A 55,164-nucleotide genomic window follows, 5' to 3' on the forward strand; every position below is an offset into this window, starting at 1 on the left:
ACGCCAGGCCAAGTTGCCGACCGCAGCGTGGATCAATCCGCCAGCCACGGAGAAAAAAGCAGCCTGAACAGGAAAAATTAGACGCTCACGATTCCACCAGGTGTTTCAAATTCATTGACACGTTCCGCGGCTCGGACTGTGGGCTGATCCCAACCCGATCGCGCCTTGGTCGTTCCGTCGCAGCGAAAGGCGTTAAACTACCGCTGAGAAAATTGGCGTAAGCCCCGCACCGGCCGGATGCCGGATTATCAGGAAACAGAATGAAAAATTGGATGAAAGGCTTTGCCTTCCTCGCCGTTGCTGCGGCGCTCTCGGCCTGCGGCAAGCAGGGCAACGAGTACGTCGGCAACTGGGAGGCCAAGCAATACAAGAACCGCACGGTCGCTATCGAGCGAAACGGCGATAACTTCGTGATCAAGGCCACCGAGCCGTCGATGTTCAAACGCGGCACTCTCGATACCGAGGTCAAACCGGCAGTCTATAAAGACGGTATGCTCGAAGTGTCGACCGCCTTCGGCGCCATGAAGGTCAGCTACGTCAAGGACACCGACACCTTGCTCATGCCAACGATGGGTGGATCGATGGAGTATCGCCGCGTCAAATGAGACAAATACCAAACCAGCTGCATAGCTGGCGACTCGCTTCAAAGCAGTCAGCCAGCTATGTAGCATGTTTGCCAAGCAGAACTAGTTGTTGTAGTATCGTCCTTGTCGCCATGCGGCATAGTTGTAAAAACCAACTTCTCTTTGCTCCGCGCAGAGACGAGTTCATCAAGACTCCCGCGTTTTAAATCACCGCCCTGCGGTACGCTGTTCATTCGAACCCTACCTTCTGCAAATCTTCGCGTTGCCGGAACCTCCTTCCGGCACGGATGGTGGCTCCTGTGCGCTTTCCGGGAGCACCACATGAAGCTGAAAAACCGTAATCCTGCCAAGTTCGTTGGCCGTACCATCATCTACCGCCATCAGGCGTGGAAAATCGATTCGGTATCCGCTGACAAGATCCACCTGAGCAAGCCTGGTCTCACGATCAAAGGCCAAATCGGGTTGCATCAGTTCGCAGACTGCCGCCTCTTTCCAACGCGCGAAGAAGTGATCGCGCAGTTTCCAAAGCTCATCCGCGCCCTGGGCCGGGTGTGCAAGCTCTCGCAGCTCGATGCAGCTGGCGCCATCCGCGGCCAAGTCACGACCGGCTCCTACTACATGGATTCGGAAGCACTGGCGCTGCTGGGCGGCTCTGCTAACGCAATGGACCTCGCCTGGCGCGGTCGACACAAAGTGCGGCGCTAACCCGCTGCACACGTAGTTCCATAAACCAGGGGCGCTTCGGTGCCCCGTTCCATTTTTCTACCACCTGGGTGAACCTTGCCCAGTGGGGCAGGTTCGTCCTTTCTCAAAGGATTCGCCATGTTCCAACCTGAGAAAAACTCCCTCAAGAACGACATCGCCCTCGTGCTCGCAGTTGCAGCGGCAGGGTTCAAACTCGTCGACAGCAAGTCTGTCGATACCGACGACGGTGCGTGCTGGCACGCCACTCTCGCACACGGCCGCACCAAGATCGTCACCGTTTCGGACGGTGGTCATGGTGGGGGCACTGAATCGCGTTACCACGCAGCGCACGCCGCCGCCCGAGCTGCCGACAAGGCAAGCCTGGAAAAGCTGTTTGCCATTCCCGAAGTCACCGCCGTCGTGCGCAGCGATCTGATGTACAGCCTCGACCTGAAGAAGGAATTCGACCGGGAGGCCAAGATGACCGATGCCGACTACGCCGCGGCGAAGGCCGACATCGAGACGCGCACGCCAGTCCCTACCGACGAGACCATCGAAAGCCTGATCGACAAGCTCGCGCAAGCGACCAAGTTCGTCGAAAAGATCAAGCGGGCAATGAAGACGAAGCTGGTCTTCGTCTTCGAGGGCGATGATGCGAAAGGCGCGTATGTGTCGTGCGCGATTCCAGACACCCCTGCAAACCGTATGCGCCTCCGCAAGGAACAGACGAAAAAAATCGACTACTTCATGGCCGACCTGTTCGGCGCCACCAACCAACCGAGCGCAGCCTGATGACGAAGACAGCCAAGGAATTGCAGGCCTCTTTCGGGCGCCGTAAGCCGAACCGCGAGGAAACCGAAGAGTTGTACCGGTTGCGCGACCTCGAGGTCGAAGCGCTGGCCAAGCAAAGCGTCATCACGATCGCCGATATCCAAGCCCTGGAATGGGGTGGCCGGTTCAAGATCGCCAATGAGCACCTGGACAAATGCGACGAGCAGGCGCGTCATGCACTCGTGCACGATCAGCACCACGGCGTGCGCTCGGCTGCCGTGCTGTTCAAGCCCGCCGAGAAGCCAGTACCGCCAGCGGTGCCGTCACTGCCGGCGGCGCCAGCGAACGTCGCTGACGTCGCGCTGGCGCTGATGAATGGGAAGAAGCGCATGCCCACTTCGTTCGGCTTGAAGACTCAAGACGGGGTGGAAGACATGATCCTCTCTACGCATCCGATCGGCACGCTGGAACGCGCCGCAGCCTTCATCGCAGGCTTTGAGGGCGACGAGCTGCAAGAAGGCGTGGACGAGCTTCTCGCTGAACTGCGCGCTGCCATCAAGCCAATCCGATAAACCATCCAACAGACCGCCTTACCCTTCTGGGTAGGGCGCGTCCTTTTAATCCTCCGCTTATCACGGCTCCATCCGTGATCAGCGTCATACCGCTTTCCTGTGCCGACCCTCGGCATCTACCTTCCGGCCTCTGGCCACCTACTGCAATCGCCTACGTCGCTGACGATGCGGCGACGTTCAATTGGAAGAACACACATGCAAACCACTACCGCAGCAAACACCGACCGCGCTGAACAACTTGAAGCCTTGGGTTTCACTGGCGAGGCCGACTACGCCGAGCACCAGGGCGTGATGCAAAAGATGCGCGAGTTGACCAAGCAGCAGCTGCGCGACACCCGCGCCGCCGTTGGCCTCGAGCTGGTGCATCTGTCGGAGACCGGGCTTCATGCCGGCCGCCGCCTGTGCCTGGCGCCGAAAGACCAATCCAGCCGCAGCGTGCACGCGATCTACGCACCTCTCCACAATCCCACGTTCCTCGCGAATGTGTGTGAGAAATGCCTGCATGTCTGGGTGCTGGAAGCGTATGAAGATGGCGAAGACGTTCCTGACTATCTGGTGGAGGCGCGAGCAGCTGCGAAGCTGGCCGCAGCCAAAGCAGCAGCGAATATCGTAGGCGAGAAGGGCGGCCAGTGATGGCGGCCCCGATCATCATCGATGACGCCGAGGTCGAACGCGCACTGGCCGAAGATAAGGTGTGCGCGCGCATCATGGCCAAGCAGCTCCGGCCGCAAGCCGGCGACCTGGTTGGCGTGCGGCTGAACCTCAATATCTGGAAGTCGCGCAAGGTGCCGGTCCAAACCCTCCATAAGGGGAATGGCGCTGGCAAACATCGACAAAACGCCGGGTTCTTCAACGGAACCGTCATGTGGTACCAGAAGATCGTCGTCGTCCGCGATGCATTCTTCAATGTCGGACAGATCGGCCGCGAGAAGATCGCATCCGGCATCGAGAGCAAACACCCTATCGCCAGCGTCGACGGCGTCCTTGTGGACACCGCGACGCCGAGCTTTGAGGGGATTGAGGTTCGATTCGAGCCACATGCAACCCACCTGTTCGTCACCCTCGACAACCGGGCGATCCGCTGGGCCGAGGAAGTGACGATCTACGCGCACCGCTGCTACTGCAGGGGTGCGATCCTCTACCACACCGAAATGACCGCGCCGCCCAAGGCCGGCCCATCGCCTTCCATTGCAATTCTGTAATCACGCCGGCGACCTGGTCGCCGCGCGAGCGGGTAACCGCACGCAAGTAACTTGCCGCACCCGCGGCGCCATCCTACAAAGCCCTGTCGGGCATCCACAGAAAGCATCTCATGCAAACCATCACCACCCCGCAACAAGCTGCCTCCAACGTCGCACCCTCGGCCGAAAACCGCATCATTGCCCGTGTCGTCCTGCAGATCTGGGGCGGCCGCAAAGGCAACGATGCAGTCTACGACTGCGAAAAGGAAATCGATGTGACGGACACGATACTACTGCTCGATCATGATGTCGTGATTGAACTCCAGGACAGCTTCGACAATACCGACGAGATCGGCCACAAGCACGTCAACCACTCCGGCCCGCTGGAAGTCTACGTGACCGCATCCATCTGCCAGTTCTTCAACGTCGCACGCGTCGAAGACATCACCCTCGCTGCGTTCGAAGAAGCCCGGCGGGTCGTGAACCCGAAGCCCCCCGAGTTCATCCGGACAATTGTTGAAATGGAAGTTACCGCCAAGGTGCTGCCAGGCGGCGACCGCGCCACCGCGCTCGAGAATCTGTCGATCGAGGTCTCGTCGCCTTCTGAAAACGTGATCGTGACCCGCGCCGCGCGCATGAAGCCCTCGGGCGATCGTGCGCTGGTGCTGGTCGCGGCGGATCCGTCGCTGCCTCGCTTCATGCAGCTGATGGCGCTGTCGAACGCGATCAGCATCGACGACGGCGCGCTCCTGACCGACTGGACCCGGTCGGCGTGGATCGGCGAGCCGATGAACGAGGTGCTGCGCTTTGCCTGGACTGACGGAGAGCTGGACTACTCGGCGGTCTTGACCGAAGAGGGCATCGAGACCGGACAGTTCGATGACAACGGCCGGTTCTTCGTGCACGACAGTGAAGGCACGCTGCTGTTCGTGCGGTTCTTTAAAGTCGAACCCATCGGCCCGAGCAACCTGCGTAGTCTGCACTAAAAAAACCCCTGCAGTGGTAGCGCGCCGGAATTCCGGCCTGCTACCCCTTCGCATCTACAACCAGGCCCCTTGAGGGCCTTTTTCATTCGGAGAAACCCTACTGATAGATCGTTGTTCAAATACAATATCTTAATAACCTACGAACATGAGAAACCTTGATGGAAATGCTTACCAATCTCTACAAGCGAGTTAAACCGCATCTGCTGTTGTACATGATCTTCCTGGTCTTGGTGCTCTATGCCGCTAGTTGGGGACTCCACTACTTCACCACCTGGCAATGGCTTGCCGATACGCTTTCGCAGGCTGCGACAGCCATCATCGTCAGTGGTGTTTTCGCCAGCCTTCTGAAATCGTACCAATTTTCCGAACTTTTCAAGGACGAACTGAAGGGATTCTTCGGGGAGCCGGCGATCATCGAGAAAATGCGCGAGATTGCAATCTTTGGTCGAGCTGGTGATGATGTCGTTCACAAGGCAATGGAGCACGTCCTGGTGATGACGAACCCGGATCTTTGTGCGAGCTTCAATAAATCAGCGGCGAGGCTTGAGCGGGTCCGCCATGACTACTCGCTGCGCAATTTCGTGCGGGAAATCACATTGCTGGATTACGATGCGAGCACTGGCCGAGTCAAAATTCGGGATATCATGGCCACTTCGCTGCTGGTTGCCACGAACACGAACTTCTTGACCTCAAGTGAAGGCGAAGGCTTCGAGGACAAGAAGGTTGTGACCTCGCTTACCTTGAGCACTGACGGCGGCATTGCAGCGTGTGTGAAGAACAAGTACTCGGTAGTGGAAAACGGCTCAGTTACTGTAAAAATTCCGGTGTTGGCTGGCAAGGACTACAGGATCACGCGTGTTGTAGATCAAGAGTACGAGCTGCGCAAGGACCCGATCATTCAGCAGGAATTTGCTCGCTTCGTTGACGGAATGACGCTCAAGGTCATCAACACTGTTCCCGAGAAACTGGACTTCACCGTTCGCTTCTTGAACTTTTCAGACCAGGTCGAGCCCGATGTCCTGCCTGGCCCAGGAAACTCGACCATCACGAAGACGTACACCTTGGATTATTTGACATTCCCGCTCCAAGCGTTTATCGTTACTCTTACAAACAAGCCACAAGGAGAAGACAATGAAACGAAGCATTGACAAGATCTAAGCCTCATTGCGAGCGTAATTGACTTCCTAAGCCCCCAACCGATTCGGTCGCTGGGGGCTTCTGTTTTTGGGAACCACCTTCGAGAGTTCAGTACAAAATGACGACTCAGCCTTACGCCTCACGACTGCTGAGCGGCGCCGCCGCGCTATGCGCGGCTGCTGCCTTCGGAGGCTTCACCTTGGGCTTCGGCGCCGACGATGGTGGGGCACTGGCGCTGGCTTGTTTTATGGCCGGGATTTCGCTGTCCCTGTGGCTCTGGATGCGGTGCGGCCGCCTGGAGCAAAGTCGTGTGGGCTTCAATCGCTTCATGGTGCCGATGTTCTGCATCATGGCTGGCGTGGCGCTCTACAGTAACGCGTCGTACCTTTTGTGGGGCCTGGGCTACCCAATGGCGATCCGCGCTATTGAAACCGGCGCAATGGAAGGGCGTGCATGGCTGCCGCCCTTAAACTTAGTTTGGGCTGTGTTGTGCTGGTGGGCCATCGACAAGCGAAAGAAGAGGGCTTGACGTATAATGCGCGCCCGCCCGCCCGGCCGGTAGCCGGGATTCACCGAAGGGAGCGAACATGGCCAATGGTCGAAACGACGCAGTCCAGATGGACGAAGACAAACACCGTGAAGAGTGCGGCAACATTATTGCGGACATCGCCGCTAACCTCGTGGCCGCTGGCGACATGGGCCGTAAGGACGCGATCAAGGAAGGTGTAAAGTGGATTAGGAGCAGCCGTGATGCAGCCGGTGACGTTACGGGAACGCTCGATACCGAACTCGTGTACCCGAAACCGTCGAAGCAGGCACCGTCCGATCAAGTCTACAAGATAAAGCAGGAATTGATGGACGAAGCTCAAGAAGCCGCAGAGGATCTGTAACTAGGACCTTGCAGCCCACATGCCGCCTCCATGTGGCATGTGGGCGAAAAAGGATGTTGCCTCATCGAAAGGTGATGTATCATTGACCCTGTCGCTATGCGGCATTGTTGTAAATTCAAACTGCTTCTCCGTCCAGCTACGGACGAGCAATGCTCAAATCTTCCTAAGCCGACTCTCGGCATCTGATTTAGCTGCGCCACCGGCCAGCTTCTTCTACAACCCATCGGGGACCTGTCCCCGTAGGGACAGCGTTCCTCCTTCCCGGAGATACGCAGCATGAATACCATCAATGTAATCGCAATCGCAAACAGCCACCTCGAGGGCGAAATCGCCATGCGCCGTGGCCACGCCCTGCGTAGCTTCTTCAAGCGCCAGAGCCGCCGCCAAGTGCGACAGCGTCTGGCGGCTGAACTGCGCGCCAACATGGGTCATCATCTCGCGGAAGCGGGGGAAATGATGTCCATGCGCGCCGGCGACGTCGACCGCAACCCGGTCATGGCAACGACGGCGACGATCATCGCTTTCCCGAGCCAGGAGCAACGCACTGCTCGTTCGGTGCTGGTCGTGCGCAAGTCGGCACGTTCGCCATTCGAACGCAAGCAGGTACACGTCGAGTTGCTGGCCGCCTGATCGCTCAATCGCAAGATTGCAGCGACCATCGTGGCCAACCTCGGCATCACACAAAGATCCCAGCTGTGGCAACGCGGGTACCGGCACGGTAACCGGTCAGATCACCAGTCCGAAATTCTGTTGAACATGCCCCTCGAGTATTACGAGGGCGTGGCCGAGGGAGTTCGCGACTGGGGATTCGACTGTTTTCCCGACTACTGCCCCTAAGCAGCGCCACCGCCTACAACAACAGCGCCCTACCGATTTCGGTGGGGCGTTTCCCTTTTCGCAGGACCACACCATGCAAACCACCACCAATCTGGCCCGCGCAGTTCAATCGACCACGGGCCGCACCTTCCAACTCCGTCCCGCCTGCCCAAGCGACTGGGCTGGGGAATGGCCAACCGACCGCAGCGGGGATATTTTGATCTCCGAAGCACCAGGCAGCGTCGACGGAAGCGTCTTCGCATACTGGCTCGGTGACAAGACCCTGACCTGTGACGGTGTTCTTCCCGCGATTCAGGCGCACATGGACGACCACGACGTGGTCGGTGTCCGTGTGATCTTCGCCTTTCCCGAAGATGCCCACTCGTCGCTCAAGGTCGACCTGGCCGAAATGAAGAAGCGATCTGCGACAACGGGCCTGCTGGCTGTGCGCGAGGGCATCCGCGTTCGCGTCCGGACCAACCAGGCACGCATCGGAGGCGACAAGTATCCCGGCCGCGAAGGTATCGTCCAAAGCGATAACGGAGTGGCGCCGGACTACTGGAACGTACGGCTCTCCGCTACAGCGCGCGCACCGGAACGTGTCGAGCTGTTCAGCGTCGACGCGCTCGAGGTGCTGACGACAACCGAAGAACTGGCCACGCTGCCGCCGATCTCCGGCAGGCAGTTTGCGGACCAGCTCGACAAGGCTGAGTCGCTGCTGTTCGCCGGCGCATCCTACGTCCTGCTGCCGCACCAGGTAGCCGGGTTGAAGGATGGCTGGGCGATCAATGCGGCCTACCCCAATGGCTCGCACAAGCAGTTCGGCCAGCACCATCCGCTCACGCGGTCGCTGGCGCTGAAAGTGGCGGCACAAGACGCAATGGACTGGTGGCTGAACCGCCGTGAGGCGCAGGCACAAGTAACTTTCGGCTGATCCCGACCACAACACATACAACCCTAGTGGGCTATCCCACACGGGGTAGCTCCATATCTCTACCGGAGCATCACAATGCCTTATTCCTGCGCGGACTTCGCAAGCAATTTTATCAACCACCTTTTCGACAGCGGGCTGATCCCCGCCGCGGTTGCCGGCTCCGACGACCTGGAGTTTCAGGCGACCGAAGCGATGGCTGCCATCACCGACCTCGCCGCGCGTGCAACTGCTTCGCCGGCGCCAGTCACCAGCTCGGCGAACGCCACCGGCCCCGCACAACGCCAAGCACGGTCCGCCCAGTTCATGACAGAACTGCTGGACGACCACGAAACCCTGACCGGCATCGGTGAGCAACATGGAATGCACACGCTGGCCGACTGCATGTACCTGCTGAGCGCGATCCAGAAGGGCACTTCGATTTCGGTCGAGTATCCGAGCGAATCGCAGGTGGCGGACATCGTTAAAGCCCTGCCTTCTGGCTCCCTGTGGATGACCTACGTACACGAAGTGCACGAGGTGACCGAATGAGCCGCATGACCCCAACGCAGATCCGCGCGCTCGCTACCGTGAGCCTCGGCGTCATCGAAGCTGTTGAAGCGGGCGGCGAGCAGGGCGCTCCTGCAGGTGTCTTGTATGCCGCAATGCAGGCACAAGGCGGGACGTTCAATCAATTCCTGGGCGTGATGGGAACGCTGGTTCGACCCGGTTACCTCACGATGGAAGACAACTGCTATTTCAGCACCCCTACGACGCAAGAACTGAAAACGAAACTGACGAACACCCTCGCGGCACTCGCCAGTTAAACCCCTTTCGATCCAGATGACACACCGGCCTTGCGCTGGTGTGTCGCACTGGACTGCTTTACTGACCTTTGCCCTCCGCATAGATGAGTAGATGCACCGAATTCATACGCCGGCATCCGGCATCTCATATCCGGCCACAAGCCGCCACAACATTCGCCATCGGGCATGCGCCCGATTGGGCCGTCCCTTTGGCCCACCTGGAGCAACGAATGCAAATGCAACAGCAACCCCACACCGCCAGTACCCTCGGCAGCAACATCGCAGACCTGTTGGCGATTCTCGAAGGTGAGCCAGCGGTCGCAGTGAAAGTCCAACCTTCCACCCACAAAACTTCAATCCAAGAGCAGGGCATCCAAACACTGCTTGCACTGATCCGGCGCGGCCATCCTCTCCATCTGCGCTTCAGCGGTGGCAAGGATTCCACCACGTGCGCGGTACTTTTGATTGAGGCCGTACGACGCGCGGTCGCCGAGGGCATCACCACCACGCACCACATCTCAAGCAGCTCTACAGGCATTGAAAATCCCGCTGTCGAACAACACCTGTTCGAAGTGCAGGGCGAGATGCGCAGGCACTTCGCTACGCACTCGCTGCCGATCGAAGTACACCTAACACATCCGTCCTTGGCATCGTCGTTCATGGTGACGACCGTCGGCCGCGGCACGCTGCCTCGGTGGCCCGAAAATGGCGCTGCCCGACAGTGCGCAGCCGATTGGAAATACCTGCCGGCGCAGCGCCTGGCCACCGAACTGGAGGCACGGGCACTGGAGCAGACCGGCCGGGAAATCATCACTGTTATCGGTACGCGCTTCGACGAGTCCACGGCACGCAAGGCCCGCATGGAGCGCCGTGGCGAGTCGTCGGTTGAGCCGGTTCGTGGTGAGTCCGGAGAGCTCGCACTGAGCATCATCGCGCTGTGGACGCTCGACGACGTGTGGAACACGTTAGAGGGACTCCTGGAACCGGAAAGCAGCCCGTATCTCTCAGCCATTTCGGTCGAAAGCGCCCACCGTCTTTTTGCGATCTACCAGGACAGCAATGATGGCGTTTGCGGCGTAGTCCTCGGAGACGCTGGCAATCGTTCCGCGTGTGGTTCGCGCACAGGGTGCGCCTGGTGCACGGTAACAGGGGAGAAGGACAAGAGCATGGAAAGCATGCTCACTCTCGAAAAGTACGAGTACATGCGTCCGTTGAACGACTTCAGGAAACTTCTGATGGCTACCCAGTTCGACTTGGACACACGCGAGCTTTTGGGACGCAAGTTGAGCGCTGCAGGCTATCTGCCGATCAGGCCCGATGTCTACTCGTTCGACTTCCGCCAGCAGATGCTTCGCTACCTGCTGACGATGGACGCGAACGAACGGAGCCGTGCGGAGGCAACGGACCCCGTTGGCCAGGTTAAATTCCCCCACCTTTGGCCAGGTCAAATTCCCCCAGGCAGGACAGTCCGGATTGTAGTCCATGCTCCTGCCGTCGGCCCTGTCAGTCCTGTTTGACGTCGGCAGAGGGCAGACGTGTGAGCCGTGAGGCAGCCTCCTTCAGCCGATAGCTTTTCCCCTCGAACTCCAAGATGTGCGCGCGGTGCATGAGCCGGTCCAGGATGGTGGTCGCCATGGTGTTGTCGCCAAGGTACTTGCCCCAGTCCTGCACGACCCGGTTCGACGTCACCACGATGCTGCGTTTGCGCTTGTAGCGCTGATGCACCAGCGTCTGCAGCAGTTCGCCGGCCTTGTCGCTGATGCGGCGTGCAAGGAACAGATCGTCCAGCACCAGCAGGTCGGCGTCGACCAAGGTGCGCAGCTGTTGCCGCTGCTCGTCCTCGCTGCCCAGCGCGTAGGCCGCGAACGCCCCATCTGCCTCCAGGTAGCGCACGTTGTGCCCTTGCAGCGTGCCCTGGTAGGCCACGGCCTTGGCGATGTGGCTCTTGCCCGTGCCCGGTCGGCCGATGATCAGCGCGTTCTGCCCCTCGGCGACGAACTTGAGGGTGTGCAGCTCGAAGCACGCAGCCCTTGGCACCTTGGGGTTGAAGCGCCAGTCGAAGTCGGCCAGCGACATGCGCTCATCGAGCCCACTCTGCTTGTAACGCCGCTCCATCAGGTGCGAGCGGCGCCGATCAAGTTCATCCTGCAAGATCAGCGCGAAGGTGTCGAGGAAGGGCTCCTGGGTGGCCTGTGCCTGCAGGATGCGGGTGTCGAGCGTGGCGCGGATGCCGGACAGGCGCAGCTCGCGCAGGGCGCGTTCGATTTCGTTCATGCTCATGCTCATGGTGTCTCCTTGGTCGTATCAATGGCGGCGCTGGCGGTGGCCGCGCGCGCAAACAGGTCGGCGTAGTCCTCACCTTCGCCGATCAGTGGATGGTGCTGCTCCAGATCCAGCTCGGCCTGCAGTGGCGCGTCGATCTCGGCCAGCGCTTTGGCCAGCAGGCGTTCGGTGAGGTTCTTGATCGACTTGTAGTTGCGTACGTTCTCCTGCAGGGCCTGGGCGCATGCCTGGTCGATCAGGCGGCGCGGGAAGCGCTTGGCCAAGCCCACCACGCCGCGCAGCTTGCGCTGGCCCACCCTGCCTTCATGCTCGAACCATTGCTGGCACAGCGCCAACGTGGCGTCGCCGATGTCGCCGGCCTGCGCCAGGATGCGGCGCGTCTCGCGCGAAGGGTTGAAGGGCCGCTCGTCATCGGGCAGCAGCACGCTGCCTGGGCGCTGGGCGCGAGGATGCGTGCGCAGCAGGGCCAGCGTGAGACGGTCGCGGATCTCGACGTGGTGATCGAACAGGCGCACCAGCACCCGGCTGCCGATCTTCGCCGGCCTTGCCGCGTAGCTGCTATGGTCGATACGTACGCACGTGTCGTCGGCGACGGTGCGCTCGCACTCGGTGTAGTAGCCGAAGCCCTGCAGCGGCAGCGCGCCCAGGTGCGCGCGCTCCTCCTGGAACATGGCCTCGACCTGGCGCTTGGCACTGCCGTGGATGCGCGGCGACGCCCACTTGGTCTCCCACTGTTCCAGGAACGCGTTCTGCTCCTCGATGGTCTCAAAGCGCCGCCCCTTGAGCGCGGTGCTCTGAGTGTGCTGGATCGCGTTCTCGACCGTGCCCTTGCGGTTCGGGTCACGCACCCTTGCAGGATCGGCGACGACGCCGTAGTACGCCAGCACGTCTCTGTAGACGGGGTTCAGTTCCGGTTCGTACAGGTCGGGCTTGATGACGCCTTCCTTGAGGTTGTCGAGGACCACATAGGCGGTGGCGCCGCCAAAGTAGCGGAAGGCTTGTTCGTGCAGCTGGGCCCAGGTCTCCTTCGACGAATTCCACACCACGCGCCGGAAGCTGCGCCGCGAGTAGCGCAAGGTCATCACGAACAGGCGCGGACGGCGGTAACGGTCACTGCCGGGGACGCGCGTCAGCGCACCCTCGCCGTAATCGACCTGGGCCTCCTCTCCGGGCGCGAACTCCAGCCGGTCGAACTGCTCCGGTTCGCGTTGCACCAGCCGGCCGGCGAAGCGCTTGACGCTGTTGTAGCGGCCCGTGAAGCCGAACTGGTCGACCAAGTCCTGGTAGATCGACGTGTAGTTGCGGCGCAAGCGTAGCTGGGCCTCGATGAAGGCGCGGTGCGGCTCGCACAGCGACTGCGGCCCTGTGTCGGGAGCCGGTGGCCGGGGTGGGGGAATTTCAACCGGTGTGCCGGTGGCCGGGGTGGAGGAGTTTGCCGATGCCGGTCCGGTGGCCAGGGTGGGGGAATTTGGTTCCGGTCCGCTCTGGCCCAGTGCCAGGCGCCGGATCGTTTTACGGTCTACCCCGGTGAGCCGGGCTATCTCACGCTGGCTGGTGCCGGTGGCCAGCAGCGTGGCCACTGTGGTTCGTTTGTTTGGTTTCAAGACGTTCACCCTTCCATGCCCCCTTCGTGGTCGAAGGGGTAAGGTTACGTCCTGCCAGCGGGATTGCTCTCCGGCGACCAGGCGCCGGCTTTACGGCGGCGCTAAGCGGTCAGGAGGTGGGGGATTTTGACCCGGCCAGGGGTGGGGGATTTTGCCCGGCCAACGGGGCGGAGGCAGCGATTGTCACCGGCCGCCTGCCAGACACCAAAGAGAATAGGCTGATGGCATCCCCAACGTTCGAGTTGGTGAGCCTCACGCAGCTTGTGATGATCGACTACCACTGGTCGAATCACTATGCTGCACTCAGCGCGTTTCCCGCCCTGCAGATCTGGTACGACGTAAATGTGCTTGGAAGGCGTTTCGCGATTCCGAAGCGGCAGAAGGCAGCCAAGATTTCCATCCCAATCAAGCGATGGCTAAAGGTTGGGAATTACGACTATGCGGCGCCGTCTGAGGGTATGCGCAGTTTCAGTAATGAGCTGTGGAATAAGCACCTGCACCCTGACCGCTTGTTCACTCACCGCGAGGTAGCTGGAAAGCGAACGTCCTGGTTCGAAGAGACGGAACAGCTGAGCGTCGACGCGGAGCGCGCATGTGAGTTCATCACCTGCACGTATCCCGCAATGGCTGTCGAGTGCAACCTGATGCCGGCATCTGAGTCCGCGTCGTTCTGGCTCAACCAGGGCATCGTGACACTGCCAGCCGGCCACGCTCATCGGTATCAGGAAATGGCCCTTCGCAACCGCTACATCGCGAATCTGGCCGAGCGCTACAACCTGGGGCCTGTCGAGTTGAACGAGTATTTCCGCAAGAACTCGATCACGAACGCGGAACACCAGAAGCTAATCCCGCCGGACCGGCAAAACGACCTGTTTACCGAAATGGCGCTGGCTGCGTAGCTCCCAGCAACTCCAAAAAATAACTTGGCTGAATACACTTAGGCCAACCACAACCTCTTCAAGGAGAAAACTATGGCCTCGCCATTTCTGAGAGAAGTCCCGACCTGGGGCTACATTGCATTCGCGGTGCTGTTCACACTCCCGGTGAGCATCCCGGTAGTGAACATGGTTCAAGCGCGCCTCGAGTTCGAACGATGCACTTCTGCCGCGGCCGAATGGGAGACGGACACCGGCAACGGGCGGCTATTCGCTCAAGCGAACACCGGCCATTACGGCGTGCTGTATGCATCGTACAAAAAGGCCTGTCCGAACGGCAGCTTTTTAGTCGACGAGAGCAGGGTGCCGGCAGCGATAAAGAATGCTGCGGACAACCTCGTGCAAAAGTAACTTTCAACGACCCCGCTTATGCGGGGTTTTTTTTTGTCTTCGTTCTCGATCCCTCTAGTCATGCCAGCGTCGAACCATCGTAATTGGCTAGCGACAGCTGCTATGTAATAAGCCCGCGCCTCAGTACATGACGTTCATCATATTATCCCGATCATATTCGCCGTCGGCCCGCCATTAGGTCGTGACGCTTTTCCGAGGACGTCGCTTACCATCTTGCTATGGGGCACGTTTCAGGGTAATCTGGCCCCATACTGCCTCTGAACAGAACTCGAAGGAAGCCTAAAACGAATGGCGAAAGCACCCTATATCGAAGAAGGCCGGTTACGGCATCTGCTGAAAGTCGCCGCCGTCTCGGGCGAATCTCCCTTGCGCAATGTGGCCCTTCTCACGACCGTCTACGGCACGGGTATGATGTTGACCGAGATTGCCAGGCTGCCGCTCCGCGCATATCTGAACGGCGACGGCTCTATTCGCGTGAAGTCATGCGTTGATGCTCGCATCGCGTACAACGGGAAGGAGCGGCCGATTTACTGGTCTAATTCCAAGGTGACGAGTGCGATCGACGCCTACCTGGCATATCGTTCCGCCCATCGGCAAGGTGTTACGCCTATGGCCACGGCATATCGTGGCCTGGACCCGGACGGCCCGCTCTTCCTGACCGGCGATGGCGAGCCTTACAAGCTCATCGAGCGCCGCACAGGCAGCGGCACGCCAAGCTATTCGTGCGATTCGCTCAGCCAACTCTTTCGCAAACTACACCTCCAGGCTGGCATTGAAGGCGCGAGCGCGATGTCCGGCCGGCGCACCTTCGCAGTGCGCCTAGCAAACAACGGCTACGATCTTCGGCACATCAACGAGTTGCTAGGTCACGAAACTCTAACGGCCACGAAGCGCCTGATTGACGCCAACCCTGTACGGCTTGGCGCGATAGTAGCTCGCGTAATCTAATAAAACTAACGGACGGGCATTGTCTTAGTAACGCACCGTTACTATAATGTAACGGTCACTAGCAGTTTGAATAGGAAGGGATGTTGGTGCAGAAAGAATTTTTTCCGCGAGCACTGCGGGCCCCGTGGCCTGTTGAGTTTCCCGATGTGGTGATTCATGCCAGTGAGACCGCTGTAAAGCAGCATCCTGCGTACGCTGCAGCGAAGGCGGGCGATGTTGAAGCTGCCGCGCAGCTCGTGATGGATAGCGTAAGCGATGAAGCAATAGGGACTTTGATTGACATAGGGAGCGCCTGGGAACCAGTCCTAATTAGCGTGCATGCAGAAGAACGCGTGGGAGTTAACGCGATTCCCGAAGTTATGGCTGATCTGTTGGTGATCTTGCCCCGCTATTCCCGGACACAGCCTGATGTTCAGTTAGCGTCAGTTTCCAGAGCCTGACGGCGTCGCTCTTTCCTAAACATGCGTGGCGATTTATAGCCAAGTGCCGAGTGCGGATGCACCTCGTTGAAGTGCCTGAAGGCATCGGGCAACTGGGCAAGCACGGCAGCGCCGCTAATGCGGTCCATGCAACCGACGTAATCGCGTTTAAACGTGTTCACGAAACTCTCTGCCATGCCATTCGACTGCGGGCTGTTCACTGGTGTATGCACCGGCTTGATGCCCAGCTCATGGGCCAAGGCGTGCGTTTCAGTTGCCCGGAAAGCGCCGCCATTGTCACTCAAGAATTCAACAGTGATTGTCCGCACATCGGTGCTACCAAAACGCGTTTCCACGGCCTCGATCATCATGTCGCGCACCGGTTCGCCAGGCAGGCCGCGGCCAATCCAGGCACGCCACGCGATGATCTCGCGGTCGCAGCAGTCCTTCATGAAAACGCCAGTCACGACTTCGCCGTTGTCGCAGGCAATCTCGAAGCCATCAGAGCACCAACGCTGGTTCGATTCCTTAACCATCACTTTGCCATCGTGAGCACGGCCGCTGTCACTACGCCTAGGCGATTTCGGCAGCAGCAAACCCTGCTGCTTCATCACGCGGTACATGCGCTTGTGATTTACGGGCGGCAGACCTATCAAGCTGCGCGTACGATTCACCAAGGCGCCGGCACGGCGATAGCCGTAGGTCGGCAGCGCGGTGATCTCGGCGCGTACAGCGTCGGCAATCATCGCGTCAGCGACAGGATCAAGCTTGACGATGGTGCGCTTGTCGACCCAGTTTGCAGGTCGGGCAAGAAGGTCAATCACGTGCGAGCGCGCTACACCGAGGACAACGCAGACAGGCTTTACTGCCCGTCCTTGTCCAATAAGGGTGAGCGCGCAATCCACTTTTTTTCGCGAGCCAGCTCGACCGCTTCGCGCAGGATCTCCGCCTCCATCGTCTTCTTGCCCAGCATGCGCTGCAGTTGTGCGATCTGGGCGCGTGCCGCTGCCAGCTCACTGGCCGGCACGACCGATTCACCAGAATGCACCGCGACCAAGGCGCCTTCTCGCTCGAGCTTGCGCCAGTTGAACAGCTGGCTGGCACTGATGCCGTGCTTGCGGGCCACCAGCGATACGCTCATGCTTGGCTCGTACGTTTCCTTGACCAGCGCAGCCTTTTCCTGCACTGACCAGCGCCGGCGTCGCTCTTCGGACACCGTCACGACTTCGATGGTTTGCTTGTTACTAGTCATACTCACAGTCTTATTCCTATCCGTAAGGATACAGCATCGACTGTGTCTGGTGAATCAAGGGGCTATCTCAGTTGGGCCACATGCTCGACTGGGAAGTTGAACGAGACGTTGTGCAAGCGAACGTGGTCAATCATACCGGAGCCAGCGGCTTTTCGAGACTGGCGAAACAAGCGTTCTTTGAGGGGATTGTAAAGCCTGAAGTTTTTGTCATTGTGGACGACTTCATCGGGCAGGGCGGGACGATTGCGAACTTGCGCGGCCATATTCAACAGCAAGGCGGGCTCGTGCTGTGCGCAACGACTCTAACTGGCAAGCCGCACTCGGCATATTTGCATCAACGGCCTGAACAACTTATTGAGCTAAGGAACAAACATGGTCAACTCGAAGAATGGTGGAAAGAGCGTTTCGGCTTCGGATTTGAGTGCCTTACGGCCTCCGAAAGTCGTTACCTCATCAACACTGAAACAGGCGAAAGAATCCGCGATCGCATCGAAGCAGCGGATACTGAACAGTAGAGGCCAATCTGTTCAGTATGTCGTTCAAGGGGAACGGAGGGCGCCAGTCGGAACGACTCGGGTGTTGTCCCGCGAAGAGGTAGATTCGCTTCGCGAAACTAAGCGTCAGGTAGCAACGCATGTTTCACGTGAGTTTGTAGGGCGTAAGCGATAGGTGGCTGATGACAAAACCGATACAAGGACTATTCGAGCGGTGGATGACGCTAGAACGCGCAGCTGGGCGGTCATTAATCGACATCCTTACTGACTTGAACGCAGCGGCCGGCACGAGCTACAAACACAATTGGCCCTCAGTCGTAGCATCGCGAAACTTCGAGCTCGAACGCTGCCCCGTGGCAGTGAGGCGCTACATGATGCGCAAAGTCCTTGAAGATGAGTTGTCAGGTTTGGGTATCGACCTTACGAAGAATAAGCTCGATAAACTCGTGATCGCGTTGACATAGTAACGTAGCGTTACTATAATGATGTTTATGGGCACGGTGAGAAAACACCTTAACTGAGACGGAAAAGGCCCAACACTACCCACGCCGCGCTCGACGCGGCTGTGGCATTGAGAGCGGTGCTAACCTAGTGCCCCGAACCGGCCGGAAGCCGACAAGGAAGAATTCAATGTTGATTCGTGTTTTCGGGAATACCTACTTGAATCCCGATGCAGTCGGAAAGTTGGAGATGGATGTCTCAGTCAACGACGAGGTGCGAACCACAGTGACGCGAGTGTTTGATATGACCGGCCAGCACGTTTTGCTGGAAGCCGCAACGACGGTATCGGCTGGACGAGAGTTGAGCGAACGCGAGCTGCAGGCTGTGCGCCGCGACAACGAAGTGCACAGGCGAATTCGAGTCGCCTTATGCGAACGCCGTGACGCTGAAACTGCCGCAGAGGGGTGATTAAGCACTGACTGATTCAAACGAAGCCGCTGAGCGTTCAAACCGAAACCCTAGAAGTTACAGAAGATATGAACTTTATTCTCGCAGCCGTCGCATGCACGATCATCGCGGTACTTGCTTACACGGTACGTCGGCAGTACCAGTCCAGTAAAAGTATGGACGAATATCATTTGCACCTAGCGGAAGAAATCGGCCACTTGCGCCGCCAGCTTGGCGCCGTTGCAGCGGTCATCGAGCGTAGCGGTGGCGGCGTCGAAAAACGCATTCGCGAGCATCAAGAAATCGTCGCGGCAATCACGACCCGGCAGCCTACGCTGTTCAACGACGAGCCGGGTCTGCAACACTGGCTGAGCGCGAACAACGAATTTTTCAATGCGCTGAAGTCTGCTGCGGCCGGCGAGCACGTCTAACTACGGAAAACAATGTCCACGCCATTTCTAGCAGCATTTGTAGTTGCAATCTTCCTGTTGGGGGTCTTAGCTATCGGCGTTGGCCCAGGTAAGCAACGTGAGCGAATTGCATTAGTGGGCTATGCGATAGGGCTGGTCGGGTTAGCATGGTCATTTCTGACCTGACCTAAACAAATGTACTGATGAGCTAGGAAAAGCCGTCCGGCAGTTAAAACGAAACTCTACGAATCACGGAAAAAATGAGCTCCTCTATCCCACTTTTTGATCGGTGTCACGAACCCCAAACATTCAACTGGGCAAAAGCTACAGAGTTTGCCGATGCATTTGGCCTGCAACCGGTCGTCCACAGATCGAGCATCGGGACGCGGATCTGTTTCTGCTGCCCAGTTGACATCAAGCCGTTCTTCTACATCGGCCAGGACGCGGATATGCTGCCCAGCATTTTCCGTGATGAAGCTGCTGCACACGATGTGATGAATCGGCACGGCGTGGCTCCATGGATGACCATTGATGAAAGTGTCGCTGCAAACGAAATCGCGACGTTGATGCGAAAGATTAGTGGTGGAAGTCTGAAGAACGGATCTCCAGAGCCTGACCCTTCGCGTTCCTGATATCTGAAAAGGACGAGCCGCTATGCAGGTTGTACCGCATCCCAAACTGAAGCGTGACTATCGCGGCCGCACCGTTCGCACCACGCGCGAACTGACCAACGGCTACGTGAGCATCCCGAAGGGTGCGATCGCGACCGTGACCGGACAATCGCCGCGCGGCTCAACGCTGGTCTTCGAGGCCTGCAGCTGCTGCACCATGAAGCCGATCATCAGCCGCATCGCTGCAGTCGATATCGAATTTATTGAACCGCTGGCCTCGGCCGGCTGACCCCGGAAAACATGCTCCCGAAAAGCGCTCGAGACTCCATCCAGAAGGCAAACGATATCGTCAACGGTCCTTGGCCGCCTGTCTGGAGATATCCGGTTCCATCGCAAGCTGATGCAGTGTGGGAAGTCCTGAAGCCAGCCAGGGGCGAAATTGAGGGGTGCACCAAGCAACCGTTCCAGCGCTTGCCGAATGAAACACCTGAATCGATGGTGAGTAGGGCTCGTGCAGGTGTGTATGACGCTGTACTACAGCCACATCCTGTCGTCCCTGGGCCCGCAATCTAAACGCTACCGGAAAAGCCGATGAAGCCTACTGACCCCGACACGATCACTCCAGCCGATCAGGCAAAGCTGATTGCGGTGTATATGCGCCTATGCCCGGATGACCAGGTGACGGACGACGATCCGCGCCGGTCGGTGATTGCTGCGGAGATTTTGGACGTGGGCCGTGCGCCGAGCATCACGGCCGCGCTTGAGGTGATCGAATACTGGCGGCAGCCGGCGGCATGGGCTATCGAATTCGTGTCTTCGGTGCGGCGTTCTGTGGGCCGCATGAAGCTGCAGGCGAACTAAAGGAAAAGCCGGTCGGCAACTAAACGAAACTCTAGCAATTACGGAAACAACCATGCTCATCCTCTCTTGGCTCGCCTGGACCCTTTGTACGGTGATGTGTCTTGCGAAGGTCTGTAGGGCCGCCTCAGCGAAGCGGCGTATGCTTGATGCGGTTCTCGTCAAGCCTACCGAACAATTGTCACAACCCGATCTTCGAGTGCTTCTCTCAGGTGATTCACGCGACGCGATCGAACGACACAAGGATGCCATGGCGTTCGCAAACACCGCCGCCGCGCTGGCCGTCGCGTTGATCGTGTTGATCGCGATAAGCACGTTCTAACCGTTCATCAAGGAAAACTCATGCTCTTCAAGAAAGCAAATGGACAGGTGAGCGACGTCGATGTGTCGAAAGCGTCGGTCATGATCCTCGGCCCATCGGTCGGCGCTGAGTCGATCCTGTCGCAGTTCACCAGCGGCGAGATCAACGGTATGTTGCAGTGGGCACGAACCCATCGATCGGCAAACGGGGCGATCAACCTGGTGAACTGGCCGGGATGGCAGGACGCCTGCGAACGCCTGCACCTCGACGCCGGCCGTGCTCGCGAAGTGGCTGCGGCCCTGCTCGCACGCCTGGGCACGTCAACCCTGTAACCCTCGGAAAACTTTCAAGGCCGAGCATGTGAGCATGGAGAAAATGGCTTTTAGCTGATGCGGGTAAACGTCATGCAAGACCGCATCTAATCGTAGCGACGGCTACGTGACAGCGAACGAACCCTGACCGGGGCTGCTTTGACGAAGGCGCCGGAATAGTAACCGGCACGAACATAACGTGGAAAACGCAAGATGGACAAGGAACAGATCGTCGAGCAGTTGAGGGGCGGCTACGAGCTGTACAACCGCGGCACAGGCTGGTGGCTCAATGCGCCCAAGCGTGCGAGTGGCGCGGCTGACGCCGTCAAGGTCGACGACGACCTGATGAACGCGCTCGAGCTGGACGGAACGCTTCGGATCATAATGCTGACGCGTTCGATGCGCGCGGAACTGCCGCAGTAGGTCGCACATGGTCGAGGGAGTTGATTACTGCATCGATGTCTCAGCGGACGGACGGACGGTCTGGGTAAACGGCGCTGACGGATCTTGCATCGGGCGGTTCAGCAAAAGGTTCGGTCTGGACGTGCACAAGACGTTGATCGAACAGATGGGTGGAGGAAGCCAGTGCTTGCACTGCACGCACGAACCCGCGGGGCCGGCTGCATGGGATGACTTTAGGGCGCAGATGCAGCTGCACTACCGTATCGAAGTACCAGCTGATCTGATTAGCTGGAAGTAGAGGACTTAGATGGCAATCAAAACGACTGGCGCCGAATTCTGGCGTTTTTACAACGACGACAAGTTCTGGCCCGATGGGGCTTGGCACGACGATACCGTCATGACGGTGAACGGCGAAGTGGTCGATGACTACACCCGCGAAACCATTCCCGACAATGCGCAAGTGGTTGTCGACGGAGGTGTGATTTTCTTAGACGAAGGTGGTGATCGCAGTGTGAACTTCGACAGTCACTTCCGCAAATGGCGCAAAGCCCAGGATACCGTGTCGATCGTCATCGAGTGTCCGACTGCGTCTGCTGATGCTGTGAAGGCCGCGATCAAGGCGGCCGGTGGCAAAGTCATCTGAACCCAAGGAAAAATAGCAATGCCACGAACAGTAGAGACCATCGTAGCGAACCACCAGGCCGCAGCAGCACTTCGCGCTGCGGGCAAACCGATCTGGCCTCGGCGGGTCGACATCAAGTCGATCATCTGTGAGGACCAGACCAGCGAAGATCCGGCCGTGATCGCGTCGAAGGCGAACCGCATTGCGGGCCAGCTGCGCCGACATCTGCCGGCGGCCGTTCTCGATTGCACTGACCCAGATTGTGACTTCGACTTCGTTGATGCCGTGGAGATGATGGAACAGTGCACAGTGGAGTCCCTCGCTGGCGACTTGGAAAACGGCGTCGAGGCCGTCGAGATGTTCAATGGCTGGCTTGAAACGGTCTACGACTGGGCAGACGCTGAGCGTGTTTGGCTCGGCCACTGAAGCCAAGGAGAACCATGTCTGATGTATTCGAACCAAGAAACGAGCCTGCGAAAAGCATCTATCTAGCTTTTCAGGCTGAGGCGACGAAGCGCAAGGCGCGACAGGTCGAAGAGTGGGTCAAAGCGGAGCGCGCTGCCGTACACCGCGAATGCCTGCACCAGGCGCAGAAGCTCGGCTTGGTTCCTCCAACGATGGAGGAGGTAGCCGCGGCCGAGCGTTATGCGATGGGCTCGATTGACTATGGCGCCAAGTGGGCCTACCAGCTAGTCCGGGTGATGAAGCCGGTCACCAGCTCGGCAAACTGAACAGGACGGAAAAATATGGATATGCCCAAAGCAGAGTTAGACCTAGATTCCGAGCCGTGGGTCGTTAGTAGACGACGTACGATCGACAAGCAAACCATGATCGACATCATGTTGTTTGTAGAGTTCCAGGCGAGACGGACTGAAATGCTCGAGCGAGCTGGTTTCACTGATGATTTCTGTTCAAGCGACAAGATGTTCGACTACGTGCTCGATGCGCTTGGCGCTCCTGCAAACGGCGAGCAGCTCATCCAGAACGGCGTGACCCGGTACTTTTCGAGAGAGTGGTTCTACCAGCTTTTTTACTCGGACTATATCCTCCAGAAAGGTGAGAATGGCCTCTCTGTCGCTGAGGTCCTGAAGCAGATCGTACAGGAGTTGGCTTCCGATCTCTCTGCGCATTGCCACGCGGAGCACCGTGGATTTCCGGTTCAACGCATCGTACGGTAGCGCTAGGAAAAGAGCATGAATATTACGCTACCAAATTGCCCGAAATGCGGCCATGCCGAAACGGCTCCCGTCCGACTCGGCATGAGCGCCTTGCCTTACCAATGTCCAAACTGCCACACGGCGTTTAACCTGGTGGTGGCGATGTCGGACGTTTCGCAGCTGCGGAACGCATACACGAACTCGCACGCCGACGAAGTGACGGTATCGGCCAATTGTAAGATCGTCTTCCCGTCACCCTAACTGTCCCGGAAAACGACATGGCCACACCTACTTACTCCCCGGTCGCATACTGCTACTGGTCCTGGCGCGTAGCGCCGGGGAAGCCGTGGGAGAGGGAAGACCCGGCACCGAAAATTTGTCGCGCCAGTATTGGCGAACGCTGGGTGACGGTGTGGCTTCCTCGCGGCGCGAAAATCCGTGTGCGTCGGCCGCGCTTCCAAGCTGATCGCGGGGAGTACAGCCATGTGTATGGCCAGGATCGCGACAACCTTATCGAAATTCGTGTTCCCGACGCGGCCCGACCGCTCGAACACGCTTAAGACGGAAAAGTTAGTTGATCGGCCGGTGTGAATTTCGGAGAGTCTTCCCCTATACGTCGTCAACTATCATGTTCGCCTTCGCCTTCGCCTTCGCCGCGCTCGACGCGGCATTGGCATTGAGAGGGCGGCGCAGTGCTGCCTAGCGAAAGAAAAAACGAGTATGTCCCACACAAGCCTCACTCTAGAGTTCGACGACCGACTGACCACTATTTCACACTACTCTCATTATCCGGAGATGATGGTAGCAGTCGGTGATCTTTACCGAAACGCTACTCTGCGTATCTTAGTCCTGGGCGAAAGCCATTACGTTGATCAAGCCGAGGCATCGAATCATCCTGACCTGTGGTACGAAGGCCGAAACATCTCGTGTGTGGCCACGATACCTTATATCTGTACGCGCAAAATTTTCGACAATGCCATCAATGGCCGTAAGAAAAGTAAATCGAAAGCGATTTTCCACTCGTTGGCGAGCGCACTTAGGGCTAGTGGAGTCGTCGGGACCTTGCCTGGCAGCCCGTTGCAGTCGATAGCGTATATGAACTATTTCCAACGGCCAGCGGAAGAAAGCGGCAAATCGCTGAGGGTCCACCCACGCGATGTCATCGAAGCTACGAGCGTTGTCAACGAAGTGGTTTCGATCTTGGAACCTCAATTGGTCGTCTTTGCTTCAAGACTCGCATGGAAGCATGCAAAGGCTGGCTTGGCTGATCAGTTGCAGCAAGTAGGTATCCACACCTTGGACGTTCCTCATCCTGCGACATCTTGGTGGAATCGGCCGTCACAACCGATGAAAGGACAAACAGGTCGCCAGCGATTGGTCAGTGCCATCTTAACGGCGTCATCAAACAGTATGGCCGATCGAAATACGAGCACGAAAAGCTAGGAAAAGGCCCAGCAGCACCCGAAGCCCGCCATGAGCGGGCAACGGCATTAAGAGGGTAGGCACGGTGCCGGTCCAGCGAACGAAAGCGACACATGAATACGAACGAGCAGCAGTGCGTCGGCTCCATCCGCCTGGTGTACGCCGACACGACCAGCAATGAAGTAATCACGCTGGGCGGCGCCGGTTTCATCACCCGCGAGGAAGACGATGCGGCATGGGCGAATGTCCCGGCCTTCGCCGGCGCAACCAACCTGGTTGCCGATCGCCTCGACGCCAACGGCGACATCGTTGACGACAAGCCGGTGTCGGTCGAGACGTGCGAAATCCTGATGGGCGCTTCGATTGAGCAGCTGATCGCCGCTGGCCGCGCCAACCTGGCCGGCGAGCTGGCGAGCGCATAACTGGACCGGAAAACGACATGAGCGACAAAATCAAAATCCGCGTGGCGATCAGCACGCAAAAGATCAACAGCGAGTGCGTGGTCGAGCTGGAGTTCGACCGGGCCGAATGGGAAGGCATGACCGACAAAGAGAAGGATGACGCTTGCCGGGAGGCTGCGTTCTCGATGATGGAATGGTACTGGAACGAAGTCTGACGCCGAGGAAAAGGCCCAGCAGCACCCGTAGCCCGCCGTCGAGCGGGCATCGGCATTGAAAGGGTTGGCACGGTGTCGGCCCGTCGAACGAAGCGGAGAAGTAGATGCGAAAACCTTTGACTGTCCCATTGAGCCTAGCAGATAAAGGCCAAATCGCAACGGCAGTTATCGTCGTTGTTGCTCTCGTGTTCTGGATCGCGTCACCGTGGGTAATCTCAATAACGGCGTCGCTGGACGCCATCGTGTTGCCGACGCCGTTTGATCGCTTGTCCATGGGTAGCGTGGCCTATGGCATCCTCGCAGCGTGTCTACTGACGAGCGCCCCCTCGGTGTACCAAGGACTATGCACGGCCTTAGTCCAATCGCGCGCCCTGGTCGTCAACCACGACTAAGCACGGAAAAGCATGAGCACCTACTATTACCTCGTGTGCCTGGAAACGATGCAGTCGGTTGAAGTGGCCGCCAGCATCGGCGGTATGGACGGCGGCAGCGTCCGGTCAACCCAAGAGCCGAAAGCGCTCGCAATGTTCTGCATAGCGCACGCCGGGATGGGCGTCGAAATGATGAACGACGACCAACTGGAGGGTCGGAAAATGGATCACGGCGAGCTTACCGAATGGACCGCCGCGAACGCTGAGGAACGTTTTAAAGCAGTGGCCGGCGAAACCCCGCCGAGCTACGACTAGACCAGCGGAAAAGGGCAAGAGCGATAGGCGGTTTGATCGGCTTGACGGCCTGGTACTTTGACCGCGAGCAGGACTAAAGGAAACACCCAGCAGTAACCATGCCGCGCTCGACGCGGCTGAGGCATTGAGAGGCTGGCATCGTGCCGGCTGCAATAGGAGCAGCCATGACATATCAACGGACAAAGAATGGAAACACATTCACACTTTGGATCGCGATCGCGGTTGTACTCACCGGATCGCTCGGCTATCAGCTGAATAGTTATGACAGCGATACAATGGTTGCCGTATTGGGCGCTCCGTTTCGACATGCGGTCGCATCCAAAGCAATGTTTTGGGTAGCGGTGTTCACGATACACATTGGTGGCTTATTGGCGTTCTTAATGGAAGAACGTCGCATCAAAATCCTATGCACCAGCGCGTTCGTATTACTAAGTGCATACGTAGCGGCGTTCCTGGCTGTAACCGCTCCCTAACGATATCGGAAAAGCGCCGCGTGCGCCCGACAGCCGGCCGGTAGCCGGTATTGTTTGAAAGATGAGTATGACGAACACCGTTGGGTTCTGTCGCATTAGGGAACGTCGACGGGTCAATCGGGTAAACTGCGGCGCCCGAACCCAGGACGAATCGATATGCTCAACTTCAAAGGGATGCGTTTTCCTATCGACGTGATCCTGGTCTGCATCCGTTGGTATGCAGCCTACCCGCTGAGTTACCGGCACCTCGAGGAGATGATGGAAGAGCGCGGCGTGTCGGTCGACCATTCGTCGATCAACCGGTGGGCGGTTCGTTTCCTGCCGCTCATCGAGAAGATGGCCCGGAAATACAAGCGCCCCGTCGGTGGCAGCTGGCGAATGGATGAGACCTATATCAAGGTCAAAGGGGTCTGGAAATACCTCTACCGCGCCGTCGACAAGCAGGGCAAGACTGTCGACTTCCTGCTAACGGCCAAGCGCGACATGCCTGCAGCGAAGCGCTTCTTCGAAAAGGCGATGGGTGCGAACGGCAATCCCGACAAGATCGCGATGGACAAGAGTGGTGCCAATAAGGCGGCGATCGACGAGGTCAACGCTGGTCGCGACGTCCGGATTGCGGTACGCCAAGTCAAATACCTCAACAACATCGTCGAGCAGGACCATCGCGCTATTAAGCGGGTGACCAGGCCGATGCTCAACTTCAAATCGTTCCGGTCCGCCAGTTCGGTGCTGGCTGGAATTGAGCTGATTCACATGATCCGCAAAGGTCAGTTCGAGATCGACGGCGCCGAGGCGATGTCGTTCGCCGACCAATTTTCTGCGATGGCAGGAGTGGTCCGTCCAGTGTGAGGGGCGCAGCTCCGTTTTCGGCCAATTTCCGCCGTTTGATCAACAACGCGACAGAACCCGATCTATGCACCCATGGATCGCGGATTCCCGGAGGATGGCATTCTCGCGACGACTTGCGGCACGCAGACATGGGCGATTGCTGATCTGGACGTTGAAGCCCTCGAACGAAACCAGGAACAGGCCCAGGTTGCGGTCGATCGTGACTGGGACGGCCAGATGTTGCCTGCACTGAGGAAGGCTCGGTACTCGGGTCGTCAGGTCGCCTAGCCGGTCTCATCTTGATAGCTTCAGCTCGATGAGTTGGCTTAGATAGGCCATATCTATCTGCGCATAGATTTTTCCAGTTTGACCGGTTTTGAACTTGCCCCGATGCTGTCGATACATGCAAGAAATATTCATTGATTTGAATGTTTTGCGCTTCTTGGGAACAAATCTGTACTAGCCTGTAATAGTGCTCGAAGAGCACAGAATTTGTGGCGAAGTTCGGCCGCATATACTATGGTGGAGTATTGTATAATGGGGCGGTGTACCCAAGTAGAGAGGTGTTCGATGCCACACAGCCCGGAAGAAAAGAAGCAAGCCCTGACGCGCATCCGGCGCATCAAAGGTCAGGTAGCGACTCTTGAGCAAGCGCTCGATGCAGGTGCGGAATGCCCTGCAATTCTTCAGCAGCTTGCGGCCGTTCGTGGGGCAGTCAACGGATTGATGGCAACCGTTCTGGAGAGCTATCTGCGGGAAGAGTTTCCCAGTAGCGAAATCAGGAGCGATTCGCAGAACAAGTCCATTGACGAGACCATCTCTATCGTCCGCTCCTACCTGCGGTAGATGCACCAGGGTGCCCTCGGTGAGGGCAAATTTAGTTAGCTAGTAAAGGAAGCGACATCATGAAATCACGTGCAGCAGTTGCCTTCGGGCCAGGAAAGCCGCTGGAAATCGTCGAGATCGACGTCGAGCCGCCGCGCAAGGGCGAGGTGCTCATCAAGATCACGAACACCGGCGTTTGCCATACCGACGCCTTCACCCTGTCGGGCGACGACCCCGAAGGTCTCTTCCCGGTCGTGCTGGGTCATGAAGGTGCGGGTATCGTCGTGGAGGTGGGTGAAGGTGTGACCAGCGTGAAGCCTGGCGATCACGTCATTCCCCTCTATACCGCCGAGTGCGGCGAGTGCCTGTTCTGCAAGTCCGGCAAGACCAACCTGTGTGTCGCGGTGCGCGCCACCCAGGGCAAGGGCGTGATGCCCGATGGCACCACCCGCTTCAGCTACAACGGCCAGCCGATCTACCACTACATGGGCTGCTCGACCTTCAGCGAATACACGGTGGTGGCCGAAGTCTCGCTGGCCAAGATCAACCCGGACGCCAATCCCGAGCATGTCTGCCTGCTGGGTTGCGGTGTGACCACCGGCATCGGCGCTGTTCACAACACGGCCAAGGTTCAGCCGGGTGACTCTGTGGCCATCTTCGGCCTCGGCGGCATCGGGCTCGCTGCGATTCAGGGGGCACGCCAGGCCAAGGCAGGTCGCATCATCGCCATCGACACCAATCCAGCGAAGTTCGAGCTGGCTCGTACCTTCGGCGCGACCGAATGCCTCAACCCGAAGGACTTCGACAAGCCGATTCACGAGGTTCTCATCGAGATGACCGGTTGGGGTGTCGATCACACCTTCGAGTGCATCGGCAACGTCAACGTGATGCGCTCGGCACTAGAAGCAGCACATCGTGGCTGGGGCCAGTCGATCGTCATCGGCGTGGCTGGTGCAGGCAAGGAAATTTCGACGCGCCCGTTCCAGTTGATCACCGGTCGCACCTGGAAGGGCTCGGCTTTCGGCGGGGTCAAGGGCCGCACTCAACTTCCCGGCATGGTGGAGGACGCAATGAAAGGCGAGATCGATCTCGCCCCGTTCGTCACCCACACCATGGGCCTCGACGACATCAACAAGGCCTTCGACCTGATGCATGAAGGCAAGTCGATTCGCACGGTGATCCACTACTGACCGCCCACTACCCATTCAACACCAACCACCAAGGAAATTAATCATGTCCACTCCTGTCATTTCTGGCGATGGCATCTTTTCGCACATTTTTATCGGCGCTGCCGACCTTCAGAAGTCGGTCGCGTTCTACGACGCCGCTCTGGGTGCTCTTGGCATCAAGAACCTCGGTCCTTTCAACAACGGATGGGTACTTTTCGGTCGCGAAAAGCCGGCTTTCATCATCGCCCGTCCGGGCAATGGTGAAGCGCCCTCCAGCAACGGCGTGACGATCGGCTTTGCGGCCGCCACTCCCGCCGAAGTGGATGCCTTCCATGCTGCCGGCCTTGCCGCAGGCGGCACCGACGAGGGCCAGCCTGGCGCACGTGGTCACCTGCCGGGTGCCTATGCGGCCTACCTGCGTGATCCGGCGGGCAACAAGGTCTGCTCGTACACCTTCGTCTGAAAGCAAGGAAGCTGAGGGCGTTCTGAAAGGGCCAGCACAAGCCTCTATACGGCGAGCCTATTAGACGGACCGTGTAGAGCGGTGCCTGCTCATGAAGATCGGCCCGCAGCCATGTGCGAAACGCATGGCTGCGGGCATTTGCTTTGAAGCGTGTTTTTCAACCAATGAGAAATGAGGTCGTTATGCAAGAGCCGGCCAACATCAATGCGACGACCGTACAACCCGCCCCGACCGCCACCGTGTACGGCATGCCGGCCTATGCCGATCGTGCTGCGGCCGTGGGTGAAGTGCATGCGCGCCCGCATCTGTTGATTCAGGCCCCCCGCGGCATATTGCAGCTCGCTTTCATGACCGAAGGCGATCAGGCCAGGGATCAGATGGCGATGAGTGAGTTGTCTCATCGCTTCGGCGTTGCCGAGCCCGACCACGCTACGCCGCTTCACGGCATGACATGGGATGAGGGAGACCTGCACTGTGAAAAGCACACCGAGTTCTCAACGTATCTCTGGTGCGCTTCGCTGGATTCCGAGACGGGAGAGCCGTGCGGCGAAAATCCGTTCAAGCATGGATTTGTTCCTCCCGGCCCGGTCGTATCCGGCATCCGTTTGAGACTTCTTCCATGGACGCCGGAAACGGAGAAGGAGGCCGATCGCTTCGATCCTGCCAGCCTGTGCTACTCGCTGGTGGAGAACGGCTCTGCCGCCATCCTCACCGACTTCCGACAGGATGAGGATGGCCTGACGCAGATCCTCGTCCTTGCCCGCGATTTGACCCCGGCGCGGGCGGGTGCGCTGGCTCAACGTCTGCTGGAGATCGAGACCTACCGTACCTTGGCGTTGCTGTCCTTGCCGTTGACGCGGTCGATGACGTCGGAGCTGCGGCGCATGGAGTCGCGCCTTGCGGCGATCACCGACGAGATGTGTACGAGCTTGGTGGAACGGCGCGACAGCGACGTGCTGCTGTCCGAATTGACCGGCCTGGCTGCCGAACTGGAAGCTGGCGTTGCGGCGAATCTCTATCGCTTCGGCGCCAGTCGTGCCTACTACGAGATCGTCGAGGAAAGGCTGGCAGCGCTTTCGGAAGAGGCCGTATCCGGGTACTGCACCTGGGCGGATTTCCTGCAGCGTCGCATCGCTCCCGCCATGCGGACATGCCAATCCGTAAAGGAGCGCCAGACCAAGCTCTCCGACAAGCTGACCCGGGCCATCGCGTTGCTGCGTTCCTGGATCGACGTCGAGCTTGAACGCCAGAACCGCGATCTGCTTGCGTCGATGAACAACCGGGCCAAGATGCAATTGCGCCTTCAGCAAACCGTCGAAGGCCTGTCGGTCGCGGCAATTTCTTATTACGTCGTGAGTCTTCTCGGCTATTTGCTCAAGGGCATTCCGATGGTTCACGACAGCGTGGCGCCGGTGATGGCGGTTCTGGTGCCTGCGGTGATGCTGACGATCTGGTGGATCGTGCGCAGGATCAGACACGCCCACGGCGACACGGCAGCGGAAGAGAAATCTTCCTGACGAGCTGCCGTCCTGGCGCGCGAGAGCTGCGCCGTTCCTTTGAACATAGGAGAACTACATGGAACGCATCGAACATCACGCCAGCTTTGATGGTTGGCAGGACGTTTATCAGCATGAATCCACGACGCTCGGTTGCACGATGAAGGTCGGCGTCTATCTGCCTCCGCAGGCACAGCACGGCAAGGTGCCGGTGCTGTACTGGCTTTCAGGCCTCACCTGCACCGAGCAGAACTTCATCACCAAGGCCGCCGTCCAGCGCTACGCGGCCGAACATGGCATTGCCGTCGTCGCGCCCGATAGCAGTGCTCGCGGCGAAGGCGTTGCCGACGATCCTGCCTATGACCTCGGACAGGGGGCGGGTTTCTACGTCAACGCCACACAGGAACCCTGGGCTGCGAATCATCGGATGTACGACTACGTCGTGCAGGAATTGCCGGCGCTGATCGAGGCCCACTTTCCCGTGACAGCGGAGCGGAGCATCAGCGGCCATTCCATGGGAGGACACGGCGCTCTGGTCATCGCCCTGCGCAACCCGGGCCGTTATCGAAGCGTCTCGGCCTTCTCGCCCATCGTCGCCCCCACCCAGGTTCCCTGGGGGCACAAGGCCTTCGAGGCGTACCTGGGCAGCGATCGGGAAGTGTGGAAGCAGTACGACACCGTGGAGCTGATTCGCACCGTGCAGGAGCGTTTGCCGTTGCTGGTTGATCAGGGCTTGGGCGACGAGTTCCTGGAGAGCCAGCTTCAGCCCGACCTGCTGCGCAAAGCCTGCGACGAGACGGGGCACCCGCTCACGTTGAATCTGCGCCCAGGCTACGACCACAGCTACTACTTCATTGCCAGCTTCATTGGCGAGCATATGGCACACCACGCATCGGCGCTGAAACGCTGAGAGAGGAGATCAGGTCATGACAAAGACCTCCAAAAACCGACATCACGTCGTCATTATCGGAGCGGGCTTCGGCGGGATCGAGGTTGCCAACCAGCTTGCTGGTGTCGAGGTCGATGTGACGATCATCGATCGGCGCAATTATCACCTGTTCCAACCCTTGCTTTACCAGGTCGCAGGTGCGTCACTTTCGACATCCGAGATCGCCTGGCCTATTCGCTATCTCTTCCGAAATCGCCCGGAAGTGAACACCTTGATGGCGGAAGTGGAAGGTATCGACCAGGACGCGCGTCAGGTCATTCTCAACAATGGAATGCGGCAAACCTACGACACGCTCGTGCTCGCGACAGGTGCTACCCATGCCTACTTCGGACACGACGAATGGGGGGCTTTCGCGCCGGGGTTGAAGACGCTGGAAGATGCCACGACCATTCGGGGCCGAATCCTCGCGGCTTTCGAGGAAGCTGAGCGCACGAGCGATCCTCAGCAGCGTGCCGCGCTGCAGACGTTCGTCATCATCGGTGGTGGTCCCACCGGGGTTGAATTGGCCGGAACCATCGCCGAGCTGGCACGAGACACGCTGGCGCGTGACTTCCGCTCGATCGACCCGAGCACATCGCGGGTTGTACTGATCGAGGCTGGCCCGCGTCTGTTGTCGGTCTTTCCAGAGGATCTTTCGGCCTATACGCGCCAGGCACTCGAAAAACTCGGGGTCGAGGTCGTGCTGGGTACTCCGGTCACCGAATGCTCGGCCGACGGCGTGGTGTATGGCGGCAAGCCCCTTTCGGCCAAGACCATCGTCTGGGCCGCCGGAGTCCAGGCGTCTCCCGCAGCTCGCTGGTTGGGCGCTGCGTCTGATCGTGCTGGTCGAGTGGTCGTTGGCCCTGACCTGACGGTGGCCGGTCGCCCGGAGGTCTTCGCCATCGGCGATACAGCCTCGTGCACCATGGCCGATGGGAAGCCCGTGCCGGGCATCGCCCCGGCCGCCAAACAGCAAGGGAAGTACGTCGCTAACCTGATTGGACGGCGTTTGAAGGGCAAGCCCGCTGACGGGCCTTTCAAATACCGGCATCAGGGGAACCTGGCCACCATCGGCCGCAGCCTGGCGGTGATTGACATGGGGCGGGTGAAGCTGCGTGGTGCCTTTGCGTGGTGGATCTGGAAGCTGGCGCACATCTACTTTCTGATCGGCACGCGAAATCGTCTCAGTGTCGCTTTGAGCTGGGTATGGAACCACAGCATCGGCTACCGCGGCTCTCGCATCATCATGCATGCGATTGCCGACAAAGAGCCCACGGCGTTGGATAAATCCGGCTCTCTGGATTGAGGTGCCCACCTTATCGGAACGTCAACTATCAGAAATGCCAGGGAGAGGAACTTGACCGATCTATTCACGACAAAGCCCAAGCCTCCCTTGGCCGAACTCCTGCGGCCCAAGACGCTGGACGAATTCGTCGGGCAACGGCACTTGCTCGGCCCCGGCAAGCCGCTGCGTCTCGCGTTCGAGGCGGGCAAGTTGCACTCGTTCATCCTCTGGGGGCCGCCAGGCGTGGGCAAGACCACCCTGGGGCGCCTGGCCGCCAGTGCGACCGACAGCCGATTCATCGCCATCTCGGCCGTGCTGGCCGGGGTGAAGGACATCCGGCAAGCCATCGACGAGGCCCAGGCCGAACTGGACAACCATGGTCGATCGACGGTGCTTTTCGTCGATGAGATCCATCGCTTCAACAAGGCGCAGCAGGATGCCCTGCTGCCCCATGTCGAGTCGGGGCTCCTGACCCTGGTGGGGGGGACGACCGAGCATCCGGGGTTGGCGGTCAATTCCGCACTGCTCTCGCGCGCGCAGGTCTATACCCTCGAACCGCTGTCCAGCGACGAACTGAACCAGCTCTACGAACGCGCACTGCCGCATCTCCAGGGCGTCACGTTGGACGCGGACGCGCTGGATCTGCTCAAGGGCTTTGCCGATGGCGATGGCAGGCGCTTCCTCAATCTGCTTGAGCAGGTGACGAATGCGGCGTCGGGCGCTGGCAAGACCGTGGTCGATGGCCAGTCCGCCAAGCTGTCCACCAGTCCATCGCTGCGCAGGTTCGACAAGGGCGGTGACGAGTTCTACTGGCAGCTCTCAGCCTTCCACAAGTCGCTACGGGGCTCCGACCCTGATGCGGCCCTGTATTGGCTGGCCCGCAACCTTGACGGTAGCGGCGACGTCAGCCAGGTGACCCGCCGCATGGTGGTAGTGGCCAGCGAAGACATCGGCAATGCCGACCCGCAGGCGCTGCAACTGGCGCTCAATGCCGCGCTGGCTTATGAGAGGCTGGGTTCCCCCGAAGGCGAAATACCGATTGCCCACGCGGCGACCTACCTTGCTGCCGCCCCCAAGTCGAACGCTGCCTATGCCGCCTGGAACAAGGCGAAGACCTTCGTCAAGAACAGCGGCTCCCTGCCTGTGCCTCTCCATCTTCGCAATGCGCCGACGAAGCTGATGAAGCAGATGGGATATCATGAAGGCTACCGCTACGCGCATGATGAGCCCAACGGCTATGCCGCTGGGCAAAGCTACTTTCCCGAGGGCGTGGCGCGGCCGGGCTGGTATCAGCCAACGGACAGAGGTGTTGAGCGCAGGCTGGGAGAATGGCTTACTTGGCTGCGCTCGCTGGATGATGGGACGCTGCCAGAGGCGGACGCCTGACCGGTCGCCTCCGAAACCGGCTCATCGCGACTTCACGAACTACAGGAACAGGATAAGAACATGTCAGCCACTTCTTTCGGTGCATCCTCGGCGAATGTCAGCCTGGGACGCGTTGCCCGCTATCTGCGCACGGAGTCTGGTGCTGCGGTGCTGCTGGTGATCGTCACGGTCGTGGCGCTGGCGTGGGCGAACTCGCCGCTATCCGATGCCTATTTCGAGTTGTGGCACCTGGACGTCGGGTTTGACTTCGGGCCGCTGGGCCTGCACATGGACCTGCATCACTGGGTCAACGACGGCCTGATGGTCGTCTTCTTCTTCCTGATCGGCCTGGAGGTGCGTCAGGAGTTCGCCCACGGATCGCTCCGGGATCGCAGCCGTGCCGGTCTCGCCCTGATCGCGGGGGTCGCGGGTGTTGTGCTTCCCGCTCTGGTGTACGTCCTGCTCGTGGGGCTGGCCGGAGGTCAGGGCCTGCACGGGTGGGGTGCGGTGGTCGGCACCGATACGGCGTTCATGCTGGGCACCCTGGCGATCGTCGGTCCGCGGCTGTCCGGTGAATTGCGTGTGTTCCTGCTCACCCTGACCGTGGTCGATGACTTCCTCGCCGTGTCCATCATCGGCATCGTCTATAGCGAGGAGATCCGGGTCGTCCCGTTGTTGATCGCCCTCGCCAGTCTCGTCGGGTTGTGGTTACTGGGGCGCACCCGCCAGTGGCGGGCAATGCCGTATGTGCTGATCGTGATCGTGCTGTGGCTCGCAACCGTGTATTCCGGCATCCATGCCTCCCTCGCCGGGATGGCCGCGGGGCTCCTGATCCCCGCCTATGCGACGCAACGTCACGGGGTCGTTGCGGCAAGACAGTTGTTCCGTGACTTCTGGCAGTCTCCGAGTGCCGCATCGGCTCGCGCGGTGGACTGCGGGCTGTCCCAGGGTATCTCGGTGAACGAGCGGCTGCACGAGTTCCTGCGGCTGCCGACAGCGCTGCTGATCGTGCCGGTGTTCGCCTTGGCGAACGCCGGGGTGGACCTGCGTGGTGGGCTGCTCGCTGAGGCCTTCGGCTCGCCCGTGACCTGGGGCGTCATCGCGGGGCTCGTGCTCGGCAAGCTCCTGGGCATCGGGCTCACCACGCTCGTCGCCGTCCGTCTCGGCCTGGGCCGGCTGCCCGAGGGCGTCGGAATGGGGAGCGTGTTCGGTGGTGCGGCACTGTCCGGGATCGGGTTCACCGTGTCGCTGCTCATCATCGGGCTCGCGTTCGGCACGACCTCCGACCTGGGCCGCCAGGCGACGGTCGGCGTGCTCGTGTCGATGATGCTCGCCACGTTGCTCGGGTGGCTCATCTTCAAGGTTGCCGCTCGCAGGTGGGGTGAGGAGAACGCCGATCTGCCGATGGTGCTTGAGCCGCCGGTCGATCCCGAGGTCGATCACATTCGCGGGCCAGAGGACGCGCAGCTCACGCTGGTGGAGTACGTGGACTTCGAGTGCGAGTACTGTGCGCACGCTACCGGTTCTTGGGAGGATCTGCGCGCCCACTTCGGGGACGACCTGCGGTATGTGGTGCGCCACTTGCCGCACCACCCGCATGGGCCGATCGCCGCGCGTGCGTCCGAGGCGGCATCGAATCAGGGGATGTTCTGGCCGTGGCTGGACTTCGTGTTCACCCGTCAGCACGCGCTGGAGCGCGAGGATCTGATCGGCTACGCCGCAGAGCTTGGGCTCGACGTCGATCGGTTCATCGCGGATCTCGACAGCCCTGCGGTGATCGAGCGTGTCGAGCGCGACCTCGCCAGTGCGGTCGCCAGCGGTGCGCACGCCACGCCGACGTTCTTCGTCGAGGGTCGCCGCCTGCGCGGCAGCTACGACGCCCGCTCTGTCACCGCAGCGCTCGAAGCTAGCCGCCGCGGCACCCGAACTCAGGAAGTCCCGTCCTGAGCGGGACGAACTGCAAGATAAGAACATGCCAAACAAGTCTTTCGGTGAATCCTCTTGTACCGCTGCGGCCAGCGGCCTCGTGCAGGTGCGTGGCGCGCGCGAGAACAACCTCAAAGAGGTGGACGTCTCCATCCCGCGTAACGCGCTGGTGGTGTTCTCGGGTGTCTCCGGCTCCGGTAAGTCCTCGCTGGCCTTTGGCACCATCTATGCCGAGGCCCAGCGGCGCTACTTCGAGTCGGTGGCCCCCTATGCGCGGCGACTGATCGACCAGGCCGGCGTACCGGACGTCGATGCGATCGACGGCCTGCCGCCGGCGGTGGCGCTGCAACAGCAGCGGGGCTCCAGCAACGCGCGTTCCTCTGTGGGCAGTGTGACCACCTTGTCCAGCCTGGTGCGGATGATGTATTCGCGCGCCGGCGCCTACCCAGCCAACCAGCCCATGCTGTACGCCGAGGATTTTTCGCCCAACACGCCGCAGGGAGCGTGCCCGACCTGCCACGGCCTGGGCCATGTGTACGAGGTGACTGAGGCCATCATGGTGCCCGATCCCTCCCTGAGCATCCGCGAGCGGGCGATCGCCTCCTGGCCCCCCGCCTGGCAAGGCCAGAACCTGCGCGACATCCTGGTCAGCATGGGCTACGACGTTGACCGACCGTGGAAGGACCTGCCGAAGAAGGATCGCGACTGGATTCTGTTCACCGAGGAAACACCGACGGTGCCGGTGTACGCCGGCTTCACGCCCGCCGAAACCCGCGCCGCGCTCAAGCGCAAGATGGAGCCGAGCTACATGGGCACCTTCACCGGCGCCCGGCGGTATGTGATGCACACCTTTGCCAACACCCAGAGCGCGCTGATGAGAAAGCGCGTGTCCCGGTTCATGGAGGGCAAACCGTGCCCCACCTGCCACGGCAAGCGGCTCAAGCCCGAGGCGCTGTCGGTCACCTTCGCCGGCGTGGACATCGGCGCGTTCATGCAGATGCCGCTGGACCAGTTGGCGGCCTTGCTCGAACCCATCGCCCAGGGCGATTTCCGCGCCCATGCAGCGGGGGCGGCTACGGACAAGGAAGCGACCCGACGCGACCGTGCCGAACGCGCGGCCTCCGGTCGCGCCGTCCATGCGGTATCGCCCGACGTGCGCCGCACCTCGGCGCTATCGGAAGAAAAGCGCCTCGCCGCGCAGCGCCTGGCCGGTGGCGTGATGGCACGCCTGCGCCAACTGCGTGGGCTGGGCCTGGGCTACCTGACGCTGGACCGGGCCACACCGACGCTTTCGGCCGGCGAGTTGCAGCGCCTGCGGCTGGCCACGCAATTGAGTTCCCTGCTGTTCGGTGTCGTGTACGTGCTCGACGAGCCCTCCGCGGGCCTGCACCCCTCCGATAGCCAGGCCCTGTACGACGCACTCGACCGGCTGCGCGACGCCGGCAACTCGGTGTTCGTGGTGGAGCACGACTTGGACCTGATGCGCCGCGCGCAATGGCTCGTGGATGTCGGGCCGGATGCTGGGGAGCGTGGCGGCCGCGTGCTCTACAGCGGCGAGCCGGATGGCCTGCGCAAGATTGCCGAATCGCGCACCGCCCGCTATCTGTTCGAGGAGATCCCCGCGCCGGGAAGCCGGGCACGCGAAGCGACCGGCTGGCTGGAACTGCAGGGCATCCACCGCCACAACCTGCATGGCGTGGATGCACGCATTCCGCTGGGCGTGCTGACGGCCGTCACCGGCATCTCCGGCTCGGGCAAGTCCAGCCTCGTCGCGCAGGCCCTGCCGGAGCTGGTGCTGCTGCACCTGGGCCACGGGCCGGAAGACGATGTAGCCGAAAGCGCCACCAGCGAAGGGCCGGCAGTGATCGAAGCGACTGGCGGTCGTCTGGCGGGCGACGTGGACGCCATACAGCGCATGGTGCAGGTGGACCAGAAACCGATCGGGCGCACGCCCCGATCCAACCTGGCCACCTACACCGGCCTGTTCGACCATGTGCGCAAGCTGTTCGCCGCCACACCCGATGCGCGACGCCGCCGCTATGACGCCGGGCGCTTCTCGTTCAACGTCGCCAAGGGACGCTGCGAGACCTGCGAGGGCGAGGGCTTCGTCAGCGTGGAACTGCTGTTCATGCCCAGCGTGTACGCGCCGTGCCCGACGTGCCATGGCGCACGCTACAACGAGGCCACGCTGAAGGTGCAATGGAACGGGCGCAACATCGCCGAGGTGCTGCAGATGACCGTGGACGAAGCCAGCGAATTCTTCGCGGGTGAAGACGCTGTGGCAAGGCCACTGCAACTGCTGCGCGATATCGGACTTGGTTATCTGCGCCTGGGACAGCCGGCGACCGAGCTTTCCGGTGGCGAGGCGCAGCGCATCAAGCTGGCGACCGAGCTTCAGCGCAGCCAGCGCGGCCGAAGCCTGTACGTGCTCGACGAGCCGACTACCGGGCTGCATGCGTCGGACGCCGACCGGCTGCTGGTGCAGTTGCAGCGCCTGGTCGATGCCGGCAATACCGTAGTGATGATCGAACACGATATGCGCGCGGTGGCGCAGGCCGACTGGGTGATCGACGTAGGGCCTGGTGCAGGCGCTGCCGGCGGCAGCATCGTGGTGGCGGGCTCCCCTCAGCAGGTGGCCCGAACGCCTGGCAGCAGAACCGCTCCGTTCCTTGCACAGGAGTTGGCACGGGCCGAGTAGCTCAGTTCGCCAAATGTTGCCAATTTTCGCGGGGCATTGATCGTCGCCACACGACGGTGGCGATCAATGCCCGAATCGCGTCATCCTTCCTGAGTCAGAGCAAGATAGGGATTGTTGGGGGTTTTGTCGCGTTAGCCGAGCGGTTGTCCCGATCGGGTAGACTGCAACGCCGCACATTGACGATCCGATATGCTCAGCTTCAAAGGAATGCGTTTCCCGATTGACGTCGTCCTGGTCTGCATCCGATGGTACGTGGCCTACCCGCTCAGCTACCGGCACATCGAAGAGCTCATGGAAGAGCGGGGCGTGTCAGTCGACCATTCGACGATCAACCGTTGGGCGATTCGTTTCCTGCCGTTGATTGAAACACAGTCACGAAAGCATAAGCGTCGGGTCGGCGCTAGCTGGCGAATGGACGAGACGTACGTCAAGGTCAACGGCGTCTGGAAGTATCTCTACCGTGCAGTCGACAAGGAAGGAAAGACCGTCGATTTCCTGCTGACGGCACATCGTGACACGGCGGCCGCCAAGCGTTTCTTTGAGAAAGCCATGCGGGAGAACGGTGTGCCGGAGAAAATCGCGATGGACAAGAGCGGAGCCAACAAGGCCGCGATCGACGAAGTCAACGACGCTATAGCTGTCCCAGTCACCGTACGGCAGGTCAAATACCTCAACAATATAGTTGAGCAGGACCACCGCGCGATCAAGCGCTTGACCAGGCCGATGCTGGGCTTCAAGTCCTTTCGTGCAGCGGCCAACGTGCTCGCCGGCATCGAGCTCATGCACATGATCCGCAAGGATCAGTTCAGGATTGAAGGCGTTGCTCGCACATCGTTCGCCGACCAATTTTATGCGTTGGCAGGACAAATCCGTCCAGTTTGAAAGCGGACCATTCCTCGCCAGCAAATCTGAGCCTCAAATCGCTAACGCGACACAACCGGCCGGGATGATGAGGGGGAGCGATGTCGCAGAAATGGGCTGAACACGGACGGTGTTCGGCGACGGCGGTGTATCAGTTTTAAATCGCTGGGACGACGAAATCTGTATCAGTTTTCAATCGCCGTTGACAAGATGGAGCGGCTACCACCGGCGCAGCCTTGTTGAAACCAAGATGCGCTGCTTCAAGCTGCTGGGCGAACGGGTGATGGCGCGCGACTTCGACCGTCAGGTTGCCGAGTTACAAGTGCGGGCTGCCGTGCTGAACCGGTTCACTCGGCTGGGTACTCCAGTTACGGTCCCAGTGTTATAAAACGAACTACAAATGGCGTTAGCTCGGCCTTCGCTCGATTTACGCAACAAAGCCAGTCACAGCTTTACTTCATATAGCGGTCGTCCGCGTCATTAGGCGTAACGTAACTATCAAGACCATGTACTTGCCTACTGAGCAACAAGTGCCTTACACTGAGCATTGCGAACGGCCGAGATCGGCCAGAAGCAGTCGCAGCAAATTAATTGCAATTTCTGAAATAATTACTTGACCACATGCTAAACAGTCAACTTTGGATTGAACCTCTCGGTAATGTTGTTGTGGTTCGAGTGAGAGGGGAATTAACTGAAAGCTTGCTCAAAGAAATACATGAGCGCGTAATTCAGCTACTGCGAGATACCGAATACACGCGCGTTCTCTACGACACATTGGAAATGGAATCACCCGACATTGACATCGCATTGTTGCAAGAAAAATTAAACGAAAAGACAAAGCAACTGTTCGCTGACCAATCTCTCCGTAAAGCCATTTTGGTTTCGAATACACGATTGGGTTATCTGTCGCGGATCGCCTTCGGACAATTTGGTGAGGGGGACTACCGTGTTTTCTATAACGATCTCAGCCACGCCTTGCAGTGGCTTGAGACGTGAACAAACCGTCCGCTTCGGGTCGGGAGCTGCCTGTCATGACAGTCCGAGATTTTGTTGGCTCGGCAACATGTTATGCTGGCTCGACCGGCCCAGATCGGCCAGGAGCGGTCGTAGCAAACGCACCCAGATCTCATGTTCTTCTAGGAGCGCTAAATGAATGATAGGTCGGATGGGCTTTGTTGCGTAAATCAGGCTCGGCCAGGGTATAAGGCGTAGGTCTGTTAGCCTGAGCAGGATGAAACCAGCTCCACAGAAGTACCGCACGACCAACTGGAAGACATACAACGAAGCCCTCAAGGCCTGCGGCTCGCTGCTCATCTGGCTTGATCCAGTGATGAAGTGGCACGGCAGGCCAAGTGGCAAGCGCGGCCGTAGCCAGACGTTCAGCGACGAGGCGATCCAGTTCTGCCTGAGCATCAAGTGCCTGTTCAATTTACCATTACGCCAGGCCATGGGGATGACGCAAAGCCTGCTGCACCTGGCTGGGCTCGACTGGTCGGCGCCGGACTACAGCACGGTGAGCCGTCGGCAAAAGACGCTGCAGGTTGCCATTGGCGCCGTGCCGACCACGACAGGCTTGCATCTGCTGGTGGACAGCACGGGTATCAAGATGCTGGGCGAAGGCGAATGGAAGACGAAGAAGCATGGTGCAGAGTACCGCCGCCAGTGGCGCAAGGTGCATCTCGGGATCGATGCGTCCACGCTCGAGATCCGGCCATGGAGGTGACGGACAACAGTGTCGGCGACGCACCTGTCCTGCCAGCGCTGCTGGGCCAGATTCCTGCTGACGAGAAGATTGCCAGCGTCAGTGGGGATGGCGCCTACGACACGAAGGACTGTCATGAAGCCATCGCGTTGCGTGCCGCGCACGCCATCATCCCGACCCGTGAGAACGCCAAGCCTTGGAAGGCAAACCGCTGTGGCGCCGATACACGTAATGACATCCTGCGGACGACAAAAAGGCTGGGACGGGCAATATGGAAGAGATGGAGCGGCTACCACCGGCGCAGCCTTGTTGAAACCAAGATGCGCTGCTTCAAGCTGCTGGGCGAACGGGTGATGGCACGCGACTTTGACCGTCAGGTTGCCGAGTTACAAGTGCGGGCTGCCGTTCTAAATCGCTTCACTCAGCTGGGTACTCCGATTACGGTCCCAGTGTTATAAAACGGACTACAAATAGCGTTAGCTCGGCCTTCGCTCGATTTACGCAACAAAGCCGGCCCAGGCGTAAATCTTTGCAGCGTTCAACAGTGCGCCTTTGTGAAGAATTTCGTTATATTCTTTCTCCTCCTAACGTCGCTGCTCGCGATGAATTTACCCTCGTTCTGAAAGGAAAATCATGAAGGCACTCGTTTATAATGGCCCGTGCGACGTCCAGGTCAAAGACATGCCGGACGCCAAGATTGAAAAGCCGACTGACGTCTTGGTCCGTATCACGACAACCAACATCTGCGGGTCCGACCTACACATGTACGAAGGCCGTACCAACCTGGAAACGGGCCGTATCTTGGGCCACGAAAACATGGGTGAAGTCATCGAGGTCGGCAACGCCGTCGAGCGCGTTAAGGTCGGCGACGTTGTCTGTCTGCCGTTCAACATCGGCTGCGGCTTTTGCGAAAATTGCGAACGGGGCTTGTCCGGCGCTTGCCTCACGGCAAACCCAGGCACGGCCGGGGCTGCCTACGGTTTTGCCGGCATGGGTCCGTACAGTGGCGGCCAGGCCGAACTGCTACGGGTGCCGTTCGGCGATTACAACTGCTTGGTGCTGCCGGAAGACGCTAAGGAAAAGGAAAATGACTACGTGATGTTGTCGGACATTTTCCCGACCGGCTACCACGCTACCGAATTGGCTGGCCTTAAGCCGGGTGAATCGGTCGTGATCTACGGCGCCGGCCCGGTCGGCCTAATGGCGGCCATGTCTGCGTTCATTAAAGGCGCAAGCGAAGTTTTCGTCGTGGACACGCACAAGGATCGTTTGGCTCTGGCCGAAAAGATGGGCGCGGTGGCGATCGACGACACCGGAGGCGCCGGCGTCGAGAAAATCTTGAACCTTACCAACGGCAAGGGCGCCGACTGCGGCTGCGAATGCGTTGGTTACCAGTGTTGCGACAAGCACGGTAAGGAAGTGCCAAATCTGACAATGAATAACTTGGTGCAGACGGTCAAGGCCACTGGCGGCATCGGCGTGGTTGGTGTATTCCTCCCGCAGGATCCAAAGAGTCCAGACGCGTTAGGAAAGGAAGGTAAAATTGCCTTCGATTTCGGCAATTTTTGGTTCAAGGGTCAGAAGATTGGCACCGGCCAAGCCAACGTCAAGCATTACAACCGTTATTTGGCAAAATTAATTCATAAAGGTAAAGCGGCGCCCTCGCAGATCATTTCACACGAGCTTGCATTGGAGGATGCACCGACTGGCTATCGGAATTTTGATAAACGTGCCGAAGGGTGGACCAAAGTCGTGCTGAAACCTAATAAATAAAGAAAATATTATTTATTGGCGCATGCTAAAAGACGATTCACAAAATTAAAGCAGGCGATAGGTTTTACAATAAATGGTTAGTTCGCGCAATTTTCTTTCATTTCGGGAAGTTAAGGAAAGAAGATTGCGCGGAAGCACTTTGCTACTTTCTAAATCGTCTCAAAGCTCGACTTTTTCCAATGATCCCGCGTAGCAGACGACTTCAATAAGTCAATCTAACAAGGCACGCGGTATTTTTACCATATCAGGTCAGTTACCCGACCCGCTGTAAATTCCATCACTCCATAGCTTTCAATGAATCCGTGAAGGATTCCACCGCCAGGGCGGAAGAAATATCGATCCGGAGACGCCCGCGCACGATGTCGCCCGGCGCGCCGAACATGGTCACCGCTTCATCGACCCCGCCCAGAATCCCTGCGACCCTGACCAGAAACGCCTCACCCTCCGCGGTGAGGCTCACCTTGCGCGTCGTGCGCTGGAACAGACGCACGCCGAGCGATGCTTCCAATTGATTAATGGCCAGCGTCACTTGGGGGCGGCCCATCTGCAGCGCTTCAGCGACCTTCGTAAAACTCTGGAGTTCAGCAAGCCTGGAAAACAGGCGCATCGATTGAAGCAGCTCCATCGACACATCTTTCTTGGTAGTGGGTACGGCCTGGCCGCGTGCGGCCAGGCGCCGGCAAAAGCCGATTATAGAGTCCGAATTGTTATCGTCGAATACAACAATCAGCTCGGCGATTCAGGAAAGCGGCAAGGCTTCGCTTTCATCTTCGACGATCTCAGCTTGGCCGGAAGCTGCTCTGTTGCGTTCTACCTTATCGAGCAGTACGAAATTGGCTTCGGCCCAATCGTAAAGTGCCAGCAAAGGCTCGACGAACTTCTGTCCAAGCTCCGTCAGCGAATATTCGACTGCGGGTGGAACCACCTGGTGCACCTTCCTCGACAACAGCTGGTCGGCTTCGAGCTCGCGCAAGGTCTGGGTGAGCATCTTCTTCGAAATTCCCGGCATGCTGCGCTGTAACTGGCCAGTCCGTAGCGGACCGAAACTAAGGACGTAGATCACCATGGACGTCCATTTGGGCGTCAATAGCATGTGGATACGCCGCGGTGGACAGGTTTCACTGATGACCAGTGGATCGGGGGGATGACGAACGGTGGAAGCCATGGTTACCTATAGGTGCCTATGATCCTAAAAAGTGCCTAATTTACAGGCGGGACCTTATGGATCAATATTACCCCACATTCAGTTTGCCCCCAAGGGCCACATTCACAAGGAACCAATACATGACTACCCATGCCACCATGCGCGCACTCGTCCTGAACGACTACGCCGACGGCAAATTCATCGATACCCAGGCGACCCGGCCAGCACCGAAAGCGGGCGAAGTGCTGGTACAGATCGCTGCCAGCGGCGTCAATCCGATCGACTACAAGATCCGCACCGGTGCAGCGCCGTATGCCATGCCCGAACTGCCTGCGATTCTCGGCACCGATCTGGCGGGCACGGTCGTCGAGGTCGGTGAGGACGTGAGCGACTTCAAGCTCGGCGACGAGGTGTACGGATTGGCTGGCGGCGTGCGTGGCATTCCGGGAACGCTCGCCGAATATGCGGCCGTCGACGCTCGCCTGTTGGCACCGAAGCCAAAGAACCTTAGTATGCGCGAAGCGGCTGCGTTGCCGCTGGTGTTTCTGACCGCTTGGGAAGGTCTGGTCGACCGTGCCGGCGTACATGCTGGCCAGCGCGTGCTGATCCAGGGCGGCGCGGGTGGTGTTGGTCACGTGGCAGTGCAGATCGCCCGTGCGCTCGGCGCCGACGTGTATGCGACTGCCTCGGCGGCTAAGCACGCCGTCATCAAAGGCTACGGCGCTACGCCCATCGATTATCGCGACGCCAAGGTCGTGGACTACGTCGCGAAGTATGCAAATGGCGTTGGCTTCGACGTGGTCTATGACACCGTCGGCGGACAGACGCTGGACGACTCACTTGTTGCGGCCAGGCCTTATGGACACGTTCTCAGCTGCTACGCTTTCGCGGAGCACAATCTGGCGCCAGGCTCTCTGCGCTGCGTGACATTGTCCGGTATCTTCGTGCTGCTCCCCATGTTGAGCGGTGAAGGACGAGCCCACCATGGCGACATCCTGCGCGAGGCGACCCGCCTGGCGGAGCAGGGCAAACTGAAACCCTTGGTCGACGAACGGCGCTACACTTTGGCCGACGCGCATGCCGCGCATGACGCTCAGGAGGCCGGCAAGGCCCTTGGCAAGATCGTGATCGACGTCGCTTCCTGAAGGATGGGTATGACCATGTCGCAGGTGGTTCGATTTCATGAACTTGGCGGCCCGGGTGTATTGCGGTTGGAGCAGCGCAGTGTCCCTGAGGCCGCAGATGGCGAAGTACTCATCGAGGTGCAGGCGATCGGCTTGAATCGGGCGGACAAGATGTTCCGCATGGGCCAGTATCTCGAGAAGGCGCAACTGCCATCCATGCTGGGCTTCGAGGCGGTTGGCATGATCGCTGCACTTGGCCCGTCGGTGCAAGGATTCGCGGTCGGCGACATGGTCGGCGTCCTGCCCGGGTTCGAGCTCGGCAGATATGGCACCTATGCCGAGCATGCGTTGATTCCCGCTACCCACCTTGTCCCGCAACCGGCCGGCTTGTCCGCGGTGGAGGGAGCTGGCCTGTGGATGGCCTATCTGACCGCATACGGCGGTCTCGTGGAGGCCGGAGGACTTGGCAAAGGAGACTGGATTGCCATCACCGCTGCATCAAGCAGCGTAGGCTTGGCTGCGATACAGGTTGCACGCCAGGTGGGTGCGCGGCCCATCGCGGTGACACTGACCAGCACAAAGCGCGATGCACTGTTGGCTGCTGGAGCCGAAGCCGTCATCAGCACGTCAGACGAGCCGTTGGAGAGCCGCCTGCGCGAACTGGCGCCGTACGGGATCCAGTGCGCGTTCGACGCGGTCGGCGGTCCGCAAGTGAACCAGCTCGCAGGGGCCATGGCCAAGCGCGGAACGATTGTCGTGCACGGCGCACTCAGTCCCGATGCGACGCCGTTTCCGCTGAAGCTGGCTTTGAAGCGCAGTCTTTCTGTGCGTGGTTTCGTGTACACGGAAGTGACCGAGGATGCAGCAGCGCTGCAGCGCGTCCGGACTTTTATCTCGGCAGGAATCGAAGCCGGTATCCTCCGGCCGCTCGTGGACAGGGTCTTCTCGCTGAGTGACGTCGTGGCAGCGCACGAATACCTCGAATCGAACCAGCAGTTCGGCAAGATCGTGATGACAGTTTGAGAGCGCTGCAACGTATTTGCTCAGCGTGGAAGCGCGGCAAGACTTCGCCCCGTCCGACAGCATTACTGGACGGGGCGATCGCTGTTGATGATCAAGTTCGACGGAAACGCCGGCAGGACGAATTCGGCAAGCTCCTGCAGCACCTCGGTAGCCGGCCGGCGCGATGCTTTCAGGTTGAAGGCGACATGGTTCACGCCCAGCTGCTGCAAGCCGCCGAGGTAGTCGATCAGCCTGTTGCGCCCGACCCGCAGGCCGGAATGGGACGTCACGCGCCCATACACCTGCAAAGCCTGCCTGGTCGGCGTAGCGCATGACGGTGACATGATCGCGCATCGTCGGCGCCGGCATATCGGGGTATGCCTCCAGTGGCAAGATGAATCCGAGTGTCAGCCGGCCGGGCGCGAACATTCGCCGGAAACCAACATGATGCTCGACGTGCTCGGAAAAGGGCCACTCGCGCGGTACTGTAGTGTCGTCCATTGTTTGCTCCTCGTGCGTGGATTTGGCCGTATCGCCGGCCGGGGCTTCCGGCCGGCTGGGGGCCAAAATCAGTCGGCTACCTTGATCACGACCTTGCCAAACGCACCGCGCGCCAGGTGCTCGTAGGCCTGCACCGTGTCCTGGAAGGCGTAGACCTTGTCGATCACTGGCTTGATGGTAATCTCCCCATTTTTAGAGCGAGCTAAAAGTAGAGGCTAAGCGGCCAGTGCCAATTTCTGTTTTGGCGTGATACCGCCGAGTGCCATGTTGGGCCGGTCGTGATTGTAGGTCCACAACCAGTTGGTAGCAAATTCCTGGATCTCTTCGAGCGTCTCGAACAGGTGATGCGCAAGCCAATCGTAACGCACGGTCCTGTTGTATCGCTCGACGTAGGCGTTCTGTTGCGGTTGTCCTGGCTGGATGAAATCGATGCGGATGCCGCGTTTTGCAGCCCACGCCAAAGTCACCGCGCTGATGTATTCAGGGCCGTTGTCGCAGCGGATGGCTTCCGGTTTGCCGCGCCATTCGATGATCCGGTCGAGCGAGCGTATCACGCGCTCGGACGGCAGCGAGAAATCGACTTCGATCCCCAAGCCCTCGCGGTTGAAATCATCGATGACGTTGAACAAACGGATGCTCCGCCCGTCGGCGAGCTGGTCGTGCATGAAGTCCATCGACCAGCTCTGATTGATCGCGAGCGGCACCGCCAGCGGCAGCGGCTTTTCACGTACCAGACGATGACGCGGCTTGATCCGCAGATTCAGCTCGAGCTCGCGGTAAATCCTGTAGACGCGCTTGTGGTTCCATCTGAAGCCCTTGACGTTGCGCAGATACAGGAAGCACAGCCCGAAGCCCCAGTTGCGCTGGTTGTTCGTCAGTCGCACCAGCCAGTCCGCGATGAGGACGTTTTCCGCATCCAGCTTGGCCTTGTAGCGGTAGCAGGTCTGGCTGATGCCAAACGCTTTGCACGCCAGCTTGACCGTGGCTGCCCGCTCCGTTACGGCCCATTGCGCCATCTCCCGCCGCTGAGATGGCGCTACCATTTTTTTGTGAGCGCCTCCGCGACGATCTCTGCCTTGAGGCGCTCCTCGACGTACATCTTCTTGAGCCGCCGGTTTTCCTCTTCCAACTCCTTCATGCGTGCCATCAACGAGGCGTCCATTCCGCCGAATTTGGAGCGCCACTTGTAGAACGTGGCGTTGCTGATGCCGTGCTCGCGGCACAGCTCTGGCACCGGGCTACCGGCTTCGGCTTGCTTGAGGATGGCGATAATCTGGCTGTCGGTAAAGCGGGACGTCTTCATGTAGAGCTTTCTGTGTCTTAAGTAGAAAATTCTACTTCTGAACGCGCTCTTTTTGTGGGGGGATTACCGGACTGCGGCAGGGTTTGCCGTCGTCCTCAACGCGATCTTCAGGTAGGCCGGAAAAATATGAGCACCCACTACTACCTCGTGTGCTTGGAAACGATGCAGTCGGTCGAGCTATCGGCCCGCGTCGGCGGCAGCGTCCGGACAACCCAAGAGCCTAAAGCGCTCGCGATGTTCTGCGTCGCGCACGCCGGCAAGCGCGTGGAAATGATGAGCGAGAGCCAACTGGAGGACCGCAACTTAGATCACGGCGAGCTTACCGAATGGACCGATGCGAACGCCGAGGAACGTTTTAAAGCAGTGGACGGCGAGACCCCGCCGAGCTACGACTGAACTAGCGGAAAACTAGATCATGACAATGCCGGATCTGACCAATCCAACTACTACTGTTCTCGGACACATCGTAGTCCGTTTGTGGACCATCACGATTATCGGCGTCAGTGCGTGGCTCTCGGCGCTCAGTATCAGGTGGCTAAGCTCAGTGTTAGACAATACGATAGTCACCGTTGCAGCAAATCTGACAGTGATAACGATGGCATTCGGTTTCCCTATTTTGATGGTTGCTGTTGCTCTTGGCTTGCTCGATCGCCTAAATCCGTTCTATGGTCTTTGGAATGAGTTTCAAGACCACAAGAAACGTGCGTGACCTCGGAAAAATCTATGTTTCCGAAACTTGCTATATTGGCTGTGTCCGTTGACGCCGGCACGCGAGACCATGGTGAGATGGGAAGCAGACTAATCAGGTGAATTGACTAACGATGATGTTGTATCGGAGCGGGTGAGTGGAAGCGTCAACCGTGCGATAACGCCGCCGCCAGGATTTTCGATTAGTTCTAAATTCCCCACTGGACCGTGGAGCTGCCTAAGGCGCTCTCGAAGGCTGAGCAAGCTAGTACCAAGACGGTGGCTAAGTGGATCGGCCACTAGTCCTCGGCCGCTGTCGCGCACTTCGACCCGAAGAAATCCATCATGGATGAGGGCGCGTAAGACGATCTCGCCCCCATCGATCATAGGTTCTACCCCGTGCTTCACGGCGTTGTCTACCAGCGGCTGGATGAGCATAGGTGCGACAGACAAACAGCGCAAATCGGTGGCTGCGTCAATGTGCCAATGCAAGCGAGCACCCATGCGCACATCAAGCACCTGGAGGTAAGCGGCGGCCAAGTCCAACTCGGCGCCCAGCGTGACGATACTGGTCCGGCTAACTGCCAGGCTTGTCCGCAGGAAGTCGATCAGACCTTCCAGCAACCGCCGTGCTTGGGCCGGCTGACTTTCGATCAAACTTACCGCATTTGCCAAAGAGTTATACAAAAAATGCGGTTCAATCTTAGCCCGTAAGGTACTCAGCTGCGACTCTGCCATTAACCTCGCTGCATTGGAAATTTGTTCCTGCTGACGTGACGCGGAGGTCTGGCGCTCGATGCGACGCTCGCCAGCGACCAGCATCGCAAGCATGGCCACGCCAATCACCAGTCCACTGGCAAGCAATCCGCCGATATCGCCAACATCCAGGTATGGCGCGGTCAGCGTTCCGGCAAGGATGCTCGCCGCTAGGGTGATGCCGAAAATGCTGGCCAGGACGATCGCTGTCAGTTCGAGCAGCCGCCCAATTAATCGACTAGAGGAACGCGGCACTGCGGCGCCCAATACCAGAAGCGCGCAGTGGATTGCAAAGCCAACGCATTGCGAGATTAGCAGGCTATGGCTAAATAAAAGGTGGAATGGCGCTGGTCCAATGCCGAAGCTGTGTAGCGCTGCTGAGATCACCAAGGCTATTAGCGTGTTCAAAAGCGCAGTGTAGAGCAGGTCGCGCGCATGTGACCTTGGCCAGCATTGAAACACTGGGAAGAGATCTAGAGGATGGCCGCGTCGTGGCACTGAGGTTTGCAAAGTCGATTTCATTGTTGGCGAGCAACCTTATCGTTCGCTAAGAATAATTCAAGGTAAGCCATCGTGCATGAGCGAGACGATGCGCACGCTGGTGCGCTTGCTCGGCAACAAGATGGAGCGGTCGGGCAAATTTGGTGTGAAGTTCTGCAGAAGAAAGTTAGTTCATTTCAGACGCCAATGGCAGATGACATGAACTATTGTGAACGGTCAGCTAATGCTGCAGGATGGTTTGCGACGAAGCAGCGCATGCTGTCGCCAGATGTCACTAGACGGCGCGAACTGCACGCGCCGTATGAGCTGGAGCAGCGCCGGCGCTCCGTTATCGCTCCATGAAAGCGGTCAACAAGCTTGTGCCGTTCATAAACCTTCGATGATAACTCGTATTATCATCGTTGCTTTTATGCTTGTTTTGGCCGTGAAACACGTTTAGGATGGGGTATCTCGGCAGTTTTCGTTGCCGACAATAAAGTTTGATACTGCCCATCCGAATGCACTCATCGATCGAACGCAACAGCACCGCACGCATCCAGCCGCCGCACCTTGCCACCGACCACCAGGTGGCGGCATGACCCAGCACACCACCGTCGAGCTACCGCAGCTGACTTACAATCGCAGCGATTACACCGCGCTGCGCGCATACGTCCTGAAAATCCCCCTGCAGCGCATCGCTGATCTGTACTACAGCGAAGACAGCCCTCAAGTCGAACAAGGCCTGGAACGCTGGCTACTCGACATGCGCGCGAATCTGATCGAGCGAGCCATCGCGCACAACCCAGGGGCGGCCGAGGCACTCCAGCACGCCCGCCAAGGTGGCGCGATCACGACCAAGGCGCTCGAGATCCTGATCCAAGCTGCGGACCTGCCGGAACCGGTGCCAAGCCGGGTGCAGCGCATTTCGCAATGGTTCAAGCCTAAGACCGTCGAAGCGTTCAAAGACGAAGGCATCCTTACGCTTGGTGACCTGGTCGACCTGATCAACCGCCGCGGCGCGAGCTGGTGGCGCTCGGTACCACGTATCGGCGCCGGCCGCGCTGGCGCAATCATGCGCTTCCTGCAGAAGTGGCCCGACGAGCTCGGTGAGATAGCAGTTGAGCGCAACCACCTCGTGCCAGCCGACACGTTCGATCTGCTGCCTGTGCTTGACCCTACTAGGAAGCGCGAAATCGCGCCGTTCGGTACGTTCCAGCTGCCACGATGGCTGGCCGGCTACGACGGCGCCAATCGCGCTCCAGCGTTCTGCTTTATCTCAGCCCGGAACGACCTTGAAGCAATCCAGTGCTTCCTGGCGCGCTACGCTGGCCAGACGCACACGCTGCGCGCTTATACCAAGGAGCTGGAGCGCTTCATCCTCTGGTGTGCTCTTGTCGCGTGCAAGCCGATGTCGTCGCTGCTGGTGGATGACTGCGAGGCATACAAGAATTTCTTGGTCGCTCCCCTGCCGGAGTTTTGTGGCCCCCGCACGGTCAAGACAAGCAAGCGCTGGAAGCCGTTTGCAGAGACGCGCATGAGCGCAGCGTCACAGAAACAGGCGCTGCTGGTCCTGCGCGCTGCGTTCGACTGGTTGGTTAAAGTCAGGTATTTGTCAGGGTCGCCCTGGGCGGCTGTGAAAGACCCTACGGTCGTTGAGCAGGTCGAGAAGATGGATATCGAGCGTGCTTTACCAAAGGACCTGTGGGACAAGGTCACCGGCGTACTGGCGGAACGTGCCGCCATTCCAGAGAATCAGCAGGATCGCGTGGCCTTGGCCGCGATCCTCCTGATGGGCGATTCTGGCTTACGTCGGGCAGAGGCCGCGAGCGCACGCCGAAGCATGCTCAAAAAGAGCCGGCACGGGACTACGGTGTGGATGCTCGAGGTGCTGGGCAAGCGCAGCAAGATGCGCAAGGTGCCGGTCAGCCCCCGCACAATCGCGGCTTTACGCGCCCATTGGCGCGACCGGGATGCCGATTTCGATGCGCAGGGGATCGATCTGCCTCTGCTCGCTCCAATCGTGGTGCCAGGGACGGATCGGGCCTTGTCCAAGCACGTTGACCTCGGCACGAAGGGGTACAACCCGAACTCGTTCTATGACCTCATCGCCGGCGCGTTGCGGCGCGTAAGTAAGCACGGCGGTGCGTTGGTGCCGGAGCACGCTGCGAGCCTGACACCCGAACACCTGGCGCAGCTCGCAGCGACGTCGCCGCATGCGTTCCGACATACGTTTGGGACTCTGGCGGTGGAGAAGGATATGCCGATCGTCGTGGCGCAAGAGATCCTGGGGCACGCAAGCGCGTCGACCACGGCAATTTACGTGAAGGCCCGGGAAAAGCGTATAGCTGAAGCGGCCGAGAACTACTATGCTGCCGCGGAAGCCGAAACGCTGGATCGTAGCGTTAATAAGGGAATGGAATAGTTGAATGTCGCTGGGAAAAAGTTTCACCATTGCGGAAGCCGCAGAACTACTTGGCGTGTCGGTACCGACTTTATACAACTGGAAAAGGGACGGCACATTGCGTCCTAACGGAGAGCCTACCGGGCGCCAGCGCATAGCGTATTCCGAACAGCAGCTTCGCGATCGCCTCAGTCTCCCACTCGACGCGCCTCCACTTACGTCTCCGCAACCGATCCGCTTGAGCGCCGCCGTGGTCGCAAAGCAACTGGGCATTTCGATCGATCAACTGGACCGTCTCGAGGATGCTGGCCCCACAGTCAACGCTGCTCGTTCCATCACCAACCGGCGACTCTACACCGCTGAACAGATTGGCGCCCTGCGTGCCAGACTGGCGGATGGTGGGCCTATTCTGCCGGGTGTATCGCCTCGGGTAGCTAAAAGCCTGGTAAGCCGCAGTGAAGCTGCGGAACTTTGCAATGTAAACGTCCGGACTTTGCATCGATGGGAGACCCATGGGAAACTCGTCCCGGTAGCGCGCTTCGGCCAACAGTGTTTTTACCTGAAAAAACAAGTCATTGACTTCAAAACTCGATGGCTCAGTGACACCGCTAATCAACGGCGAGCCCAGCCAAGCAGGAAAAAAACAAGTACAAGCTAGAGACTGCGGAAGGAAAGCTGCGGGCACGGCCGCTGAGCCGGCAGGGTGTCCCTCGGCCATACAGCTGCGACAGCAGTTATTGGGCGTTAAGAAATATCGATGTAGCCGGGGTCCCTTCCACAGTAGTCCAGGATGTCGGCATCAACCTTATGCGCATAGCGGGCGGCGTTCGCTAGCGCATCTCCTTCTGGACGTGGCTGCAGAGGCCAGTACCAATCCTTGCCGATTCCGCAACGAGCGGAAACCGTCGGCTGTATCCATCGCCGCCTGGACGCTGCTGGTAATTGTGCGGCGACATGGAGTGTTTTAAGAGCCTGGCGCCATCCTTTAAGCAAAGCGTGTTGTTCAGCCTGTCCAATGTCTGGGTACGCATAATCAAAGAACTCTCGGAGCTGAGCGGCGTACTTTACGGGTGCGCGGAGGAAGTCTCCCATTGGTACCGGATCAACCTCGAGCAACTGGCCTCGGCGGAAGTAGGTGTGTATCGGCTGTATTCCACCGACGTCAAATCCTTCATTAGGTAGTAAAACCCAGATGTGTTTCAAGCGTCTTGTCCGATGCAATCCGTATGGATCGTTGAGGCGTTGAGCGCTTACGTCGGCCACGTGGCTTGCCTCCTGCAAGACGAAGCCGGGCGGCACAAATGGGTGCCCGTGCTCCCCTACACAACACCACCACAAGCCATCCTTCTTTGAGAGCGCAAGATTGAAGGTGTCGTTCGGATCGTACCACGCTGGCCTGGGCCGCTGAGGATCGCATGTCGGCATTACAAAGTGCACCAGATCAAGCGCGTATGGAAGTTCAATGTTGAACGCAGCCGATGCTGCCTCAGCCATCCGTAACCACCGTTGTTCTCGGGCTGCCTGATCAATGTCCTGGTCGAAGACAAAGTCAGGCGCATTCGACTGACACGATGCTACGAGTTCTTCCCAGGAGTTATATCCGAATAGAACGGCCTGCGCTTTGAGCCGTTTATGGTGCGGCCAATCCGGTGCGATACGGTCGTACCGTTCTGTTTGGCGGCGAGCGAGTTCTGGACTACGAAGTGGGATCTGCACGGCTAGCTCCATGTAAAAGCGCGAAGGCCCACTCCCCGCGCAGACATGGGTAGACGGCGCAAAGGTACGAAAAACTAAGTTGTGCTGCGGGCCGTTTTCGGCTTTGCCAGTGGGCGACACGGGCCGGTGCTCCGTGAGCGGAATGATAAACCTCAGCGTACAGCTTTGCAATCCGGGGAGAGCACCGATTTCGCAATGGCTCGGCCCGGCTTAGCCGCTACAGTGGCATGATGAAATCAGGCTTGTTCATCCTCCTCGCCGGGATCATCTGGATCGAACAAAACAATGTCCGCTTCGATGCTCTTGGCTACGTCTATCAGGCGGGGCCCCAAGCCGCCCTTGATCGGCTCG

Annotated in this window: 66 protein-coding genes and 2 pseudogenes (1 of these 68 only partly in view); 58 read left to right on the forward strand and 10 right to left on the reverse strand. The window is 59.2% G+C overall.

Annotated features, from left to right (window positions below; genetic code table 11):
* The first annotated feature begins 260 nt into the window (after nt 1-260).
* The 15 genes from FG94_RS07755 (at nt 261) to FG94_RS07825 (ending at nt 10,854) form a co-directional block, all read left to right on the forward strand.
* Entirely contained in the window at nt 261-605 is a 345-nt protein-coding gene (locus tag FG94_RS07755) for a hypothetical protein (RefSeq protein WP_152570886.1), read from the forward strand.
* A 300-nt stretch (nt 606-905) separates the two neighbouring features.
* Complete coding sequence (locus tag FG94_RS07760) at nt 906-1,289, forward strand: hypothetical protein (RefSeq protein ID WP_036209401.1); 384 nt, start codon at nt 906-908, stop codon at nt 1,287-1,289.
* Nucleotides 1,290-1,406: 117 nt separating this feature from the next.
* Nucleotides 1,407-2,060: a hypothetical protein gene (locus FG94_RS07765; RefSeq protein ID WP_036209404.1), complete on the forward strand. Its 654-nt coding sequence runs from the start codon at nt 1,407-1,409 to the stop codon at nt 2,058-2,060.
* Nucleotides 2,060-2,611: a hypothetical protein gene (locus tag FG94_RS07770; protein ID WP_036209407.1), complete on the forward strand. Its 552-nt coding sequence runs from the start codon at nt 2,060-2,062 to the stop codon at nt 2,609-2,611. Before FG94_RS07765 ends, FG94_RS07770 begins: the two co-directional genes overlap by 1 nt.
* A 195-nt stretch (nt 2,612-2,806) precedes the next feature.
* Nucleotides 2,807-3,244 (forward strand): hypothetical protein, encoded by a 438-nt coding sequence (locus tag FG94_RS07775; protein WP_036209410.1) that lies wholly within the window; start codon nt 2,807-2,809, stop codon nt 3,242-3,244.
* Nucleotides 3,244-3,813, forward strand: coding sequence for a hypothetical protein (locus tag FG94_RS07780; protein WP_036209413.1), 570 nt, complete (start codon nt 3,244-3,246; stop codon nt 3,811-3,813). Before FG94_RS07775 ends, FG94_RS07780 begins: the two co-directional genes overlap by 1 nt.
* A 110-nt stretch (nt 3,814-3,923) precedes the next feature.
* Nucleotides 3,924-4,778, forward strand: a complete 855-nt coding sequence (locus FG94_RS07785; RefSeq protein WP_036209416.1) for a hypothetical protein — start codon at nt 3,924-3,926, stop codon at nt 4,776-4,778.
* Nucleotides 4,779-4,936: 158 nt separating this feature from the next.
* Complete coding sequence (locus FG94_RS07790; RefSeq protein WP_036209421.1) at nt 4,937-5,926, forward strand: hypothetical protein; 990 nt, start codon at nt 4,937-4,939, stop codon at nt 5,924-5,926.
* Nucleotides 5,927-6,033: 107 nt separating this feature from the next.
* Nucleotides 6,034-6,444: a hypothetical protein gene (locus FG94_RS07795; RefSeq protein ID WP_036209423.1), complete on the forward strand. Its 411-nt coding sequence runs from the start codon at nt 6,034-6,036 to the stop codon at nt 6,442-6,444.
* An 88-nt stretch (nt 6,445-6,532) separates the two neighbouring features.
* A complete protein-coding gene (locus FG94_RS07800; RefSeq protein WP_036209426.1) occupies nt 6,533-6,805 on the forward strand; it encodes a hypothetical protein in 273 nt (90 codons plus the stop codon).
* A gap of 276 nt (nt 6,806-7,081) precedes the next feature.
* Nucleotides 7,082-7,435 carry a hypothetical protein gene (locus tag FG94_RS07805; RefSeq protein WP_036209429.1) on the forward strand — a complete coding sequence of 118 codons (354 nt, stop codon included), beginning with the start codon at nt 7,082-7,084 and terminating at the stop codon, nt 7,433-7,435.
* Nucleotides 7,436-7,715: 280 nt separating this feature from the next.
* The gene (locus FG94_RS07810) at nt 7,716-8,555 is read left to right on the forward strand and encodes a hypothetical protein (RefSeq protein ID WP_152570887.1); all 840 of its coding nucleotides are present in this window, start codon (nt 7,716-7,718) and stop codon (nt 8,553-8,555) included.
* Between the two features lie 75 nt (nt 8,556-8,630).
* Entirely contained in the window at nt 8,631-9,083 is a 453-nt protein-coding gene (locus FG94_RS07815; protein ID WP_036209434.1) for a hypothetical protein, read from the forward strand.
* Entirely contained in the window at nt 9,080-9,358 is a 279-nt protein-coding gene (locus FG94_RS07820; protein ID WP_152570888.1) for a hypothetical protein, read from the forward strand. Before FG94_RS07815 ends, FG94_RS07820 begins: the two co-directional genes overlap by 4 nt.
* 209 nt (nt 9,359-9,567) lie before the next feature.
* Entirely contained in the window at nt 9,568-10,854 is a 1,287-nt protein-coding gene (locus FG94_RS07825; RefSeq protein ID WP_051996330.1) for a hypothetical protein, read from the forward strand.
* Here FG94_RS07825 and istB read toward each other — a convergent pair.
* A complete protein-coding gene (gene istB / locus FG94_RS07830; protein ID WP_036209566.1) occupies nt 10,841-11,617 on the reverse strand; it encodes an IS21-like element helper ATPase IstB in 777 nt (258 codons plus the stop codon). The genes FG94_RS07825 and istB overlap by 14 nt on opposite strands.
* Before the next feature lie 2 nt (nt 11,618-11,619).
* A complete protein-coding gene (istA, locus tag FG94_RS07835) occupies nt 11,620-13,233 on the reverse strand; it encodes an IS21 family transposase (protein ID WP_036209440.1) in 1,614 nt (537 codons plus the stop codon).
* Between the two features lie 212 nt (nt 13,234-13,445).
* Between istA and FG94_RS07840 the strand changes: the two genes are divergently transcribed.
* From FG94_RS07840 to FG94_RS27155, 4 genes are all read left to right on the forward strand, one after another.
* The gene (locus FG94_RS07840) at nt 13,446-14,123 is read left to right on the forward strand and encodes a hypothetical protein (RefSeq protein ID WP_152570889.1); all 678 of its coding nucleotides are present in this window, start codon (nt 13,446-13,448) and stop codon (nt 14,121-14,123) included.
* 72 nt (nt 14,124-14,195) lie between these two features.
* Nucleotides 14,196-14,510 carry a hypothetical protein gene (locus FG94_RS07845; RefSeq protein WP_036209443.1) on the forward strand — a complete coding sequence of 105 codons (315 nt, stop codon included), beginning with the start codon at nt 14,196-14,198 and terminating at the stop codon, nt 14,508-14,510.
* A gap of 288 nt (nt 14,511-14,798) precedes the next feature.
* Nucleotides 14,799-15,458, forward strand: a complete 660-nt coding sequence (locus tag FG94_RS07850; protein ID WP_036209446.1) for a tyrosine-type recombinase/integrase — start codon at nt 14,799-14,801, stop codon at nt 15,456-15,458.
* A gap of 80 nt (nt 15,459-15,538) precedes the next feature.
* Nucleotides 15,539-15,898, forward strand: a complete 360-nt coding sequence (locus FG94_RS27155) for a hypothetical protein (RefSeq protein ID WP_152570890.1) — start codon at nt 15,539-15,541, stop codon at nt 15,896-15,898.
* Here FG94_RS27155 and FG94_RS07855 read toward each other — a convergent pair.
* Nucleotides 15,871-17,129, reverse strand: a protein-coding gene (locus FG94_RS07855) for an IS3 family transposase (protein ID WP_229445888.1) whose coding sequence is annotated in 2 segments (ribosomal slippage) — nt 15,871-16,799 and nt 16,799-17,129 — 1,260 coding nt in all. Because the reading frame shifts where the segments join, the coding sequence is not laid out codon by codon here. The genes FG94_RS27155 and FG94_RS07855 overlap by 28 nt on opposite strands.
* A gap of 80 nt (nt 17,130-17,209) precedes the next feature.
* Here FG94_RS07855 and FG94_RS07865 point away from each other — a divergent pair.
* The 33 genes and pseudogenes from FG94_RS07865 to FG94_RS08025 all read left to right on the forward strand — a co-directional run bounded on the left by FG94_RS07865 (nt 17,210) and on the right by FG94_RS08025 (nt 43,699).
* A complete protein-coding gene (locus FG94_RS07865) occupies nt 17,210-17,644 on the forward strand; it encodes a phosphoribosyltransferase (protein ID WP_051996332.1) in 435 nt (144 codons plus the stop codon).
* Between the two features lie 609 nt (nt 17,645-18,253).
* The gene (locus FG94_RS07875) at nt 18,254-18,532 is read left to right on the forward strand and encodes a hypothetical protein (RefSeq protein WP_036209454.1); all 279 of its coding nucleotides are present in this window, start codon (nt 18,254-18,256) and stop codon (nt 18,530-18,532) included.
* 68 nt (nt 18,533-18,600) lie between these two features.
* A complete protein-coding gene (locus FG94_RS07880; RefSeq protein WP_036209457.1) occupies nt 18,601-18,942 on the forward strand; it encodes a hypothetical protein in 342 nt (113 codons plus the stop codon).
* Between the two features lie 239 nt (nt 18,943-19,181).
* Nucleotides 19,182-19,553: a hypothetical protein gene (locus tag FG94_RS27160; protein ID WP_152570892.1), complete on the forward strand. Its 372-nt coding sequence runs from the start codon at nt 19,182-19,184 to the stop codon at nt 19,551-19,553.
* Between the two features lie 22 nt (nt 19,554-19,575).
* Nucleotides 19,576-19,821, forward strand: coding sequence for a hypothetical protein (locus tag FG94_RS07885; RefSeq protein ID WP_036209459.1), 246 nt, complete (start codon nt 19,576-19,578; stop codon nt 19,819-19,821).
* 302 nt (nt 19,822-20,123) lie between these two features.
* On the forward strand, nt 20,124-20,393 hold the full coding sequence (locus FG94_RS07890) for a hypothetical protein (RefSeq protein ID WP_036209462.1): 270 nt from the start codon (nt 20,124-20,126) through the stop codon (nt 20,391-20,393).
* A 52-nt stretch (nt 20,394-20,445) separates the two neighbouring features.
* Entirely contained in the window at nt 20,446-20,712 is a 267-nt protein-coding gene (locus FG94_RS07895) for a hypothetical protein (protein WP_036209465.1), read from the forward strand.
* Nucleotides 20,713-20,732: 20 nt separating this feature from the next.
* On the forward strand, nt 20,733-21,023 hold the full coding sequence (locus FG94_RS07900; protein WP_036209467.1) for a hypothetical protein: 291 nt from the start codon (nt 20,733-20,735) through the stop codon (nt 21,021-21,023).
* A 192-nt stretch (nt 21,024-21,215) separates the two neighbouring features.
* Nucleotides 21,216-21,425, forward strand: coding sequence for a hypothetical protein (locus FG94_RS07905; RefSeq protein WP_036209470.1), 210 nt, complete (start codon nt 21,216-21,218; stop codon nt 21,423-21,425).
* 286 nt (nt 21,426-21,711) lie between these two features.
* Nucleotides 21,712-22,047 carry a hypothetical protein gene (locus tag FG94_RS07915; RefSeq protein ID WP_051996333.1) on the forward strand — a complete coding sequence of 112 codons (336 nt, stop codon included), beginning with the start codon at nt 21,712-21,714 and terminating at the stop codon, nt 22,045-22,047.
* Between the two features lie 18 nt (nt 22,048-22,065).
* A complete protein-coding gene (locus tag FG94_RS07920) occupies nt 22,066-22,452 on the forward strand; it encodes a hypothetical protein (RefSeq protein ID WP_036209477.1) in 387 nt (128 codons plus the stop codon).
* Between the two features lie 14 nt (nt 22,453-22,466).
* Nucleotides 22,467-22,757 (forward strand): hypothetical protein, encoded by a 291-nt coding sequence (locus FG94_RS07925; protein WP_036209480.1) that lies wholly within the window; start codon nt 22,467-22,469, stop codon nt 22,755-22,757.
* Between the two features lie 96 nt (nt 22,758-22,853).
* The gene (locus tag FG94_RS07930; RefSeq protein WP_152570893.1) at nt 22,854-23,204 is read left to right on the forward strand and encodes a hypothetical protein; all 351 of its coding nucleotides are present in this window, start codon (nt 22,854-22,856) and stop codon (nt 23,202-23,204) included.
* Nucleotides 23,205-23,903: 699 nt separating this feature from the next.
* Nucleotides 23,904-24,626 carry a hypothetical protein gene (locus tag FG94_RS27165; RefSeq protein ID WP_152570894.1) on the forward strand — a complete coding sequence of 241 codons (723 nt, stop codon included), beginning with the start codon at nt 23,904-23,906 and terminating at the stop codon, nt 24,624-24,626.
* Between the two features lie 92 nt (nt 24,627-24,718).
* A complete protein-coding gene (locus tag FG94_RS07935) occupies nt 24,719-25,027 on the forward strand; it encodes a hypothetical protein (protein WP_036209486.1) in 309 nt (102 codons plus the stop codon).
* Nucleotides 25,028-25,044: 17 nt separating this feature from the next.
* Nucleotides 25,045-25,221 (forward strand): hypothetical protein, encoded by a 177-nt coding sequence (locus FG94_RS27625; protein WP_161783949.1) that lies wholly within the window; start codon nt 25,045-25,047, stop codon nt 25,219-25,221.
* Nucleotides 25,222-25,625: 404 nt separating this feature from the next.
* Complete coding sequence (locus tag FG94_RS07945; protein ID WP_036209494.1) at nt 25,626-25,907, forward strand: hypothetical protein; 282 nt, start codon at nt 25,626-25,628, stop codon at nt 25,905-25,907.
* A gap of 164 nt (nt 25,908-26,071) precedes the next feature.
* Nucleotides 26,072-26,380 carry a hypothetical protein gene (locus tag FG94_RS27170; protein WP_152570895.1) on the forward strand — a complete coding sequence of 103 codons (309 nt, stop codon included), beginning with the start codon at nt 26,072-26,074 and terminating at the stop codon, nt 26,378-26,380.
* 156 nt (nt 26,381-26,536) lie between these two features.
* Entirely contained in the window at nt 26,537-27,229 is a 693-nt protein-coding gene (locus FG94_RS07950) for an IS6 family transposase (RefSeq protein WP_081925863.1), read from the forward strand.
* A gap of 549 nt (nt 27,230-27,778) precedes the next feature.
* Nucleotides 27,779-28,054 carry a formaldehyde-responsive transcriptional repressor FrmR gene (gene frmR / locus FG94_RS07960; RefSeq protein ID WP_007182548.1) on the forward strand — a complete coding sequence of 92 codons (276 nt, stop codon included), beginning with the start codon at nt 27,779-27,781 and terminating at the stop codon, nt 28,052-28,054.
* A 59-nt stretch (nt 28,055-28,113) separates the two neighbouring features.
* On the forward strand, nt 28,114-29,223 hold the full coding sequence (locus FG94_RS07965) for an S-(hydroxymethyl)glutathione dehydrogenase/class III alcohol dehydrogenase (RefSeq protein ID WP_007182549.1): 1,110 nt from the start codon (nt 28,114-28,116) through the stop codon (nt 29,221-29,223).
* A gap of 43 nt (nt 29,224-29,266) precedes the next feature.
* Complete coding sequence (locus FG94_RS07970) at nt 29,267-29,665, forward strand: VOC family protein (RefSeq protein WP_017514589.1); 399 nt, start codon at nt 29,267-29,269, stop codon at nt 29,663-29,665.
* Between the two features lie 182 nt (nt 29,666-29,847).
* Nucleotides 29,848-31,182 carry a DUF3422 family protein gene (locus FG94_RS07975; protein WP_023106334.1) on the forward strand — a complete coding sequence of 445 codons (1,335 nt, stop codon included), beginning with the start codon at nt 29,848-29,850 and terminating at the stop codon, nt 31,180-31,182.
* A gap of 58 nt (nt 31,183-31,240) precedes the next feature.
* The gene (gene fghA / locus FG94_RS07980) at nt 31,241-32,071 is read left to right on the forward strand and encodes an S-formylglutathione hydrolase (RefSeq protein ID WP_011871465.1); all 831 of its coding nucleotides are present in this window, start codon (nt 31,241-31,243) and stop codon (nt 32,069-32,071) included.
* A gap of 16 nt (nt 32,072-32,087) precedes the next feature.
* Nucleotides 32,088-33,395 carry an NAD(P)/FAD-dependent oxidoreductase gene (locus FG94_RS07985; protein WP_036209517.1) on the forward strand — a complete coding sequence of 436 codons (1,308 nt, stop codon included), beginning with the start codon at nt 32,088-32,090 and terminating at the stop codon, nt 33,393-33,395.
* A 51-nt stretch (nt 33,396-33,446) separates the two neighbouring features.
* Complete coding sequence (locus FG94_RS07990) at nt 33,447-34,760, forward strand: replication-associated recombination protein A (RefSeq protein ID WP_036209519.1); 1,314 nt, start codon at nt 33,447-33,449, stop codon at nt 34,758-34,760.
* A 60-nt stretch (nt 34,761-34,820) separates the two neighbouring features.
* Entirely contained in the window at nt 34,821-36,686 is a 1,866-nt protein-coding gene (nhaA, locus tag FG94_RS07995; protein WP_036209522.1) for a Na+/H+ antiporter NhaA, read from the forward strand.
* A 25-nt stretch (nt 36,687-36,711) separates the two neighbouring features.
* Nucleotides 36,712-39,363, forward strand: coding sequence for an excinuclease ABC subunit UvrA (locus FG94_RS08000; protein ID WP_036209524.1), 2,652 nt, complete (start codon nt 36,712-36,714; stop codon nt 39,361-39,363).
* A 189-nt stretch (nt 39,364-39,552) separates the two neighbouring features.
* Nucleotides 39,553-40,245 carry an IS6 family transposase gene (locus tag FG94_RS08005; protein WP_051996334.1) on the forward strand — a complete coding sequence of 231 codons (693 nt, stop codon included), beginning with the start codon at nt 39,553-39,555 and terminating at the stop codon, nt 40,243-40,245.
* Nucleotides 40,246-40,432: 187 nt separating this feature from the next.
* Nucleotides 40,433-40,612, forward strand: a pseudogene (locus FG94_RS08010) (IS5/IS1182 family transposase); the annotation flags it as partial.
* 233 nt (nt 40,613-40,845) lie between these two features.
* Nucleotides 40,846-41,220: an STAS/SEC14 domain-containing protein gene (locus FG94_RS08015; protein ID WP_152570896.1), complete on the forward strand. Its 375-nt coding sequence runs from the start codon at nt 40,846-40,848 to the stop codon at nt 41,218-41,220.
* A 235-nt stretch (nt 41,221-41,455) separates the two neighbouring features.
* A pseudogene (locus FG94_RS08020) lies at nt 41,456-42,384 on the forward strand (IS5 family transposase).
* A 175-nt stretch (nt 42,385-42,559) separates the two neighbouring features.
* Nucleotides 42,560-43,699, forward strand: coding sequence for a glutathione-independent formaldehyde dehydrogenase (locus FG94_RS08025; protein ID WP_036209533.1), 1,140 nt, complete (start codon nt 42,560-42,562; stop codon nt 43,697-43,699).
* A 277-nt stretch (nt 43,700-43,976) separates the two neighbouring features.
* Here the strand turns inward: FG94_RS08025 and FG94_RS08030 are convergent, their stop codons facing one another.
* Both FG94_RS08030 and FG94_RS08035 read right to left on the reverse strand, forming a co-directional pair.
* Nucleotides 43,977-44,324 (reverse strand): LysR family transcriptional regulator, encoded by a 348-nt coding sequence (locus tag FG94_RS08030; protein ID WP_051996335.1) that lies wholly within the window; start codon nt 44,322-44,324, stop codon nt 43,977-43,979.
* A 114-nt stretch (nt 44,325-44,438) separates the two neighbouring features.
* The gene (locus tag FG94_RS08035; RefSeq protein WP_036209536.1) at nt 44,439-44,864 is read right to left on the reverse strand and encodes a helix-turn-helix domain-containing protein; all 426 of its coding nucleotides are present in this window, start codon (nt 44,862-44,864) and stop codon (nt 44,439-44,441) included.
* 119 nt (nt 44,865-44,983) lie between these two features.
* Between FG94_RS08035 and FG94_RS08040 the strand changes: the two genes are divergently transcribed.
* Both FG94_RS08040 and FG94_RS08045 read left to right on the forward strand, forming a co-directional pair.
* Entirely contained in the window at nt 44,984-45,988 is a 1,005-nt protein-coding gene (locus tag FG94_RS08040) for a zinc-dependent alcohol dehydrogenase family protein (RefSeq protein WP_036209538.1), read from the forward strand.
* Nucleotides 45,989-45,997: 9 nt separating this feature from the next.
* Entirely contained in the window at nt 45,998-46,990 is a 993-nt protein-coding gene (locus tag FG94_RS08045; protein ID WP_200879958.1) for a zinc-dependent alcohol dehydrogenase family protein, read from the forward strand.
* A gap of 62 nt (nt 46,991-47,052) precedes the next feature.
* Here FG94_RS08045 and FG94_RS08050 read toward each other — a convergent pair whose 3' ends face one another.
* Entirely contained in the window at nt 47,053-47,259 is a 207-nt protein-coding gene (locus FG94_RS08050; RefSeq protein WP_200879959.1) for a hypothetical protein, read from the reverse strand.
* Nucleotides 47,260-47,685: 426 nt separating this feature from the next.
* Nucleotides 47,686-48,773 (reverse strand): IS3 family transposase gene (locus tag FG94_RS08055; protein WP_085986720.1). Its coding sequence is split into 2 segments (ribosomal slippage): nt 47,686-48,521 and nt 48,521-48,773, totalling 1,089 coding nucleotides; the frame shifts between segments, so codons are not numbered across the junction.
* Between the two features lie 126 nt (nt 48,774-48,899).
* On the opposite strand from FG94_RS08055, the gene FG94_RS08065 reads away from it, so the two are divergent.
* Together FG94_RS08065 and FG94_RS27180 are read left to right on the forward strand one after the other, a co-directional pair.
* Nucleotides 48,900-49,169, forward strand: coding sequence for a hypothetical protein (locus FG94_RS08065; protein ID WP_036209547.1), 270 nt, complete (start codon nt 48,900-48,902; stop codon nt 49,167-49,169).
* A 19-nt stretch (nt 49,170-49,188) separates the two neighbouring features.
* Nucleotides 49,189-49,482 carry a hypothetical protein gene (locus FG94_RS27180; protein ID WP_152570897.1) on the forward strand — a complete coding sequence of 98 codons (294 nt, stop codon included), beginning with the start codon at nt 49,189-49,191 and terminating at the stop codon, nt 49,480-49,482.
* An 89-nt stretch (nt 49,483-49,571) separates the two neighbouring features.
* On the opposite strand, the gene FG94_RS08070 is transcribed toward FG94_RS27180, so the two are convergent.
* A complete protein-coding gene (locus FG94_RS08070; protein ID WP_081925864.1) occupies nt 49,572-50,738 on the reverse strand; it encodes a sensor histidine kinase in 1,167 nt (388 codons plus the stop codon).
* A 553-nt stretch (nt 50,739-51,291) separates the two neighbouring features.
* Between FG94_RS08070 and FG94_RS08075 the strand changes: the two genes are divergently transcribed.
* Nucleotides 51,292-53,118 carry a phage integrase family protein gene (locus tag FG94_RS08075; RefSeq protein ID WP_051996337.1) on the forward strand — a complete coding sequence of 609 codons (1,827 nt, stop codon included), beginning with the start codon at nt 51,292-51,294 and terminating at the stop codon, nt 53,116-53,118.
* Between the two features lie 4 nt (nt 53,119-53,122).
* Complete coding sequence (locus FG94_RS26505; protein ID WP_081925865.1) at nt 53,123-53,755, forward strand: MerR family transcriptional regulator; 633 nt, start codon at nt 53,123-53,125, stop codon at nt 53,753-53,755.
* Nucleotides 53,756-53,841: 86 nt separating this feature from the next.
* Here the strand turns inward: FG94_RS26505 and FG94_RS27185 are convergent, their stop codons facing one another.
* Together FG94_RS27185 and FG94_RS08090 are read right to left on the reverse strand one after the other, a co-directional pair.
* The gene (locus FG94_RS27185; RefSeq protein WP_152570898.1) at nt 53,842-54,813 is read right to left on the reverse strand and encodes a hypothetical protein; all 972 of its coding nucleotides are present in this window, start codon (nt 54,811-54,813) and stop codon (nt 53,842-53,844) included.
* A 236-nt stretch (nt 54,814-55,049) separates the two neighbouring features.
* Nucleotides 55,050-55,164, reverse strand: the final stretch of a protein-coding gene (locus tag FG94_RS08090; RefSeq protein WP_152570899.1) for a hypothetical protein. Its footprint extends 1,361 nt past the window's final position; only the last 115 of its 1,476 coding nucleotides appear in the window; the start codon falls outside the window, past its right edge; the stop codon is at nt 55,050-55,052.

The organism is Massilia sp. LC238, from assembly GCF_000735635.1.
Taxonomy (GTDB): Bacteria; Pseudomonadota; Gammaproteobacteria; order Burkholderiales; family Burkholderiaceae_D; genus Telluria; species Telluria varians.

Coding starts and splice junctions, on each gene's coding strand:
- FG94_RS07895 (WP_036209465.1), top strand. CDS start 20,446: ATGCTCATCCTCTCTTGGCTCGCCTGGACCCTTTGTACGGTGATGTGT.
- FG94_RS07970 (WP_017514589.1), top strand. CDS start 29,267: ATGTCCACTCCTGTCATTTCTGGCGATGGCATCTTTTCGCACATTTTT.
- FG94_RS07865 (WP_051996332.1), top strand. CDS start 17,210: ATGCTCGACTGGGAAGTTGAACGAGACGTTGTGCAAGCGAACGTGGTC.
- FG94_RS07850 (WP_036209446.1), top strand. CDS start 14,799: ATGGCGAAAGCACCCTATATCGAAGAAGGCCGGTTACGGCATCTGCTG.
- FG94_RS07975 (WP_023106334.1), top strand. CDS start 29,848: ATGCAAGAGCCGGCCAACATCAATGCGACGACCGTACAACCCGCCCCG.
- FG94_RS07885 (WP_036209459.1), top strand. CDS start 19,576: ATGCAGGTTGTACCGCATCCCAAACTGAAGCGTGACTATCGCGGCCGC.
- FG94_RS07935 (WP_036209486.1), top strand. CDS start 24,719: ATGAATACGAACGAGCAGCAGTGCGTCGGCTCCATCCGCCTGGTGTAC.
- FG94_RS07840 (WP_152570889.1), top strand. CDS start 13,446: ATGGCATCCCCAACGTTCGAGTTGGTGAGCCTCACGCAGCTTGTGATG.
- FG94_RS07930 (WP_152570893.1), top strand. CDS start 22,854: ATGATCGACATCATGTTGTTTGTAGAGTTCCAGGCGAGACGGACTGAA.
- FG94_RS07765 (WP_036209404.1), top strand. CDS start 1,407: ATGTTCCAACCTGAGAAAAACTCCCTCAAGAACGACATCGCCCTCGTG.
- FG94_RS08005 (WP_051996334.1), top strand. CDS start 39,553: ATGCTCAGCTTCAAAGGAATGCGTTTCCCGATTGACGTCGTCCTGGTC.
- FG94_RS08035 (WP_036209536.1), bottom strand. CDS start 44,864: ATGGCTTCCACCGTTCGTCATCCCCCCGATCCACTGGTCATCAGTGAA.
- FG94_RS07890 (WP_036209462.1), top strand. CDS start 20,124: ATGAAGCCTACTGACCCCGACACGATCACTCCAGCCGATCAGGCAAAG.
- FG94_RS08000 (WP_036209524.1), top strand. CDS start 36,712: ATGCCAAACAAGTCTTTCGGTGAATCCTCTTGTACCGCTGCGGCCAGC.
- FG94_RS27155 (WP_152570890.1), top strand. CDS start 15,539: ATGTTGGTGCAGAAAGAATTTTTTCCGCGAGCACTGCGGGCCCCGTGG.
- FG94_RS07790 (WP_036209421.1), top strand. CDS start 4,937: ATGGAAATGCTTACCAATCTCTACAAGCGAGTTAAACCGCATCTGCTG.
- FG94_RS07915 (WP_051996333.1), top strand. CDS start 21,712: ATGGCAATCAAAACGACTGGCGCCGAATTCTGGCGTTTTTACAACGAC.
- FG94_RS07760 (WP_036209401.1), top strand. CDS start 906: ATGAAGCTGAAAAACCGTAATCCTGCCAAGTTCGTTGGCCGTACCATC.
- FG94_RS08065 (WP_036209547.1), top strand. CDS start 48,900: ATGAGCACCCACTACTACCTCGTGTGCTTGGAAACGATGCAGTCGGTC.
- frmR (WP_007182548.1), top strand. CDS start 27,779: ATGCCACACAGCCCGGAAGAAAAGAAGCAAGCCCTGACGCGCATCCGG.
- FG94_RS07965 (WP_007182549.1), top strand. CDS start 28,114: ATGAAATCACGTGCAGCAGTTGCCTTCGGGCCAGGAAAGCCGCTGGAA.
- FG94_RS07905 (WP_036209470.1), top strand. CDS start 21,216: ATGGACAAGGAACAGATCGTCGAGCAGTTGAGGGGCGGCTACGAGCTG.
- FG94_RS07780 (WP_036209413.1), top strand. CDS start 3,244: ATGGCGGCCCCGATCATCATCGATGACGCCGAGGTCGAACGCGCACTG.
- FG94_RS07800 (WP_036209426.1), top strand. CDS start 6,533: ATGGACGAAGACAAACACCGTGAAGAGTGCGGCAACATTATTGCGGAC.
- FG94_RS07985 (WP_036209517.1), top strand. CDS start 32,088: ATGACAAAGACCTCCAAAAACCGACATCACGTCGTCATTATCGGAGCG.
- FG94_RS07770 (WP_036209407.1), top strand. CDS start 2,060: ATGACGAAGACAGCCAAGGAATTGCAGGCCTCTTTCGGGCGCCGTAAG.
- FG94_RS08075 (WP_051996337.1), top strand. CDS start 51,292: ATGACCCAGCACACCACCGTCGAGCTACCGCAGCTGACTTACAATCGC.
- FG94_RS07900 (WP_036209467.1), top strand. CDS start 20,733: ATGCTCTTCAAGAAAGCAAATGGACAGGTGAGCGACGTCGATGTGTCG.
- FG94_RS07755 (WP_152570886.1), top strand. CDS start 261: ATGAAAAATTGGATGAAAGGCTTTGCCTTCCTCGCCGTTGCTGCGGCG.
- FG94_RS07815 (WP_036209434.1), top strand. CDS start 8,631: ATGCCTTATTCCTGCGCGGACTTCGCAAGCAATTTTATCAACCACCTT.
- istB (WP_036209566.1), bottom strand. CDS start 11,617: ATGAGCATGAACGAAATCGAACGCGCCCTGCGCGAGCTGCGCCTGTCC.
- FG94_RS07805 (WP_036209429.1), top strand. CDS start 7,082: ATGAATACCATCAATGTAATCGCAATCGCAAACAGCCACCTCGAGGGC.
- FG94_RS07820 (WP_152570888.1), top strand. CDS start 9,080: ATGAGCCGCATGACCCCAACGCAGATCCGCGCGCTCGCTACCGTGAGC.
- nhaA (WP_036209522.1), top strand. CDS start 34,821: ATGTCAGCCACTTCTTTCGGTGCATCCTCGGCGAATGTCAGCCTGGGA.
- FG94_RS07875 (WP_036209454.1), top strand. CDS start 18,254: ATGTTGATTCGTGTTTTCGGGAATACCTACTTGAATCCCGATGCAGTC.
- FG94_RS07775 (WP_036209410.1), top strand. CDS start 2,807: ATGCAAACCACTACCGCAGCAAACACCGACCGCGCTGAACAACTTGAA.
- FG94_RS27170 (WP_152570895.1), top strand. CDS start 26,072: ATGACATATCAACGGACAAAGAATGGAAACACATTCACACTTTGGATC.
- FG94_RS07925 (WP_036209480.1), top strand. CDS start 22,467: ATGTCTGATGTATTCGAACCAAGAAACGAGCCTGCGAAAAGCATCTAT.
- FG94_RS07825 (WP_051996330.1), top strand. CDS start 9,568: ATGCAAATGCAACAGCAACCCCACACCGCCAGTACCCTCGGCAGCAAC.
- FG94_RS08045 (WP_200879958.1), top strand. CDS start 45,998: ATGACCATGTCGCAGGTGGTTCGATTTCATGAACTTGGCGGCCCGGGT.
- FG94_RS27625 (WP_161783949.1), top strand. CDS start 25,045: ATGAGCGACAAAATCAAAATCCGCGTGGCGATCAGCACGCAAAAGATC.
- FG94_RS07945 (WP_036209494.1), top strand. CDS start 25,626: ATGAGCACCTACTATTACCTCGTGTGCCTGGAAACGATGCAGTCGGTT.
- FG94_RS07810 (WP_152570887.1), top strand. CDS start 7,716: ATGCAAACCACCACCAATCTGGCCCGCGCAGTTCAATCGACCACGGGC.
- FG94_RS07795 (WP_036209423.1), top strand. CDS start 6,034: ATGACGACTCAGCCTTACGCCTCACGACTGCTGAGCGGCGCCGCCGCG.
- FG94_RS07880 (WP_036209457.1), top strand. CDS start 18,601: ATGAACTTTATTCTCGCAGCCGTCGCATGCACGATCATCGCGGTACTT.
- FG94_RS27180 (WP_152570897.1), top strand. CDS start 49,189: ATGACAATGCCGGATCTGACCAATCCAACTACTACTGTTCTCGGACAC.
- FG94_RS08015 (WP_152570896.1), top strand. CDS start 40,846: ATGCTAAACAGTCAACTTTGGATTGAACCTCTCGGTAATGTTGTTGTG.
- FG94_RS07785 (WP_036209416.1), top strand. CDS start 3,924: ATGCAAACCATCACCACCCCGCAACAAGCTGCCTCCAACGTCGCACCC.
- fghA (WP_011871465.1), top strand. CDS start 31,241: ATGGAACGCATCGAACATCACGCCAGCTTTGATGGTTGGCAGGACGTT.
- FG94_RS07950 (WP_081925863.1), top strand. CDS start 26,537: ATGCTCAACTTCAAAGGGATGCGTTTTCCTATCGACGTGATCCTGGTC.
- FG94_RS27160 (WP_152570892.1), top strand. CDS start 19,182: ATGAGCTCCTCTATCCCACTTTTTGATCGGTGTCACGAACCCCAAACA.
- FG94_RS08070 (WP_081925864.1), bottom strand. CDS start 50,738: ATGAAATCGACTTTGCAAACCTCAGTGCCACGACGCGGCCATCCTCTA.
- FG94_RS08025 (WP_036209533.1), top strand. CDS start 42,560: ATGAAGGCACTCGTTTATAATGGCCCGTGCGACGTCCAGGTCAAAGAC.
- FG94_RS07845 (WP_036209443.1), top strand. CDS start 14,196: ATGGCCTCGCCATTTCTGAGAGAAGTCCCGACCTGGGGCTACATTGCA.
- FG94_RS08040 (WP_036209538.1), top strand. CDS start 44,984: ATGACTACCCATGCCACCATGCGCGCACTCGTCCTGAACGACTACGCC.
- FG94_RS26505 (WP_081925865.1), top strand. CDS start 53,123: ATGTCGCTGGGAAAAAGTTTCACCATTGCGGAAGCCGCAGAACTACTT.
- FG94_RS07920 (WP_036209477.1), top strand. CDS start 22,066: ATGCCACGAACAGTAGAGACCATCGTAGCGAACCACCAGGCCGCAGCA.
- FG94_RS08030 (WP_051996335.1), bottom strand. CDS start 44,324: ATGGAGCTGCTTCAATCGATGCGCCTGTTTTCCAGGCTTGCTGAACTC.
- FG94_RS27165 (WP_152570894.1), top strand. CDS start 23,904: ATGTCCCACACAAGCCTCACTCTAGAGTTCGACGACCGACTGACCACT.